This is a genomic window from Streptomyces abyssalis, assembly GCF_001751365.1.
GTDB lineage: Bacteria > Actinomycetota > Actinomycetes > Streptomycetales > Streptomycetaceae > Streptomyces > Streptomyces abyssalis.
Genome location: NZ_LJGT01000036.1, coordinates 285644 through 342372 on the forward strand (window position 1 = coordinate 285644; position 56729 = coordinate 342372).

Sequence of the window (56729 nt, forward strand, 5' to 3'; positions counted from 1 at the left end):
GCCGCTGCGGACCCGTCCCCGCGCGCCGCCCGGCGGCCGCCTCGCGCTCTGCGTCCGGCGAGGGCGGCCGTGAGCGCCTCGGGCAGCGGGAAGGTCCTCCCGTCGGCGTCACGTGCGTCCTCGGCCCCGTCGGTGTAGAAGAACAGCGCCTCGCCCGGCGGCAGTTGGAGATGCCGGGGCTCCGGGCCCTCCGGCGGCAGAGGCAGCATCCCGAGCGGCGGGACCGGTTCGGCGGTGGAGACCAGTTCGCTGCGGCACTCCCCGCGGGGACCGGGAACGAGCCGGTACGGCCAGGGGTGACCGCAGTTGACGGCGGTGACCGTGCCGTCGGCCCGCACCTCCAGCAGCAGCACTGTCACGAACTCCTCGTCCACGGGCTCCGCTTCGGCACTCACCTCGCCCGTACCCCCGCCTGAGCCCGGCCGTTCCGCCCGGCCCGCGCACGCGTACCGGCGGGCCGCGAGATGCCGGTCCAGCGCACGCTCCAGACGGTGCGGCACCCGCTCCAGACGCGGTTCGTCGTGTGCGGCCTCGCGGAAGCAGCCGAGCACCGCCGCGACCGTGCTGACCGCTCCGAGCCCGTGGCCCCGCACGTCGCCGATCACGACACGCACTCCGTGCACGGTGGCCACCGCGTCGTACAGGTCCCCGCCCACGGCCGCACCGCGGGCCGCCGAGAGATATCCGGCGGCGACGGTGAAGCCCTCGATCCGGGGCGGCAGCGGTCTTATCAGCGCCTGCTGTGCGGCGGTCGCCACCTCGCGGGTACGGGCGAGCTCGTCGGTGAGGCGTGCGCGCCGCCGCACCGTGTAGCAACTCGCCATCGCCACGCAGACGATGGCCGCACACATGCCGGCTCTGCTGCCGATGTCCTCGTAGACCGGTACGGAGCCCAGCGGATAGAGGGCGATGAGCGCGCAGCCGCCTCCGAGCCACACACCTGTGCGTGCCCCCGTGCCGGCGCACGCCAGCGCGGGTGTTGCAGCCAGCAAGGCCACGCAGTGTGTGCCCTCGGGCAGCACGAGCTCCAGCAGCAGCACGGCCGCGGCCCACACGGCCGGCACCGCGAAGACCGCCGCCCTGCGCACGCTCCGCGGGCTTGCGGAGACCTTCGGCTGTGCCTTCGTGGCCTCCGCGGCCTTTGCCGCCTTTGCCGCCTTCGCGGCCCTAGCGGCCTTCTCCTCGGCGAGGCCGGGGCTCGTGACGCCTGCGCGCGATGCCTGGTCTCCGGTCATACGGATGGTCCCTCCGGCCTCCGGGACGATCGCGCGCCCCGCCCGTGCTGCTGTCCGACTCCCCTCCCCCCGCAACCCCCTGCGACCAGCACGATGGTGTCCGACCCGACGACCGGGATGACCAAGGTCCGGCATTCCTCACACGATTGAGTGAGCCGGCGCGTGACTGTGCGGTGCCATGTCCCGCGTACGGCCGTCAACGGCCCGGCCCCTGGCGGGAACCAGGGGCCGGGCCGGGAGCGCGGATGTGTCCCAGGACGTGCCGGAAGACCACCTCAGGGCCGTCTCAGGACGTGTGTCAGGACTGAGCCGGAGCCTCCGCTCCGCGCAGCACCGCGCCGGTGCGCTCGACCGCCGAGGCGACCGCGGAGTCCCGAGCCGCCGAGGCCTCGTCGGCCGTCAGCGTGCGGTCGCTCGCGCGGAACCGCAGCGCGTACGCCAGCGACTTCTTGCCGCCGCCGACCTGTTCACCGGTGAAGACGTCGAACAGCCGCACCGATTCGAGGAGTTCGCCGGCGCCCTCACGCAGGGCGGTCTCCACCCGTGCCGCCGGAACGGACTCGTCGACGACCAGTGCGACGTCCCGCGTCGCCACCGGGAAACCGGACACCCGCGGAGCCGGCACGACCCCGCCGCCCGCCTTCCCGACGGCGTCGAGGTCGAGCTCCATCGCACAGGAACGCTGCGGCAGCCCGAGGGCCTTGACGGCACGCGGGTGCAGTTCACCGGCGTACCCGACCAGCGTCCCCTCGCCGTCGCCGTCCGGACCGCCGACGTGGAGTGCCGCGCAGCGGCCGGGGTGCCACGGTTCGTGCCGGGCGCTGCGCACGGTGAGTTCGGCTCCGGCCGCCCGCGCGACCGTACGGGCGGCCTCGATCGCGTCGGCCCAGACGGACGGGCGGCCCTCGCCCCACCAGCCCGGCTGCTCCCGGGGGCCGGCGAGCACCGCGGCGGCATGCAGCGGCTGGCGCGGCAGCGCCGTCTCCAGCGAGGCGATCTCCTCGTCCGCGGGACGGGCGTCGACGCGGAGCCTCGCGGCCCGGGTCTCGCGCCCCGTGGGCAGGAAGACCAGACCGGTCTCGAAGAGGGCGAGCCCTCCCTGACTGCCCTGGCTGCCGCGGCCGTCGTTGCGTCGCAGCGCCGCGAGGAGGCCCGGCAGCAGCGTGGTGCGCAGCGACGGCTCCTCGTCGGAGAGCGGGTTGACCAGCGTGACCGTACGGCGGCGGGAGTCCTCCTGCGACAGGCCGAGCTGGTCGAAGGAACCCTGCCCGACGAAGGGGTAGTTGAGCGCCTCGGTGTAGCCGGCACCGGCCAGCGCACGCCCGACCCGGCGGTGCAGACGCTGCCGCTCGGTCAGGCCCCGGCCGGCGGGCGGCCTCGGCAGGGTGGAGGGCAGGTTCTCATAGCCCTCCAGGCGGATGACCTCTTCGGCGAGGTCGTTGGGGTCGGTGAGGTCGGAACGCCAGGACGGCACGGTCACGGTCAGCTCGTCCTGCCCGTACACGTCGCACCCCACCTGGAGCAGATGGTGCACGACCGTCTCCCGGGCATAGCCGACGCCCGCGACCCGGCCCGGGTGGGTTGCCGGGATCTTGATGGTGTGCGGCCCGTGCGGCGTGACGAACCCGGTGACTCCGGGGTCGGCACTGCCGCCGGCCAGCAGCACCAGCAGGTCGACGGTGCGCTGGGCGGCCGCCGCGGCGGCCTCCGGGTCGACGCCGCGCTCGAAACGGCGGGACGCCTCGGAGGAGATCTTGTGACGCCGGCTGGTACGGGCGACGGTGACGGGATCGAAGTGGGCGGCCTCCACGACGACTTCGGTCGTCCCGCGCCACTCACCGCTCTCCGGGTCCTGCTCCGGGTCGGCGATCTCGCTGTTGCCGCCGCCCATCACACCGGCGAGGCCGATGGGCCCGGAGTCGTCGGCGATGACGAGGTCTTCGGCGTCCAGCTTCCGCTCCGTGCCGTCGAGGGTGGTGAGCCGCTCGCCGGGGGTGGCCCGGCGGACCGTGATCGGACCGTCCAGCCGGGACCGGTCGTAGGCGTGCAGCGGCGAACCCAGCTCCAGCATCACGTAGTTGGTGATGTCGACGGCCAGCGAGACGGGCCGCATGCCCGACTTCTGCAGCCGCCGCTGAAGCCACAGAGGCGATGTTGCCTCCGGCCGCAGACCCGTGACGACGCGGGCGGAGAAGCGGTCGCAGCCCTTCGGGTCCGACACGTTCACCTGGAAGCCCTGGGCGTTGGGCGTGGGCACGTCCAAAAGCGCGGGGTCGCGCAGCTGCTGCCCGTACGCGGTCGCCGTCTCCCGCGCGATGCCGCGCATCGACAGGCAGTAGCCGCGGTCGGGGGTGACGGCGATGTCCAGTACCTCGTCGACGAGTTCGAGCAGCTCGACGGCGTCGGCGCCCGGCTCGTACTCCGGCGGGAGCACGATGATGCCCGAGTGGTCCTCACCCATGTCCAGCTCGGCGGCGGAGCAGATCATGCCCTCGGAGACCTTGCCGTAGGTCTTGCGGGCGCTGATCGCGAAGTCGCCGGGCAGCACCGCTCCGGGCAGCACGACGACCACCTTGTCGCCCACGCGGAAGTTGGTCGCGCCGCAGACGATGTTCTGCGGTGCGCCGGTCCCGTTGGCCTCCCCGACGTCGACCTGGCAGTAGCGGATCGGCTTCTTGAACTCCGTCAGCTCCTCGATCGCGAGGACCTTGCCGACGACGAGCGGTCCCTTGAGCCCGGCACCGAGCCGCTCGACCGTCTCGACCTCGAGGCCTGCGTCGATCAGCTTCGCCGCGACGTCCCGGCCCGTCTCGCCTGCCGGCAGCTCTACGTACTCCCGAAGCCACGAAAGCGGGGCGCGCATCAGATCTCCATCCCGAACGGCCTGGTGAAGCGCACGTCACCCTCGACCATGTCTCGCATGTCCTCGACGTTGTGGCGGAACATCATCATCCGCTCGATCCCGAACCCGAAGGCGAACCCGCTGTACTTCTCCGGGTCGACCCCGCAGGCGGTGAGCACGCGGGGGTTGACCATGCCGCAGCCGCCCAGCTCGATCCAGCCCTCGCTGGAGCAGGTCCGGCACGGGTTGTCCGGGTCACCGACGGACTCGCCGTGGCAGCGGTAACAGACCATGTCCATCTCGGCCGACGGCTCGGTGAACGGGAAGTAGTTGGGACGCAGCCGGGTGTGCACGCCCTCGCCGAACAGCTCCCGCACCATGTGGTCGAGGGTGCCCTTGAGGTCGGCCATCGTCAGGCCCTCGTCGACGGCGAGCAGCTCGACCTGGGTGAAGACGGGCGTGTGCGTGGCGTCGAGTTCGTCGGTGCGGAAGACCCGGCCGGGGCAGATCACGTAGACGGGCGGTTCGCGGTCGAGCATCGTACGGATCTGCACCGGCGAGGTGTGCGTGCGCAGTACGACGCCGCTGTCCCCCTCGCCCGTGCCTTCCGCCGGCCCGTCTTCGCCGCCGTCCTTCTCCGGCCGTACGAAGAAGGTGTCCTGCATCGTGCGCGCCGGGTGGTCGGGGGCGATGTTGAGGGCGTCGAAGTTGAACCACTCCGCCTCGGCCTCGGGGCCCTCGGCCACCTCGTACCCCATGGCGACGAAGATGTCCTCGACGCGCTCGCAGAAGGTCGTCAGGGGATGACGGGCGCCGGAGGGCATGCGCTCATAGGGCAGCGTGACATCCACTGCCTCCTCCACGAGGACGCGCTCGTCGCGCTCACGTTCCAGTTCCTCCTGCCGCTGTTTCAGCGCCTGACCGACGGCGCCGCGTGCCTGGCCGACGCGCTTGCCGGCCTCGGCCTTGGCGTGCGGGGGCAGGGCACCGATCTCGCGGTTGGCCAGCGCCAGCGGGGACCGGTCGCCTGCGTGCGCCGCCTTCACCTCGCGCAGCGATTCGAGATCACCGGCGGCTGCGACGGCGGCGAGCGCCTCGTCCTTCGCCCGGTCGATCACTTCCGGTTTGAGTGCCTCGACCTCGACGGGGTCGTAGGACTTATTGGGTGCGGACATCTTTTCCCGTACTTCCGATCGGATCCGGCTGCGCGCGAGGGGCTGGCCCCGGCAGCCGAGTCTAGATGGACGGGCCTGCGGCCCCGCACACGGCCGTGATCAGGCGATCACAGGGATCGCAAAGGATCACAGTGACGGGGGCCGCGCTCCCGCGGGCCACGAGAAGCCCGTGCCACGCCGGTCAGGCCATGAAGGCCGGGGCGCCCACGGGCAGGGTAAATCGGAACCGGGCGCCGCCGGCGACCGCGCGGTCCACGGTGATCGTCCCGCCGTGCGCCTCGACGATGCCCTTGACGATGTACAGGCCCAGGCCGGTGCCGCCGCGCTTGCTGCCCCGCCAGAAGCGGGTGAAGACGCGGCTCATCGACTCCTCCGGGATGCCGGGGCCTTCGTCGCTCACGGTGACTGCCGTTCCTTGTTCGTCGCGGAGGGGTGCGGGTGCCACCTCGATGGTGACAGTGCCCTCGCCATGACGCACGGCGTTTTCCAGCAGGTTGCCCAGCACCTGGTCGACCTTGTCGGGGTCAGCCCACAGGCCGGGAAGCGGCTCGCTGAAGCGGGTGACGAAGCGGTCCGAGGAGCGTCCGGCCGCCACGTGCGCCTCGATGTGACGCCGTACGGCGGCGGCCATGTCCACCGGCTGACGGCGCACCTCCAGGCGTCCCGAGTCGATGCGGGAGATGTCCAGCAGTTCGGCGATGAGCCTGGTGACGCGGTTCGCGTCGGCGTCGACGGTCTCCAGCATCAGCCGCTTCTGGTCGTCGGTGAAGCGCTCCCACTTCGCCAGCAGCGTCGCCGTGAACCCCTTCACCGAGGTGAGGGGCGAGCGCAGTTCGTGCGCGACCGTCGCTATCAGCTCGGCGTGGCTGCGCTCGGCACGCCGCCGCGCCTCGGTGCCGCGAAGGGTCACCACCAGCCGCTGTACGGGGCCCTTCGGGCGGGACCGTACGTAACGGGCCGAGACGAGGACCTCGCGGCCGCCGGGCAGCAGCAGGTTCCGTTCGGGCTGGCCGGTGCGGGTGGCGAGGCCGCCGTAGGGGTCGGTGAGCTGCCACCACCGGCGCCCGTCCATGTCCTCCAGCGGCAGCGCCTGCTGCAGGGTGCCGCCGAGGGCGTCCGCGGCGCTGAGCCCGGTGAGGCGGACGGCGGCGGCGTTGAAGCAGACGACCCGTCCCGTACGGTCCGCGACGACGAGCCCCTCGGGCAGATCGTCGGGGTCCACGACGGGTCCGCCGGAACCGGCGAAGGCCTCCGCGCAGGTTTCGGCGCCGGGATCGGGAGCCGCGCCGGGCCGGTCTGCGGAGGCACCGGCCGACGGAGACGGGGCGCCGTGCGGCTGTGTGCGCTGCGTCCGCACGTCCATCCCCGGTGCACCCCCCTCATCTGGCCTCACTGGCACCACCGGCCCCAACTGGCTCCACTGGCTCCGCCCCCGGGCCCGGCCACCCTACTAGTGCACCGTCCGCGGTGTCCCTCCCCGCGACGCCGGGCGGAAGCCGCACGGGCAGCGCAGAGTGCGCCGTGGGCGCACACAGGGCGCGCGGCCCTCCCGGGGAATCCTGAGTGCGCTGTTACGCCCTGTCGCTGCCGGTTGCGCCGCCCATGCCGGCCCCGTGCCGGCAGCCCCCGGCGCCGCGCTGCGCACGGGCCGACGAGTACAGGCAGACGGCCGCCGCCGTCGCGAGGTTGAGGCTCTCCGCGCGGCCGTGGATCGGCACCCGCACCACTTCGTCCGCGAGGGCGCGGGTCTCCTCCGGCAGGCCCCAGGCCTCGTTGCCGAAGATCCAGCCGGTGGGGCCGCCCATCCTCCCGGCATCGAGCTCCGCGTCGAGGTCCCGCTCGCCGGCGCCGTCGGCGGCCAGCAGACGTACGCCCGCGGCGCGCAGTCCGGCGGCGGCCGACGCGGCGGGCACGCCGACGGCGACGGGCAGATGGAAGAGCGAACCCGCGGACGCCCGCACCGTCTTGGGGTTGTACAGGTCCACCGAGGCGTCGGTGAGGATCACGGCGTCGGCCCCGGCGGCGTCCGCGCAGCGCAGCACGGTGCCCGCGTTGCCCGGGTCGCGCACGTGCGCGAGGACCGCCACCAGACGGGGGCCGGCGGCGAGCACCCCCTCCAGTGTTGTGTCGACGAAGCGGCAGACCCCGACGAGGCCCTGCGGGCTGACCGTGCGGGTCATGCCGTCCAGGGTCTCCGGGTCGGCCAGGTGGACTCGTGCGCCGGACTCGCGTGCCTCCCGCAGGATTCCGGGATGGCGCTCGGCTGCCTCGGGCGTGGCGAACAGCTCGGCCAGTGCGGGGTCGCCGCCACCGACCGGCTCGTCCGCGCCGGCCGCGACGGCCGCGACGGCCTCCCGTACGGCCTGCGGCCCCTCGGCGAGGAACAGGCGGTCCTTGGCGCGGAAGTTGCGCCGCACCAGCCGCCGCGCCGCGGCGACGCGTGCGGAGCGCGGGGAGATCAGGTCGGGGGTGCCCATGGGCGGCGGCTCACCTCGTGGTCGTGACGGTGCGTCACGCACAGCAGCGGACCCGCGGGCAGTCATGCCTGCGGGTCCGCTGCCGGTACGTCATGCGTGCGGCGTGCTTCAGGCTGCCTTCGGAGCGTTGACGTCGCTCGGGAGGGCCTTCTGCGCCGTCTCGACGAGGGCGGTGAAGGCGCCCGCGTCGTTGACCGCCAGGTCGGCCAGGATCTTGCGGTCCACCTCGATGTTGGCGGCCTTCAGACCCTGGATGAAGCGGTTGTAGGTGATGCCGTTCGCGCGGGCCGCGGCGTTGATGCGCTGGATCCACAGCTGGCGGAAGTCGCCCTTGCGCCGCTTGCGGTCGTTGTAGTTGTAGACGTAGGAGTGGGTGACCTGCTCCTTCGCCTTCCTGTACAGACGGGAGCGCTGGCCGCGGTAGCCGCTGGCCTGCTCCAGGATCGCCCGGCGCTTCTTGTGTGCGTTGACTGACCGCTTGACGCGTGCCACTTGATGACTCCTTGGTACACGGGGCCGGTCTGGTGGGACGACCACCCAGCCCGAATCGATTGGGTCCCGGCCGGGCCGGACTTACTTGCCGAGAAGCTTCTTGGCCTTCTTGGCGTCGGCCGGGGCGGCCTCGGTGCTGCCGGCGAGGCGGCGCGTCAACGTGGACGGCTTGTGCTCGAGATAGTGGCGGCGGCCGGCACGCTGGCGCATCACCTTGCCGGAGCCGGTGATCTTGAAGCGCTTGCGGGCACCACTGTGCGTCTTGTTCTTCGGCATGTCGCCGTTCACTCCTCGTCGGTGGCGCCCCACTCGGCCTTCGGGCCGGCGGCGGAGGCGCCGTGTGTCGCTGGTGCGGATTGTCCGGGTGTCCCGAGGCAGAGCCCCTCGAGGGCTCACGCCTCGGCGGGCTCCTCGGCAGGGCTGCTCTCCTGCTGGCGGCCGGCCTTGCGGGCTGCCTGCGCCTCGCGGGCCTCGGCCATCGCCTCGGTCTTCTTCTTGTGCGGACCGAGAACCATGATCATGTTGCGCCCGTCCTGCTTCGGGTTGGATTCCACGAAGCCCAGGTCGGCGACGTCGTCCGCGAGCCGCTGGAGCAGCCGGAAGCCCAGCTCGGGGCGGGACTGCTCACGTCCGCGGAACATGATCGTGATCTTGACCTTGTCACCCTGCTTGAGGAACCGGACGACGTGACCCTTCTTGGTGTCGTAGTCGTGCGGATCGATCTTCGGCCGGAGCTTCATCTCCTTGATCACCGTGTGCGCCTGGTTCTTGCGCGCCTCACGGGCCTTCATGGCCGACTCGTACTTGAACTTTCCGTAGTCCATGAGCTTGCAGACCGGCGGACGTGCTGTCGCCGCCACCTCGACCAGGTCGAGGTCGTACTCCTGCGCAAGCTCCAGGGCCTTGGCAAGCGGCACGATGCCGACCTGCTCGCCACTGGGACCGACGAGTCGCACCTCGGGGACGCGAATCCGGTCGTTGATGCGGGGCTCGGCGCTGATGGGGCCTCCTCGGTACACGGCACGGCGGTCTGGCGGACGGCCGCGCAAGTGATGTCGTCTGTGTGACCACCGCGCCGAGACGCAGAAAACGCCCCTGACGGACACAGGCGGTGGCTCCTCAAAGACCTGGAGCACCGACGCGTCATCCGCGGGGCGCAGCCTGACCGTTGACCCGCGGCCCGCCGGGCCGTCAGGTGGGAGTTCGGAGCCTCCACTTGCGGGCTGAAGTCACGTACTCTCCAGCCGGTCGATATCCCAGCATACCAGGGGCCGGGAGCACTCCCCACCGGGGTCACGGCGGCCACCTGGGCCGGGACCTCCGCCGCGAAGGGCTCTAGGGTGGCACACATGAGCGACTCCGACCCCAACGGCCCCGCGGGCCCCGGCGGCACGGCTCCCGGCGGCGCCGGTGCCCCCGACTTCGACAGCATGACCCGCGACATCGCGGACGTACCGGCGGTCGAGGTGATCACCACCGTCGCGGTGCACCTGATGAGTTCGGCAGCGGTGAATCTCGGACTGTCCGAGGGCGGCGAGCACCATCGCGACCTGGACGAGGCGCGCAAGCTCATCCACGCCCTCGCGGGCCTCGTCACCGCGAGCGCCACGGAGATCGGGTCGTACCACGCGGCGCCCCTGCGCGACGGACTGAAGTCGCTGCAGCTCGCTTTTCGCGAGGCCTCTGCCGTGCCGGACGAGCCGGGGCAGGGCCCGGGAGAGAAGTTCACGGGCCCTGTCCTGAGCTGATCCGGAGCCGGCGGGCCGGTACGGTCCGCCGGCCCTCCGGTCAGCGCGGCGTGCCGGAGGGCTGAAGGTTCCTGTGCAGCTCCGCACCCGCCGGCGGATGCGTGACGCGGTGCAGGACAGCCGCCAGTGCGCCGCCCACGAGCGGGGCGACCAGGAAGAGCCAGAACTGGGTGAGGGCCGCGCCGCCCGCGAAGATGGCGGGGCCCAGGCTGCGGGCCGGGTTGACCCCGGCGCCCGTCAGCGGGATGCCGACCAGGCTGATGACGGCCAGCGTGAGGCCGATGGGGAGCCCCCCGAAGCCCGCGATGGTCACCTTGTGGGTCATGCACAGGTAGACGTAGACGAGCAGCACCGTCAGCAGCAGTTCGGCGAGAAAGGCGCCGCCGAGGTTGATCTGCACCGCGGAACGGTCGCCGAAGCCGTTGCTGCCGAAGCTCTCACTGGTCCGGAGACCGGGCACCTGCTTGGCGAGCAGGAAGAGCAGCGCGGCGCCCGCGATGGCGCCGGCGACCTGCGCGATCCAGTACTTCACAGCCGTCGGCAGGTCGAGCCGCTTGGCCATCAGGAACCCCAGGGTCACCGCCGGGTTCACGTGGGCGCCGGAGACCGGTCCGAAGACGTAGGCGAGCGCCAGCAGCGTGAAGCCGAACGCGAGAGCGATGCCGAGCGTGCCGATGTACTCACCCGACAGCACCGTGGCGCCCACCGCGAAGAAGACGAGGACCAGGGTTCCAAGGAATTCCGCCGCAGTGGTCTGCAGCTCCGTCTCGGTCGAGGTCGACATGGCACTCCTGACACGTCGGGAATGGTCGTAGACCATCCTCCGCCGCCTGCGGCGGGCTCGCATGTCGAGCCGGAGTCCGCCGTCCACCTGCGGCGACGTGCCCTGCGGGGGCCGTGACGGGGTCCGTCAGCGGCGGTAGAGGGCGTCCTCGGGCAGGGTGCTGCCGGGCGGGAGCAGCGCCAGTTCCAGGCCCCGTACGAGGCGTGAGCGCAGCGTCTCGTCGGCCGCGAGCGCACCGGCCAGGCGCCGCACCGCCGCGGCCGGCCCGGCGGCGTCGGCGGCGGCGTCCGGGGCCAGCGTCAGGGCGAGTGTGGCGTCGGCGTCGGAGCCGGGGCCGCCGGGCACGAGGTGTGCGCCCTCCACGTCGGGCTCGGCGGCGAGCAGCGCGCGCAGCGCGGACGTGACCTCGGGGCCGGAGACAGGACCGGCGCCGGTGCGGCCCTCGGCGAGCGCGCGCAGGGCAGGACCGGTGAGCTGGTAGGTGACGGGCCCGGCGAGGTCCAGGACCAGGGTGTCCGCCTTCTCGTGGGCCAGTGCCTGCAGCGCCTGGCGCAGCGGTACGGCGACGGGACGGGCCTCGGCGTTCCAGCGGGCCATCGCCTCGGTCCCGGTGAACGCCGGGAGCGCACGGCGCCCGCCGGGGGCGGTGAGCGTCGGCACGGCCATCTCGCTGGACTTCTCGCGGCGCAGGCCAGAGGTGCCGGTCTCCGTCGCCCCGAGAACGGCGACGACGGGAACCAGAAGCCGGGCACCCGCGAGGGCTTCGAGCACGCGCTCTTCGGCACCCGGCTCTCCGGGGGCCGCCTGCCAGGCGGTGAGCGCCTCCGTGAGGGCCGGGTCGGCCGCGCCGGTGTCGGCGGGGAAGCCGGAGTCGGGGATGTTCTTGAGCGCCACGGGCAACGAGCTTAGTTCCGTGCCGCAGCGGCCCCCGACTCCGGGGCTGCGGGAGGCCGGCCGGCGGCCGGGGCAGCGGGTCGCCCGGCCGCCCCGGCTGTGGCCGCGCGCGGGCCCCCGCTGTGGCGGCGGCGCGGCATCGGACTGGCGCTGGTACCGCAGGCCGTCCGCCGTGGGCGCCGCGTGCGTACGTACGCCGTGTGTATACAGCCTGCGTACGCGCTCAGCGCCGGGACAGCCGCGTGCCCATGCCGCGCAGGGTCTCCGCGCTCACGCCCTTGTGCACCGCCACCGCGCCCCCGATGAGCAGCAGCCCGAGCACGGCGGCGATCGTCGCCAGCCAGCCGGCGCTCGGCCCGTCGTCGGGGCCCGTCCCGAAGAACTCGCTCCGGTACGGCTGCTGGCTGGGCTCCTGCTTACGGGGGTTGATGTTGGAGCCCATCTCGATGGCGGCAGCCGGGTCGACGACGCCTGTGCCCAGTGCGTCGCTGCGGCCGCCCTCGGGGGTGCGGCGTGCCGTGTCGGACAGCAGTTCCTTGATCTGGGCGGGGCTGAGCTCCGGGTGCGCGGCCCGTACCAGCGCGACCGCGCCGGAGGCGAACGCCGAGGCGGCGCTGGTGCCCCAGCCCTCGTAGTACTTCCGGTCGGGGTCGGCTATCAGCACCTCCTTGCCTGGGGCGGCGACGGTCGCGTACCAGCGCCGCGTGGAGAAGGAGGCGCGCGCACCGCGGCGGTCCACGGCGGTGACCGCGATGACGCCGGGATAGGCGGCCGGGAAGGAGACGTGGTCGCCGTCCTCTCCGCCGTTGCCCGCGGAGGCCACGACGACGGAGCCCTTGCGCTGCGCGTAGCGCACGGCGGCGTCCTCTCCGGCCTCGGGGTGGGCCGAGCTGCTGTCGTCGCCGAGGGAGAGGTTGATGACGTCGGCGCCCTTGTCGGCGGCCCACCGGATGCCGTCGGCGAGGGCGGAGGCGCGTGCGTCGCGTGCCTCCTTGCGCTTGGGGTCGCTGTCCTCGAGCAGGACCCGTACGGGAAGGATCTTCGCTTCGGGGGCGACACCCATGACGCCGAGCTTCCCGCCCTTCCCGTGACCGTGGCCGGCGATGATCCCCGCCATGGCGGTGCCGTGCCGGGCCCATGCGCGGTCGCCCTTCTTCGCGCCCAGGGTGATGAAGTCGTGGCCGCGCCGTACGTTCCCCTCCAGGTCGGGATGGCCGGGGTCGACACCGGTGTCGAGAACGGCGACGGTGATGCCCCTGCCCTTGGTGGTCTTCCAGGCGTCCGACACGTTGATGGCCTTCAGGCCCCACTGCTGCCGCTGGATGCCCTCGCCCTCCGCCGCCTGCGCGCTCCCCGCGGCCGGGAGGACGGCGACCGACGCCGCGAGCGCCGCGGCGGCCAGACGCAGTGACCGGGTACGGCCCGGCGCGGAGCGGCGCGGCGGGGTGTGCACGGGCTGTGCGGGCCGGATGTGGGTCACTGGTCGTCCTCCCGTGCCGCATCACGCAGCCGGCGCTCGATGCGGTCCGCTATGCCCTGTGCGTCGTGTCCGAGACCGGCCTGGGCGGCGGCCGACGTCTCGCCCTTCTCGGTCGCTTCCGCAGCGGGCTGCGGGTCGCTGACGACCCGTCCGTCCGCGAATCCGCTCACGGCGTAGACGACGACGGGCGCGTCGGAGAGCACCCGCATCGTCCAGCTGGCCCGCTGGGCGTCGCCGAAGTCCGCCGAGACCGTGCCGCGTGATCCGTACGGACGGGGCATCAGGTCGGTTCGTTCGCTGAGGTTCTCCACGGCGAAGCGCTTGCGCAGCGCGCGCATGCCCGCGCTCTCGGAACGGGTGAAGAGCAGACCGACCGTTGTGACGCTGCTGGTCGTCTCGTCGGCGTACGTGGCGCGTACGAGCCGGCTGCATCCGACCGGCGAGAGGGCTTTGGCGAGCAACGGGTCGAACGCGCCCCGGCAGTTGCTGTCCGGTGCGACGCCGACGCGGAGCCAGCGGCGGTCGGCCCCGCCGGGGCCGGCGCCCCGTCCCTCCAGGACCCGGGGGAAGAGGTCGTCGACGGAGTTGTTGTGCCAGGCGGCCCGCATCTCGTCGAACGAGCCCTCGGTGACGGTCTGTTCGCCGGTGTCACCGGTGAGCCAGGTGCCGGCGGCCGCTCCGCCCAACAGGCCGACGCCCAGGACCAGGCATACGGCGGCCGCCACGGTGCGGGGCGCCGGGCGGCTGTGCACACGTTCGTCACGGATGGGCCGCAACTGCCAGGTGGGAGGCCCTGAGCCGGCGAAGTCCTGCTGCCCGGACAGGCCGGGCAGACCGGGAGGGCTTGCCGGAGCGGGCGGGTGCGGTGGGCGCTGCGCCGGAACGGCACCCGGAAGCGGAGCACGGCCGCTGCCTGGCCCGGCAGCGGCGCCGGGAACGGTAGGGGTGCCGGGAACGGCAGAGGTGCCCGACGGGGTCTCCGTTCCCTCCCGTCTGCCGGTGCCGCCGTGCCCATCCGTGCCCGGGGCGCTCGTTCTGCGGCGCAGCGTCTCGGACGTCAGGGGCTCCCCGGTGGGCGGCGGGGGCTGGGGAGTTGCGGCGGGCCGGGGCAGGTGCGGCCCTCCGGAAGGGGACGAGGCGCCGGCCGGGGAGTCCGGTCCTGCGCTCGCGGATGCGTCCGATTCCGTGTCGTGCGGCATGTGTGCGGTGGGCTCGTCTTTCTGGGGAGGCTCCACGGACGCGCCCTGGCGCGCAGGCGCTGCGGGACGCGGGGGAAAGGCGGGGCGGGGAGGGACCTGAGGACGTCTGGGAAACGAGTCCGGCGAAGGGTCCGGGGAGTGTGTGCGGTCGGCGTCAGTGCTCATCTGCACCCCTCCCGCGCGCAGTGCCACCCCACACGATCCCTTTCGGGGCATGCCGGTTCGTATCGGACAGTACGCCGCTGGTCCAGACTCATCGCAGCGTGCGGCCGTCACTCTACGGTGCGAACTGGTGGTCCCGGCAACCCGGTCGGGCAGATGGCAGGGCTGTCGTGCACGGCAGCCCTCTGGCAAGCTGCCCGGATGTCCGACGCAACTTCCGGCCTCGCAGCCGCACGTGCCCGCTACGACCGCGCGACCGCGCATCTGGACGCGCCGTTCGCCGTCGTCGACCTGGAGGCGTTCGACGCGAACGCCTCCGACCTGGTGCAACGCGCCGGCGGCAAACCGGTCCGCGTGGCAAGCAAGTCGGTGCGCTGCAGGGCCCTGTTGGAGCGCGTGCTCGCGCGGGACGGCTTCGCCGGGGTGCTCAGCTTCACGCTCGCCGAGTCGCTGTGGCTGGCGCGTTCGGGCATCGACGACGTGCTGCTGGGCTATCCGTCCGCGGACCGTTCCGGGTTCGCCGAACTCTGCGCCGATCCGAAGCTCGCGCAGAGCGTGACGGTGATGGTGGACGATCCCGCCCAGCTGGACCTCATCGACGCCGCGAGGGACGGCGGCACCGAGGAGATCCGGGTCTGTCTCGAACTCGACACCGCGCTGCGGCTCATGGGCGGCCGCGTCCGGATCGGCGCACGCCGGTCCCCGCTGCACTCCCCCGCCCGCCTCGCGGAGTTCGCCCGCGCGGTGACCCGGCGCAAGGGCTTCCGGCTCACAGGGCTGATGGCCTACGAGGGGCATGTCGCCGGCGTGGGCGACGCCGCACCGGGCAACTGGGCGCGCTCGCGCGGCGTACGGCTCATGCAGGCTGCGGCACGGCGGGAGCTTGCGGCACGCCGGGCGGAGGCCGTGCGTGCGGTCCGCCGCGTCACGCCCGACCTGGAGTTCGTCAACGGGGGCGGCACGGGCAGCGTGCAGCACACGGCCGCGGAGGAGGCGGTGACCGAAATCGCGGCGGGCTCCGGCCTGTTCGTGCCGCGCCTCTTCGACCACTACACCTCGTTCACGGGACGGCCCGCCGCACTCTTCGCACTCCCGGTCGTACGCAGACCGGGCGTGGGCGTCGTGACGGTCCTGGGCGGCGGCTATCCGGCCTCCGGGGCGCCCGGCCGGGACAGGCTGCCGCAGCCGTACCTTCCGGAGGGGCTGCGCTACGACAAGCAGGAGGCGGCCGGCGAGGTACAGACACCGCTGCTGGGGCCACCCGCGGACGATCTGCTGGTCGGAGACAGTGTCTGGTTCCGGCACGCCAAGGCCGGGGAGCTGTGCGAGCGGTTCGACGCGCTGCACGCGATCGAGGGCGACAGGGTCACCGGCACGTTCCCGACGTACAGGGGCGAAGGCCGCACCTTCCTCTGACGGCCTGTGACGGCCTGCGGCGGCGGTCTCCGTACCGTGCATGGCGCGCACGGCCGGTACGGCCGTACGGCCGGTACTCACGGGACCGTACGCAGCGGCTCGGGCCGTCCCGCTCCCGCCGGTTCTCAGACGTCCTGGCCGGGGCTGTCCCCGGTGCCGCCGCTCTCCTCGGTGACACCTTCCGCCAGCTTGTCCATGTCGCTCAACGGCGGCGCGGACTCGGCGATGTCGAAGCCGGTGCGCAGCACCAGCATCTCCCCCGACCCGTCGGGGTGGGTGAAGGCCACGGACTCGACGTAGGCGTCCGGCTTGGTCCGGTTGACGATCTTCCAGCGCACCCGGTAGGCGTCCTGCCCGGCCACCGAGGTCTTCTCCGACGTGACGGCTTCGTGCGACTTGATGCCGCCGTAGGTGCCCTTGCTGTAGGCGAGTTTCGCGTGCCGCCCGATGTCGTTCCGGGCCGCGTCCTCGGTGTCGCCGGTGTCGGTGGGAGCCACGATGATCATGGATGAGCCACGCAGGCAGCTTTCCGCCTTGCTGCCGGGGCACTTGTACTCCCCGGTGGTGACCAGCGGCCCGAACGGGTCGCGCTCCCAGCCGTCCAGGACGGGCAGATCGACGCCGGTTGCCGGAACGTCCCCCTCCGGCTTGCCCGGCGTCCCGCCGTCCTCCTCCGGGGCCCCCGGACCGCCCTCGGGCGGCGTGGGTTCGCTGCTCGGCCCGGCGCCCCCGGCCTCGTCACGCGGGACGCCGCTGACGCCCGGCCCGATGGCGAAGGTGAGCACGGCGCTGACGACGAGCGCGGCGACGAGCACCAGCGCACCGACGACGCCCGCGACGAGCGGGCCCCGCACTGCCGCCTTGGTACGGGTCTGTCCCGTCCAGGAGGTGCCGTCCCACCAGCGTTCCGCGGAGGGCGAGTTGGCTCTCTGACCCGGGTCGGGGTCCGGGTACCAGCCGGGCGGCGTCGTCATGCTCACGCATCGACTGTAGGGGACCAGGTGTGCGAATCACACTGTCACCGCCCGGCCGTACCCCCTCGGGGAGGAGACACCGTCACATCGGCGTCACGTAGGCCCCCGAGATGCCGCCGTCCACCATGAAGTCCGTCGCGTTGACGAACGAGGCGTCGTCGCTGGCCAGGAAGGCGACGGCGGCGGCGATCTCCTCCGGCTCGGCGAAGCGGCCGGGCGGTACGTGCACGAGCCGGCGCTGCGCACGCTCCGGGTCCTTCGCGAACAGCTCCTTCAGCAACGGGGTGTTCACGGGTCCGGGGCAGATCGCGTTGACCCTGATTCCCTCGCGCGCGAACTGCACGCCCAGTTCACGCGACATCGCCAGCACACCGCCCTTCGAGGCGGTGTAGCTGATCTGCGAGGTGGCGGCGCCCAGCACTGCCACGAAGGAGGCCGTGTTGACGATCGAACCGCGCCCCTGCCGCTGCATGTACGGGATGGCGTGCTTGCAGCACAGATAGACCGACGTGAGGTTGACCTGCTGCACACGCTCCCAGGCGTCGAGACCGGTCGTGAGGATCGAGTCGTCGTCGGGCGGGGAGATGCCCGCGTTGTTGAAGGCGATGTCGACCGAGCCGTACGTCTCGTGGGCCGTACGGAAGAGGGCCTCGACCTGGCCCGAGTCGGTGACGTCGGTCTCCACGTACAGTCCGCCGGTCTCCTCGGCCACGGCCTTGCCGCGCTCACCGTCGACGTCGGCGCAGACCACGTTTGCGCCCTCGGAGGCGAGGCGGCGCGCGGAGGCGAGGCCGATGCCGCTGCCGGCGCCCGTGACGACGGCGGTACGTCCGGTCAGGCGCCGGCACACGACGGCTGCTTCCACGGGGTCGGTGAGCGATTCGGTCACGGCTGCTCCTCGGTGCTGATGAACACGTTCTTGGTCTCGGTGAAGGCGGAGAGCGCGTCCGGGCCGAGTTCACGGCCGAGACCCGACTGCTTGTAACCGCCGAACGGGGTCGTGTAGCGCACGGCGCTGTGGGAGTTGACGGACAGGTTGCCCGCCGCGACCGCGCGCGAGACGCGCAGCGCACGGCCCACGTCGCGGGTCCAGATCGACCCCGACAGGCCGTATTCGGAGTCGTTGGCGATGCGGACGGCCTCCGCCTCGTCCTCGAAGGGGACAGCCACGGCGACCGGCCCGAAGATCTCCTCCGCGCTGCGGCGGTCGCCCGGCCGTCCCTCCAGCACGGTGGCGGGATACCAGAAGCCCTTGCCCGCCGGTACCTCCCCGCGGATCAGTGCGGGCTCGTCCTCGGACACGTAGCCCCGTACGCGCTCGCGCTGGCGCTGCGAGATCAGCGGGCCCATCTGCGTGCCCGGATCTGCCGGGTCGCCGGCCGCGAAGGTCTTCACCGCCGGTTCCAGAAGCTCCAGGAAGCGGTCGTAGACCTCGCGCTGTACGAGGATGCGGCTGCGGGCGCAGCAGTCCTGACCGGTGTTGTCCAGGAAGGACCCGGGTGCCGCCGCGGCGGCCGCCGCGAGGTCGGCGTCGGCGAAGACGATGTTGGGGCTCTTGCCGCCGAGTTCGAGCGTCACGCGCTTCACGCCCGCGGCACACCTGGCCATGATGTCCTTGCCGACCGCTGTCGAGCCGGTGAAGACGACCTTGGCCACCTTCGGGTGCTCGACGAGCGCGGTGCCCGCGACCGGCCCCTCGCCCGGCAGCACCTGGAAGAGCCCCTCGGGCAGACCGGCCTCCAGGGCGAGTTCGCCGAGGCGGAGCGCGGTCAGGGGCGTGGTCTCGGCCGGTTTGAGGACGACGGCGTTGCCGGCGGCGAGCGCGGGCGCGGTGCCCCACGCGGCGACCGGCATCGGGAAGTTCCAGGGCGCGATGACGGCCACGACGCCGAGCGGTTCGGCGAAGGTGATGTCGACGCCGCCGTCGACGGGGATCTGGCTGCCGCTGAGGCGCTCCACGCCTCCGGCGGCGTAGTCCAGGAGGTCGCGGACGTTGCCCGCCTCGAAACGGGCGTTGCCGACGGGGTGTCCTGCCTCCTTGACCTCCAGCTGCGCCAGTTCTTCGAGGTGTTCGTCGACGATGACGGCGAACCGGCGCAGCAGCCGGGCGCGCTCACCCGGTGCGAGCGCCGACCATGTCGCCTGTGCGCTCACGGCCCGCCGTACGGCCGCGTCGACGTCCGCCGGGCCCGCGGCGGTCACGGTGGTGATCAGTTCCTCGGTCGCCGGGTTGACGACCGGGAGTCCGTCCGTGTGGTGCTCGTCCTGCAAAGCCTGTCCTTACATGCGTTCGAAGGACCGGAAACGCTCCCAGTCCGTGACGGCCGTGTCGTACGCCTGCTGCTCGATGCGCGCCATGTTGCGGTAGTGCGCCACGACTTCCTCGCCGAAGGCCTCACGCGCGATGGCGCTGTGCTCCCAGAGCTCGGCGGCCTCGCGCAGCGTGGTGGGCACGTGCACCGCGTCGCCGTTGTAGGCGTTGCCGGTGCACGCCTCCTCCAGCTCCAGCTTCTGGTCGACGCCGTACAGCCCGGCGGCGATCATCCCCGCGGTGGCGAGATACGGGTTGACGTCGCCGCCCGGCACCCGGTTCTCCAGCCGGTGGCCGGGCCCGTGCCCGACGACGCGCAGCGCGCACGTGCGGTTGTCGGGGCCCCAGGCGACGGCGGTCGGTGCGAAGGAACCCGGCTGGAAACGCTTGTAGGAGTTGATGTTCGGGGCGTAGAGCAGCGTGAACTCGCGCATGGCCGCGAGCTGTCCCGCGAGGAAGTGCCGCATCGTGGCCGACATGCCGTACGGGCCTTCGTCGTCGGCGAGGACCGGGGCGCCCTCCTCGTCGCGGAGCGAGAGATGGATGTGGCAGGAGTTGCCCTCGCGCTCGTCGTACTTGGCCATGAAGGTCAGAGCCTGGCCCGACTGCGCCGCGATCTCCTTCGCGCCGGTCTTGTACACGACGTGCTGGTCGCAGGTCTTGAGCGCTTCGTCGTAGCGGAAGGCGATCTCGTGCTGGCCCAGGTTGCACTCACCCTTCGCTGACTCCACGCGCATCCCGGCCGCGCCCATCTCGTTGCGGATCCGGCGCAGCAGGGGTTCGACGCGGCTCGTGCCGAGCATCGAATAGTCCACGTTGTACTGGTTCGCCGGAGTCAGGCCGCGGTAGGCGCTGTCCCACGCCTGCTCGAAGGTGTCCTGGAAGACCATGAACTCCAGCTCGGTGCCGGTGTACGCGGACCAGCCGCGTTCGGCGAGGCGGTCGAGCTGGCGGCGGAGGATCTGCCGGGGCGAGGCGACCACCGGTGAGCCGTCGTGCCACGCCAGATCGGCGGTGACCATGGCCGTGCCGGGGTTCCACGGGACGAGGCGCAGCGTGCTGGTGTCGCCGTGCATGGCGAAGTCGCCGTAGCCGCGCTCCCACGAGGACATGGTGTAGCCGTCGACCGTGTTCAGGTCGACGTCGACGGCGAGGAGGTAGTTGCACCCCTCGGTGCCGTGCTCCAGGACCTCGTCCAGGAAATGGCGGGCTGCGAACCGTTTGCCTTGCAGGCGGCCTTGCATGTCCGTGAAGGCCAGCGCCACGGTGTCGATCTCCTCCCGTTCGACGAGCACTCGCAGCTCGTCCACCGAGAGCGGGGGTGTGCGGTCTGCCACGTCTGGCCTCCTGTCGGTCCGCCGGAAGTCATAAGGTAGTCCGGAAGACCATTGGTTCGAAAGGGGTTCCGATGAGGGAGGGCCGATGAGAGCCGACCACGGCACCGGGCTGGGAGGGCCCGGCGGCCGTCCCGAGAACGACCGTCTCGCGGCCGTGCTCCGGCCGGTCCGGGCCGGCAACGGCTTCGAGGAGGCCCTGGAGCAGATACTCCAGATCGTCAGGCTGGGCCTGGTCCCGGACGGCGAACGGCTCCCCGCCGAACGCGAGCTCGCCGAGCGCCTCGGCATCAGCCGCGTCATGCTCCGCGAGGTGCTCAAGGTGCTCGCCGAGCAGGGCCTGGTGACCAGCCGCCGCGGACGCTACGGAGGCACCTTCGTAAGGCATCCGCAGCCGCCCGCACCCGACGCGGAGACGGCGGAGGACCTGCGGAGGAGCGTCGCCGGGGCCGCCGGGGACGCGGAGGTCCGGGACACCCTGCGCTTCCGCGAGGTGCTGGAGACCGGCGCGGCCGAGCTGTGCGCCTCCCGCGGCCTGGAGAGGGCCGAGGCCGCACGGCTGCGCGCGGCGCTGGACGCCACCCGGAACGCGGCCCTCTCCGACTACCGGCGCAGCGACACCCTCCTCCACCTCACCCTCGTCGAACTGGCCGGCTCCCCCACGCTGACCGCGCAGTACGCGGCCGTGCGGGCAAAGGTGAACGACCTGCTGGGCCGCATCCCGCTGCTGGTGCGTAACCTGGAGCACGCACAGCAGCAGCACGCGGAACTCGTGGACGCGGTCCTGTCCGGCGATCCCGACCGGGCCCGGAGCGTCAGCCGCGAGCACTGCGCGGGCACCGCCGCCCTGCTGCGGGGGTTCCTCACGTGACCTTCCCCGGGGAAGGCCAGGCGCCCTGGCCCGGCACGAGGGGCGTACGCGCACACGTAATCCCTGCGTAACGCGCAGGGGGTTGCGCTGCGGCCCACCTCGGCGCAAAGGTATGTCACCACACCAATGCCGAGGGGTAGGAGCGGTCATGGCCGATGGAACCAAGTCCTCGCAATCGTCCCCCGCAGGGGGCGATACCGGCCCGGCGAGCGCGGAAGCGTATCTCAAGGCGCGCTCGCTCCGCCGCGGCAGCGCAGGGTGGCTGCTGCTGACCGGCCTCGGCGTCGCCTACGTCGTCTCGGGTGACTACGCGGGCTGGAACTTCGGCCTCGCCGAGGGCGGATTCGGCGGTCTGGCGATAGCCACCGTGCTCATGGGCACGATGTACACCTGTCTGGTCTTCTCCCTCGCGGAGCTGTCCTCGATCCTGCCGACCGCGGGCGGCGGCTACGGCTTCGCCCGCCGTGCGCTGGGCACTTGGGGCGGCTTCCTGACGGGGACGGCGATCCTCATCGAGTACATCCTCGCCCCGGCGGCCATCTCGGTCTTCATCGGCGGGTACGTCGAATCGCTCGGCCTCTTCGGGATCGAGGCAGGCTGGCCGGTCTACCTCGTGTGCTTCGCGATCTTCATCGGCATCCACCTGTGGGGCGTCGGTGAGGCGCTGCGCTTCAGCTTCGTCGTCACCGGCATCGCGGTCGCGGCCCTCCTGGTCTTCTGCATCGGCGCGTTCACGCACTTCGGCGGCGGTTCGCTCAACGACGTCGCCGTCGACGCGGACGCCTTCGCCTCCAACTCCTGGCTGCCGCTGGGCCTGCTGGGCATCTGGGCGGCGTTCCCCTTCGGCATGTGGTTCTTCCTCGGGGTCGAGGGCGTGCCGCTGGCGGCGGAGGAGGCACGCGACCCGGTGCGTGCCATGCCGAAGGCGCTGGCCTGGTCGATCGGCATCCTGGTGCTGCTCGCCCTGCTGACGCTGCTGCCCGCGGCCGGGGCCGCCGGTTCGGACGCCATCAAGGACGCCGACAACCCGCTCGTCGCGGCGCTGGAGGCCGCCACCGGCGGTGAGCCGACGACGCTGAGCAGGATCGTCAACTACGCCGGTCTGGCCGGCCTGGTCGCCTCCTTCTTCTCCCTCATCTACGCGGGGTCCAGGCAGCTCTTCGCCCTCTCCCGGGCCGGCTACCTGCCCCGGTTCCTCTCCCTGACCAGCCGCCGCAAGGCCCCCTACCTGGGCCTGCTGGTGCCGGGCGTCATCGGTTTCTCGCTGGCGGCCTACACGGGCGACGGCGCACGGATGCTCAACATCGCCGTCTTCGGCGCGGCCATCAGCTACGTGCTGATGTCGCTGTCGCACATCGTGCTGCGCCGCCGCGAGCCGGAACTGCCCCGTCCGTACCGCACTCCCGGCGGGCTGGTGACCTCCTCGGTGGCCTTCGTGCTCGCCTGCGCGGCCGTCGTGGCCACGTTCCTCGTGGACCCGACCGCCGCGGTGATGGCCCTAGTCCTCTACGCGGTGGCCGTGGCCTACTTCGCCTTCTACAGCCGGCACCGGCTGGTGGCCGCGGCCCCGGAGGAGGAGTTCGCGGCGCTCGCGGCAGCCGAGGCGGAGCTGGAGCGCGACTCCGACGACGACGATCCCTCCCCGGCGCCGCACGTACGCACCAAGTAGGCGCCGCCTCCCCGCCCGCCTCGCGACGCCCCGCGCGTCGCGAGGCGTGCCGGCGGGCGGGCGTGTGGGCGGCGTACGGGCGCGGGCCGCTCACGCCCGTAGGCTGGAAGAACCGGACGAGCCGACGATCTGAGGACCCGACCCATGCAAACCCCGCTGATCGGCGTCAGCACCTACATGGAGAGCGATGTCCGCTGGGGCGTGTGGCAGCACCAGGCCGCGGTGCTGCCCGCCGGATACCACCGCCTCGTGCAGCGTGCGGGCGGCTCTGCGCTGCTTCTGCCGCCGGACTCGGACGAGCAGGCCCGCCGGATCGTGAGCAGGCTGGACGCCCTCGTCGTCTCCGGCGGCCCCGATGTCGAGCCGGTGCGGTACGGGGCCGAGCCCGGCCCGGACTGCGGCCCGCCGGACCCCGAGCGGGACGCCTGGGAGCTCGCCCTGACCCGCGCCGCACTGGACCAGCGCGTGCCGCTGCTGGGCATCTGCCGCGGCATGCAGATCCTCAACGTGCTGCTGGGCGGCACCCTCGTACAGCACATGGAAGGTCACCGCGGCACCCCGGGTGTCTTCGCCGAGCACGCGGTACGGCCGGTCCCCGGCACGCGGCTCGCACAAGTGCTGCCCGAGCCGGTGTCCGTGCCCACCTACCACCACCAGGCGGTCGCCCGCCTCGGTGACGGGCTGGTGCCGGGCGCGTACGCGGAGGACGGCACCATCGAGGCGCTCGAACTGCCGGGCGACGAGCATCCGTTCGTCCTCGCCGTGCAGTGGCACCCCGAGGAGGGTGACGACGTCCGCGTGATGCGCGCTCTCGTGGAGGCGGCGCGTACGGGCCATGAGGCACAACCGCGGTCCGGGGCGCCGGCGGCCCGCGAAGCTGCGGGGACGGCCCCGGCCGCGGGCTGATCCGGGAACGCGGGCCAGGGCACCCGCCGTTGAAGAGCCCGGCGTCAGCCGAGCGCCCTGCGCAGCGCACCCGCCAGCGCACCCGGAGCCTCGGTGAGCGAAGGCCCGTACCAGGTGAGGTACCGCCCGCTGACCAGCGCCGCGGGCAGGCCGGGAAAGGCCTCCGGGCCGTCCTCCCCGGTGAAGCGGTAAGGCTCGTCCGGCAGCACGACCAGGTCGGCGCGGTCGGGTTCGTTCAGCTCCCCGGCCGGCACGCGCGGATAGCGCTCCGCGTGCTGCCCGTAGACGTTGTGTACCCCCAGGTGTGCGAGCAGCGCGCCCGCGAAGGTGTCGCGGCCGAGAACCATCCACGGGCGCCGCCAGACGGGGACGACGGCCCGCACGTCGAACTCGGCGCGCACCTCGCCCCAGGCGGCTTCCGCCTCGTCGAGCCACCGGGGGCGCGGCAGTCCGCAGCCGCCGGTCAGCACCCGCTCCAGCTCGGCGAACGCCTGCGGCAGGGTGCGTACTTCGGTGACGAGGACCTCGATCCCCGCGGCCCGCAGGGCGGCGAGATCCGCCTCGCGGTTCTCCTCCTCGTTCGCGACGACGAGATCCGGTCGGAGGGAGACGATCCGCTCCACGTCCGGATTCTTCGTGCCGCGCACGCGGGCGGCTTCCAGCCCGGGCGGGTGGCTGCACCAGTCGGTGACACCGACGAGCAGTCCGGGGGCCGTCGCGGCCAGTGCCTCGGTGAGGGAAGGGACGAGGGAGACGACGCGTCGCACGGTGCCGGTACTTGTGTGCGCCATACCGGCACCGTACGCCCCCCGTGCGGCTGCGATTGCCGCTCCCCCGTACGGCGGCCCGCCCCGGGTGGTCGTCCGCGCGGCCCGCGGCCCGCGGCCCGGAGGCGTGTTCCTCGTACGGAGAAGAGAGTAGACCCGCATCGGCCTATGGGGCAGTTCTATTTGCGCCAGCGCGAGGACGTTCAGGCGGCCCCGGTCCGCACCACCGGCTCGTGCCGCACGGGGAAGTTCACGGAACGCGCGATGAAGCACAGCCCCGGGACCTCGGCGTGCAGCGCCCGCGCCGTCTCCGCGGTCGACTCGTCGGCGACGGTGACTTCGGGACGCAGCACTGCCTCGGTGAAGGCTCCGCCACCGCCGGCCGCGTCCATCGTCATCGTCGCCGTCGCGTGGTCCTCGTACGCGGTGACGACGACCCCGCGCACGGAGCAGAGGTGGAGATACCAGAGCATGTGGCACTGCGCGAGCGCCGAGAGCAGCAGCTCCTCCGGATTCCAGCGCTCCTCGTCGCCGCGGAAGGCCGGATCGGCGGAGGCCGCGATCGGCGGCTTCGCGCCCGCCAACACCTCGTGGGCGCGGCTGAAGGCACGGTGGTCACGCGTGCCTTCGCCCAGGTTCCCGGTCCACTCGACGGTGACTTCGTACGCGTGCGTGGCTGCCATGAGCTCAGCCTAGAAGCGGGGCGGTGCGAAGGGCACGGGCACCCCGGCTTCTGCGGCCCGCTGTCGGACGCGTACGGCATCATCGGGGCCGTGACTACGACGACGGCTCGACGCCTGATGCTCCTGGACACCTCGTCCCTCTACTTCCGTGCCTACTTCGGGGTCCCGGAGTCGGTCAGGGCCCCGGACGGCACCCCCGTCAACGCCGTGCGCGGGCTGCTCGACTTCATCGCACGCCTGGTGAGCAACCGTCACCCGGACTCCCTGGTGGCCTGCATGGACTTCGACTGGCGCCCCCAGTGGCGCGTCGAGCTCATTCCCTCCTACAAGGCGCACCGGGTAGCGGAGGAGGTACCGGCCGGTCCGGACGCCGAGGAGATCCCGGACACGCTCAGCCCTCAGGTCCCGGTGATCGACGAGGTGCTCGACGCCGTCGGCATCGCCCGCGTCGGCGCTGACGGCTTCGAGGCGGACGACGTCATCGGCACCCTCACGGCACGCGCGGGCTCTCCCGTCGACATCGTCACCGGCGACCGTGACCTGTTCCAGCTGATCGACGACGCCCGGGGCGTGCGGGTGCTGTATCCGGTCAAGGGAGTGGGGACTCTCGACGTGTACGACGGGTCCGCGCTTCGCTCCAAGTACGGGGTGGACGGCGCTGGTTACGCGGATCTGGCCCTGCTCCGCGGCGACCCGAGCGACGGGCTGCCCGGAGTGCAGGGCATCGGGGAGAAGACGGCGGCGAAGCTGCTGGAGCGCTACGGCGACCTGGCGGGGATCCTGACGGCGGCCGAGGACCCGTCGTCCGCGATCACTCCGGCGCAGCGCAAGCGGCTGGCCGAGGCGCGGCCCTATCTGGCAGTGGCCCCGAAGGTGGTGCGGGTCGCGAGCGACATCGATCTGCCGGAGTTCGACGCCGCCCTTCCGGTGCGGGCACGTCATCCGGAGGCCCTGGACGCCCTGGCTGAGCGGTGGGGGCTCGGCGGATCCCTGGAGCGGCTGCTGAATGTGCTGGCCGACCGGGAGCGGTGATCGACGGCGGCGGGCCCGCGGCGCCGTACGGCGGGTGAAGTGGTACGTTGGGGAACTTAGGCAACCCTAACCAACGCCTCCTGCTTCCCCGCCCTCCCTGGAGTCACACGTGGCAGACCGTACGGCCCGCAGCAAGAACCATGTCCATCACGGCCGCGTGGTCCGCACCGAGCAGCTGACGCCCCACATGGTGCGTGTCGTGCTCGGCGGCTCCGGCCTGGCGGAGTTCGAGGCGGGCGAGTACACCGACCACTACGTCAAGCTGCTCTTCCCGGTTCCGGGCGTGGAGTATCCCGAGCCCTTCGACATCGCGGCCGTCCGCGCCGGCTTCCCGCGCGACCAGTGGCCCGTGACGCGCACGTACACGGTGCGGTCGTGGGCACCCGCGGCCAGGGAGCTGACCCTCGACTTCGTCATCCACGGCGACGAGGGCCTCGCCGGGCCGTGGGCACGCGGTGCGCGGCCTGGCGACGAGATCCGCATGCTCGGTCCCGGCGGGGCCTATCGCCCCTCGGCGGACGCCGACTGGCATCTGCTCGCTGGCGACGAGAGCGCGCTGCCCGCCATCGCCGCGGCACTGGAAGCCATGCCCGCGGACGCCACCGTACGGGCCCTGATCGAGGTCGAAGGTCCGCAGGAGGAGCAGAAGTTGAGCCTGCCGGACACGGCGGGCGTGACGTGGCTGCACCGCGGCACCGCACGTGTCGGGGAGAAGCTGACCGAGGCCGTACGGACGCTGGAGTTCCCACCGGGCACCCCTCAGGCGTTCGTCCACGGCGAGGCGGGCTTCGTCAAGGAACTCCGCCGCCATCTGCGTCTCGAACGCGGCCTGGAGCGCGAGCAGTTGTCCATCTCCGGTTACTGGCGCCTGGGCCACGACGAGGACGGCTGGCAGGCGTCGAAGACGGAGTGGAAGGCGCAGGTCGAGGCGGAGCAGGAGGGCGCGGGCGACGGACAGGGGTCCCGGCCCTGACCGTTCCGCGTTCCTGCCCGCGGCCCCCACCGCGCTCCGGTGATCAGCGCTCGATCCGGCCCGAGGTGCACCCCGGCCGCGGAGCGGTGACCGGATTGCACCTCACCGGGCCGCTGCCATGCGGAAGTTCGGCCACGTAGTCGGAGCCGTGGCGCGCGGCGAGGCCGGGCACGGGAAAGTCGGTCGAGACCATCTGGGCTCCCGAGGACAGCGCGTCCCGCAGCATGCTCCTGTCACCGGAGTTCGCCTGGTCGAGCGGTACGTCGGAGCGCGTCCGTACGAAGTAGCCCTGCTTCACCAGGTCCTGGATGACGGCCTTGCCGGGCCCGGTCGGATCGTTGACCTTCATGAACGCGGCGTCCGGGCGTCCCGGTTCGGAATCGGTGAACAGCACCCTGCCCTGCAGGCTCTCGCGGCCGCCCGCACGGTAGGCGTCCTGCAGCTTCTGGTCGTCGTTGTCCATCAGGAACATCACCTTCCCGCGGGCGGACCGGAGCCGGGGCCAGCCGTGCTCGCGCACGGACTCCTCCAGGGTCTTGCCGGGGCGGCGGATGTCGTCCGCCGTGACTGTCGCCCCGTCGGGGAAGACGGTGCGTATCTCCGCGTCCAGCGCGTCCAGCATCTTCGTGTCCCAGGGCGGGCTCTTCGCGCCGCCGCGGGCCTCCATCTCCGGGTCCGTCTCCTTGAGTTCGAGAAGCACGGGGACGGGCGCATGCCCGGGGCGCCCCTGTGACCACTTCTTGACCTGCGTCAGACAACGCCTGAGGGAGACGCAGTTGCTGCGGTAGTCGAAGTCGGCCCAGTGCAGCACCTTGAAGCCGGGCTTGCGCAGGTCCGGATCGTCCATGGGCGGCAGTCCGGCGTCGTCGCGGATCAGCGGGTCGGCGTAGAGACCCCCGTCCGGGTCCGGGAAGACGTCCAGTTCGATGCCGCGCACCTGCTGGCGTGAGAACTGCACGGGCAGCGACGCGTGGCTGTAGAGCAGCGTACGGAAACCCGGGTCGTGTTCCGCCATCAACTGCTGCTCGGCGAACGGTGCTTCACGGTGATAGCTGTTGTGGGTCGCCATGGCCTGGATCTGGGTGACACGGAGTCCGCCGTCCCCGGCCGCCGTACGGTCGGACGGCGGACCCGGGACGGGGGCCGCCGAAGACAGCGTCAGCGCCGCGGCGAGAGCGGCGGCGGCCGCCACCCAGCGCCGCGCCACGGAACGGGACCTGGACCTGGGGACGGAGCCGGGGACAGGACCGGGACCGGAGACGGATCTGGAGAGGGATCTGGAGACAGAGCGCACGACGACCTCCCGCGGGCACGAGTACATCAGCGCGATGTACCTGCCCACGCGGCGCACGGAGCCAACACGCCCCGCTCGCAGGGCCGTTCGGCCGCCGCGCTTCCGGGAGAAGCCCGGAGCCTCCGCCGGGCGCCGGACCGGGAGTCCCGCGGCTCTCAGCCCACGCTCGTGTACGCCACCACGCCGCGCCGCATCGACTCCAGCGCCCTGCGCGCGTTCTTCGCCACGTCCCCGCCTTCCGGCGCCGCGATCGCGACCTGCCCCAGCACGTCGATGCACTGCTTGCACCAGCGCACGAAGTCGCCGGCGGGCATGTCGGCGTCGCGCAGCACCGAATCCAGCCCGTGCCCCTCGGCCCAGCGGTAGGCGGCCCAGGCGAAGCCGAGGTCGGGCTCGCGCTGGCCGACGCCCTCGGTCTGGCTGATGCGGTGCTCCTCCTCCAGCGCGTCCAGACGGCCCCAGATGCGCACCATCTCCTCCAGGGCGCCGCGTGCGCCGCCGCCCGGCAGCTTCGGCGGCATCGCGTCGTCGGCCGCGCGCGACTCGTACACCAGCGCCGAGACGCAGGCGGCCAGTTCGGAGGGTGGCAGACCTTCCCACACGCCGTCGCGGAGGCATTCGCTGGCCAGCAGATCCAGCTCGCCGTAGAGCCGTGCCAGCCGCCGGCCGTCCTCCGTGACCTCGTCGCCACGGAGGTAGCCCAGCTCCGTGAGGAGTGCGGAGACCCGGTCGAAGGTGCGGGCGATGGTGTTCGTACGGCCCTCGATCTTGCGTTCCAGCTGACGCGTGTCCCGCTTGAGCCGGTGGTAGCGCTCCGCCCAGCGGGCGTGGTCCTCCCGCTCGTCACAGCCGTGGCAGGGGTGGCGGCGGATCTCGGTGCGCAGCTTCGCGATCTCTTCGTCGTCGGCCGCGGCGGCCCGCTGCTTGCGGTGCCGCGGAGGCGCGTGGTGCCCGGCCTTCGTACGCAGTGCCGAGGCCAGGTCACGCCGCGACTCGGGGCTGCGGGCGTTGAACGATCTCGGGATGCGCATCCGCTCCAGCGGCTCCACGGGGACGGGGAAGTCGATCGACCCCAGCCGCTTCACCTGCCGCTGAGCCGTCAGTACGAGCGGACGCGGCCCCTCCTGCTGGTGGTGCCAGCCCCGGTGCTGGGCGGGGCCGCGGGCGCCCGTGCCGGGGTCGAGGACGAGCGCCAGCCCCGCGAACTTGCCCGTGGGCACGTGGATGACGTCCCCCGGCTTCAGCTTCTCCAGCGCCGCCGCGGCCTGTGCCCGGCGCTGCACCGCGCCCTGCTTGGCCAGCTCCGTCTCCCGGTCCTTGAGCCGGCGGCGGAGCCGGGAGTACTCCTCGAAGTCGCCCAGGTGGCAGGTCATGGACTCCCGGTAGCCCTCCAGGCCCTCCTCGTTGCGCTGGACCTGCCGGGAGATGCCGACCACGGAGCGGTCGGCCTGGAACTGCGCGAAGGACGTCTCCAGCAGCTCACGCGAGGTGTGCCGCCCGAACTGGCCGACGAGATTGACCGCCATGTTGTAGGACGGCTTGAAGGAGGAACGCAGCGGATACGTGCGCGTACCGGCCAGGCCCGCCAGGGCGCCCGGGTCCATGCCGCGCTGCCACAGCACGACCGCGTGGCCCTCGATGTCGATGCCGCGGCGCCCGGCCCGCCCGGTCAGCTGGGTGAACTCGCCGGGCGTGATGTCCGCGTGCTGCTCGCCGTTCCACTTGACCAGCTTCTCCAGGACCACCGAGCGGGCCGGCATGTTGATCCCGAGCGCCAGCGTCTCGGTCGCGAAGACGGCCTTGACCAGCCCTCGTACGAACAGCTCCTCGACGACCTCCTTGAAGGTGGGCAGCATGCCCGCGTGGTGCGCGGCGATGCCCCGCTCCAGGCCCTCCAGCCACTCGAAATACCCCAGTACGTGCAGATCCTCGTCGGGGATGTCCGCCGTGCGCTCCTCGACGATCTCGCGGACCCGCGCCCGCGCCGCGCTGTCGTTCAGCCGCAGCCCCGCGTAGAGGCACTGCTGCACCGCCGCCTCGCAGCCCGCACGGCTGAAGATGAAGGTGATGGCGGGCAGCAGGCCCTCGGAGTCCAGCTTGTCGATGACCTCGGGGCGGCCCGGCGTCCAGACCCGGGACCGCCGGCGCCGCTCCCGCTCCCGGTCGGCCTCCCTGCGCGGGCTGCCGCGCCGCCGGTCGCGCGGGCCGCTCAGACGGCTGTTCTCCATGCGGGCCATGCGCACCAGGTCCGGGTTGACCTCGCGCTTGTCGCCCTTCTCCTCGAACAGGTCGTACATCCGGCGGCCCGCGAGCACGTGCTGCCACAGGGGCACCGGGCGGTGCTCGGAGACGATCACCTCGGTGTCGCCTCGGACGGTGTCCAGCCAGTCCCCGAACTCCTCCGCGTTGGAGACCGTCGCCGAGAGCGAGACCAGCGTGACCGACTCGGGAAGGTGGATGATCACCTCTTCCCAGACGGCGCCGCGGAAGCGGTCGGAGAGATAGTGCACCTCGTCCATGACGACGTACCCGAGGCCGTCGAGGGCCTGCGAGCCCGCGTAGAGCATGTTCCGCAGGACTTCGGTCGTCATGACGATGACGGGGGCGTCGCCGTTGACGCTGTTGTCCCCGGTGAGCAGGCCCACCCGGTCCGCGCCGTGGCGCTTGACCAGGTCGTTGTACTTCTGGTTGGACAGGGCCTTGATCGGCGTTGTGTAGAAGCACTTGCGGCCCTGCGTGAGGGCGAGATGCACGGCGAACTCGCCGACGATCGTCTTGCCTGAGCCGGTCGGCGCCGCGACCAGCACTCCCTTCCCGGCTTCGAGGGCTCGGCACGCCTCGATCTGGAACTCGTCGAGATCGAAGTCGTACAGGTCGCGGAACGGCGCGAGAGCGGTGGCCTGCTCTGCGGCGCGCAGCCGCGCCAGTGCATATCGCTCTGCGGGGGACAGATCCTCGGTCATCGTGACTACGAGCCTACCGGCCACCTCCGACACCGCTCACGGTCACTGCTCCCCCACGAGGAGCCGCACCGCCCCCGGAACGACGTGTGCCGTCAGCGGCAGCGGCCCGAGCGGTTCGCCGTCCGCGTACCCGGTCACCTCCGGCGCCTCCAGCCGCACGCTGCGGGCCCGGTAACTCGTGACGGCGGGATGGGACAGATGGGTGCCCTTGTAGACGCGGGGGAAGACGCGCAGCAGTGTGGCGCGGCTGCACTCCCCCACGACCGTCACGTCGAGGAGCCCGTCGTCCATCTCGGCGCCGTGGCAGATGCGCATGCCGCCGCCGTACGAGGGGCCGTTGCCGACGGCGACCAGCGTGGCCCCGATCTCCAGCGGCTCCCCCTCGTCGAGCGTGAGCCGGTACGGGATGGTCTTGAAGGCGGCCAGCTCGGCGAGGATCGCCAGGTCGTACTTGATCTTGCCCGACGGCCAGCGCATCCGGTTGCCCCGGTCGTTGACGCGTGAGTCGAAGCCCGAGGCGAGCACCGTCCCGAACCAGCGCTCCCCCGCTCTGCCGAGGTCGACGCGCCGCTCGTGCCCCGCCTTGAGCGCCTCGGCGACGACCCGGCCGGCCTCGGCGGGCTGCCGCACGGGCAGCCCGGTCGCCCGTGCGAAGTCGTTGCCGGTGCCCACGGAGACGACGCCGAGCGGGGTCTCCGTACCGGCGACCGCCTGCAGTCCCAGGGACGACATGCCGTCGCCGCCGACCGCGATCAGCGCGCCGGTGCCCGCCCGCACGGCCTCGCGGGCCCGTATGAGCGCGTCGTCGGCGTCGTTGCCGACGACGGTGCGTACGGCGAATCCGGCCTTACGCAGCTCGTCGGCGGCAGGCTGCGCGGCGGCGGCGCCACGGCCGCGGCCCGCTGTGGGGTTGACGAAAAGGGTGATCTCGCTGGTCACGCGCGGACCATACCCGCTCAGGTCGCGTCGCCGTAACCGTCCCGTCCACCCCGTCCGTGCGGACCGTCGCCGCCGCCTGCCGCACCGCCGGATTCGCCCTCGGGCAGTGCGCGGGGGGCGGGGACGCTCTCGCCTTCCTCCAGGGCGTCGGGGCCGTCGATGAGGGACGCCTCGTCGTCGTCGAGAGCGGCATACGGATCATTGCGGCTGCGGCGGCGGTCGTTGAGCAGGCAGATGCCCACGGCCCCGAAGTAGAGCAGCACGATGGGTGCGGCCAGGGCTGCCATGGTCAGCGGATCACCCGTGGGCGTGGCGATGGCGGAGAAGATCGTGATGCAGAGGACCATCACCCGCCACCAGCCCAGCAGCTGCCTGCCGCCGAGGATGCCGGTCAGGTTCAGCATCACCAGCAGCAGCGGGAGTTCGAAGGCGAGCCCGAAGACGATGACGAGCCGCGTGACGATGTCGAGGAAGTCGTCGAGCGGGATCAGGTTGCCGGTCCCGCCCGGGGTGAAGTCCAGCAGCGTCGCCGCCGCCCTGGGCAGGATCAGGTACGAGAGGTAGGCACCGCCGACGAAGAGCGGGACACCGGCCCCGACGAAGGCACGTGCGTACTTCTTCTCGTGCTTGTGGAGACCGGGAGCGAGGAACGCCCACAGCTGGTGCAGCCAGACCGGCGAGGCGGCGACCACGCCGACGGTCAGCGCGACCTTGAGCATGATCGTGAAGGGGGCGATCAGGCCGTTGATGGTGATCTCGGCGCAGGTCTCGCCGTCCTCTGCGGCACGCCCGAAACCCTCGGTGCAGCCGACGGACTCGCGCACCGGGTCGGTGAGGAAGTCGGCGATCTGCTTGTAGTAGACCATCGCCACGACGCTGACGACGAGGATCGCCAGCACCGCCTTCATCAGCCGGTTGCGCAGCTCCCGCAAATGGTCCGCGAGGGGCATCCGCCCCTCGGGGTCCTTCTCGCTTCTGTCTTTGCCCTGTCTACGGGCTGACTTGAGCAACCCAGTTCCTCGTTGTGTGAAGTGTCGGAAATGCCGGTCTTGCCGTACCGGTACGGCACGGCGGAATCACGCGACGGTCAGGACTGGTTCTGCTGCTTCTGGCTCGCCGGCTCGGACACGGGCCGCGAGCTGGCGACGTCTCCGGGGGCGGCCTGGATGGTCTTCGGCGACTGCTGGGCGTCCGCGGAGGTGCCGGCGTCGCTTTCATCGCCGCCGTCCTTCTTCATCTGCTTGGCCTCGCTCTTGAGGATGCGGGCAGACTTGCCCAGCGAACGTGCCATGTCCGGAAGCTTCTTGGCGCCGAACAGCAGCAGGATGACCAGGACGATCAGAACGATCTCCATGGGCCTAAGGTTGCCGATCATGTGCCACTACCTTCTCGCCGGGGCCGGCGTGTGTCCTTGCCTGCCGTATGAATCGGACGGGCTGCGTCAAGCGAGTGCTGACAGCGATCGTAACCCTGGGCCGTGAACGACGGGCAATGCCCGTACCGACCCGAGGTTGCGCTCGGGCATCGCCGCGACGCGGCACTCTGCAGCCTACCGGTCAAAGGTACGGACAAGGCAGGGCGCGTGTGCACCCCCACATCACGAGGGCCCCGCCCCATCACGACCGGCCCTGTCCCCCTGCCGCGGCCTCGCCGCCCGGCTCACCGCGTACGACGCCGTGTGCGTCCGCTGCGGCACCGGCCCGCCCGGCCAGGGGCCCTGCGGCGCGCTCCAGGTCCTCGGCGGCGCGGGTGATGCGCTCAGAGCTGTCACCGACGGCGCGTGTGAACCGGCGCACTTCCAGCCCGACCCGGACGGCCAGCACGCCGAGTACGGCGATTCCGCAGAAGGCGAGGGCGAGAAAGAACATGGGCCAGAGCATGGTCAGAGCCTAGTGGGCCGATTCAGCGGAGCCCCGCCTGCACCCGTGTGCCCTCGCGGCGTGGGCCCGGCCCTCTGGCGTCCGTGCGCGGTCCGGACGCTCGGAGCAGCCGAGGGCGCCCGCAGGCCAGTGCGCGCGCTCATTCCCCGTACGCCGCAAGCGCCGTGCGCGCCGCCTCCCGTGCGCTGTCCGCGAGTTCGCGAGGTGCCACGATCCGGCCGTCGTGGCCCAGCCGCAGCGCGAGCCGCCGCAGCGAGGCCGGATCGGGCGTACGCAGGGTGACCCGCAGGCCGCCGTCGGGCAGTTCCTCGGCACTGTCGTACGGGTAGTACTCGGCGACCCAGCGGCCGCCGGGCCCGACCTCGACGACGACTTCCGGGTCCTCCGCGGAGGGCTGCACGAGCCCCTCGCTCAGATCCCGCAGCTCCATCGGCGGCGGGTCGGCGGGCTCCTGGAGCAGCCGGATCTCGGCGACCCTGTCCAGCCGGAAGGTGCGGCGGGCCTCCGAGAGCCGGCACCAGGCTTCGAGGTAGGTGTGCCCGACTGCGAAGAGACGGATCGGATCCACTTCGCGCTCCGTGAGTTCGTCGCGCGCCGGCGAGTAGTAGCGCAGCCACAGCCTGCGCTGCTCGGCGATGGCCCGGTCCACGTCGGCGAAGACCCCGCCCTCGGACTCGAAGGTCACCGACAGGCGCGAGCTGGCGCCCGCGTTCTCCCCCGCCGCCTCCTCCAGCTTGGCGGTGGCCCGTCGCAGCGCGTCCCGGTCGCTCTCGCGCAGCCCCGGGAGGGTGGCCACGGCGCGGGCGGCGACGAGCAGCGCCGTCGCCTCGTCGGAGGCGAGGCGCAGGGGCTGCGCCGTGTCGCTGCCGAGGGCGTCCGCGTTCCGCCACCAGATGCGCTCGCCATCGGTGTCGATCTCCAGCAGATCTCCGCCGCGGAAGCTGGTGCCGCACATCGGCAGCACGTCGAGGTCCGAGATCAGCTCGTCGGCGGTGATGCCGAAGGCACGCGCCACGTCGTCGATGCGGGCGCCGGGCCTGTCGCGCAGGTAGGTGACCAGCGACAGCATCCGCCGGGTCTGGTCGATGGCGTTCGGTGCCACGGTCCGTGCTCCCCCTCAGCCCTTGGCGACGGCGCGCAGCCGGTCGACCACTTCGGCCCGCAGTTCGGCCGGCTCCAGCACGATCACGTCCGGCCCGAACTCCACCAGCCATGCGTCCAGTCCGTGCCCGTACGGGATCTCCAGCTCCTCCCACCCGTCGGGCAGTTCCCGTACCTCGGTGGCGCGGGCCCGCAGAGGGTAGCCCGCTCCGGCGCGCAGCCGGATGCGCGCGGTGCGCGAAGCGCTCTCCCCGGCCCAGCGCTCGACGGTCTCCCGTACGGTCACCTGGTCCGGTACGGCGGCGGTGAACGCCGTGGCGCGGGAGCGGACGGGCCCCGTGATGCGGGAGAGGCGGAAGACGCGCTCGGCCTGCCTTTCCCGGTCGAAGCCCGCGAGATACCAGTGGCCGCGCCAGCACTCCAGCGTCCAGGGCTCGACCTGGCGGCGCTCGGGGCGGGCGGCGTTGGACTTGCGGTAGTCGAAGACCACGGGGCGCCGGTCCCGGCAAGCGAGCATCAATGGCTCGAAAGCGGCCTCGCGCGCGGGGATGTACGGCTCCAGGGTGCTGTGCGGAACTGCGGGAGCGGCCTCGTCCCCCTCGTCGTGCTGCGGCATGCCGCCGGCCGCGTGCAGCTTCTGCAGGGCGCCGCTGGCCGCACCCGCGAGACGTGCCTGCTGCCACACCCGTGCGGCCAGGCCGAGAGCGGTGGCCTCTTCGGCGTCGAGGGCCACGGGCGGGAGCCGGTTGCTGTCGCGCTGGGCGCGGTAGCCGATGTCGCCGTCCAGGCTCTCCACGGTGTCGATGACGAGGCCGAGTTCGCGCAGATCGTCCTTGTCGCGCTCGAACATCCTGTTGAACGACTCGTCACTGCCGGCCTCGAGATATGCCTCGATCGAGGTACGCAGCTCTCGCTTCGTCAGCGGGCGCCGGGTCCCGAGCAGGCACAGCGCCAGATTCATCAGCCGCTCGGCCTTGGCAATCGCCATGGGCTCCCTCGTGCTCCCGTACTTCTCGTACTGCTCTGTGCTCTTCTCGGCAATTGACCGTACCGCTCGGCGCCTCCCCCGCAAAAGCAAAGTCCGAGGGTCCCGCCCTCCGGCGGGACCCCCGGACGAAGCCGCGGTGCGGCCCGGCTCAGACGGAGACGAGGTCGCAGACGAAGATCAGGGTCTCGTTCGGCTTGATACGGCCGCCGCCCGCGCCCTGCTCCCCGTACGCGAGATGAGCGGGAATGGTCAGACGGCGGCGTCCGCCCACCTTCATGCCCTGCACACCACGGTCCCAGCCGGGGATGACCTGACCGGCGCCGAGCTGGAACTGCAGGGGCTTGCCGCGGTTCCAGCTGGCGTCGAACTCCTCGCCGCTGGAGAAGGAGACGCCCACGTAGTGGACAGAGACGTTGTCGCCGGCCTTGGCCTCGGGCCCGTCGCCCTCCCAGAGATCCACGATCTCCAGATCGGCAGGCGGCGCGCCCTCGGGAAAGTCGACCTCGGGCTTGTCGATGCTCACGAAACAGCTCCTAGCAACGAATCATTCGGACAACCGCGTCAGTCTGTCACGCCGGGCGGGATCAGTTGACGTTCAGCACGTCCACCGAGAACACCACGCCGGAGGAGAACTGCTTGCGCTGCTCCTTGGGGAACTCGTCCTTCGGGACGGAGATCACTACGCGGCTGCCGGCCTTCTTGCCCTTCAGGGCCTCGCCCCAGCCGGGGATCTTGGAGACGGGGATCTCCTGCGGCCCGCCCTGCGCCCAGGTGTCGTCGAGCTGCTTGCCGCCCTTCCACAGCTTGGCCGTGAACTGGGTCAGGACGGTGCTCTTCTCGGTGACCTTCTTGCCGTCACCCTCGATGATCGTCTCGTCGATCAGCTTGTCGGGGGCCTCTTCCTTGCCCTTCGGCATGGTGATCTTGGGCGCCTTGTCCGTCTCGACCTTGGTGCTCACCTCGGGCAGCTCAGGGTTCTGCGCGCCCTCGACCGGCTTGCCGTCGATCTTGTTCGGCATGATCTTCTCAAGGTCCACGACGAACACCAGCGTGGAGTTCTTCGGGATCGTCGGGGGCTGGCCCTGCTTTCCGTACCCCTTCGACGGAGGCACCACCAGTTCGACGCGGCTGCCGAGCCTCTTGCCCACGAGGGCTTCGTCCCAGCCCTTGATGACCTTGCCGGTGCCGATCTGGAACGTGGCCGGCTGGCCCCGCTTCCAGCTGCTGTCGAACTCCTTACCGTTCCACAGCTGCCCGTGGTAGTTGGCGTTGAGCGAGTCGCCCTTCTTGACCTTCTGCCCCTTGCCCTCCTTGAGGACCTTGACCTTCAGGTCCTTCGGCGGCTTGCCCTTGCCCTTGGCCACCTTGGGCTTCTTGTCCGTGGCGCCGGTCACCTGCGGGGGCTGCCCGTTCTTGTCCTCCTCGCTGCCGCAGGAGGCGACTGAGGCGATCAGCGCAGGCACGGCGAGAGCCACGACGAGGCGGCGCACGAAGGGTTTCCTGGGGCGGGGGGTCGTTCCCCGGGGGGTCTGCAGCATTGTGTCCAACTCGCGGTCTAGGGATGTCCGGACGGTCGGGGCAACCCTACGGCCCCGTCCGGACATCCCGTCCCCCGTCGACACGTCTCACATCCCGGCGATGAGCTTCTCCACACGCTCGTCGACCGACCGGAAGGGGTCTTTGCACAGGACAGTGCGCTGAGCCTGGTCGTTGAGCTTGAGATGGACCCAGTCGACGGTGAAGTCCCGGCGCTGCTCCTGGGCCCGCCTGATGAAGTCGCCGCGCAGCCGTGCCCGCGTGGTCTGCGGCGGCACCGACTTGCCCTCGAAGATCTTCAGGTCGTTGCAGATACGCGCTGCCTGGCCGTTGCGCTCCAGCAGGTAGTAGAGACCACGCCGGCGGTGGATGTCGTGGTACGCGAGATCTATCTGCGCGATACGCGGGTGCGACATGGTGATGTTGTTCTTCGCCCGGTACCGCTCGATCAACTGGTACTTCATGACCCAGTCGATCTCAGTGTTGATCTTGTCGAGTTCCTGGGTGCGGATGGCGTCCAGCGCGCGGCCCCACAGCTCCAGTACGCGCTCCACGCGGCCGGTGCGGATGCCGCGCCGGTCGCAGAAGTCCAGCGCCTTCTCGTAGTACTCCTGCTGGACCTCCAGCGCGGAGGCCTCGCGGCCGCTGGCCAGGCGCACCTTGCGCTGGCCCGTGATGTCGTGGCTCACCTCGCGGATGGCCCGGATCGGGTTCTCCAGGGTCAGGTCGCGCATCACCGTGCCCGCCTCGATCATGCGCAGCACGAGGTCGGTGGCACCGACCTTGAGCAGCATGGTCGTCTCGGACATGTTGGAGTCGCCCACGATGACGTGGAGGCGGCGGTAGCGCTCGGCGTCCGCGTGCGGCTCGTCGCGGGTGTTGATGATCGGCCGGGAACGCGTGGTCGCGGAGCTGACCCCCTCCCAGATGTGCTCGGCACGCTGGCTGACGCAGTAGACGGCGCCCCGCGGCGTCTGCAGGACCTTGCCCGCGCCGCACACGAGCTGCCGTGTGACGAGGAAGGGAATGAGGACGTCCGCCAGCCGGGAGAACTCCCCGTGCCGCGCCACGAGATAGTTCTCGTGGCAGCCGTAGGAGTTGCCCGCGGAGTCGGTGTTGTTCTTGAAGAGAAAGACGTCGCCTGCGATTCCTTCCTCGTGCAGGCGGCGTTCGGCATCGACGAGGAGGCCCTCGAGGATGCGCTCGCCGGACTTGTCGTGGGTGACCAGCTCGGTCACGTTGTCGCACTCGGGCGTCGCGTATTCGGGGTGGGAGCCAACATCCAGGTAGAGGCGGGCGCCGTTGCGCAGAAAGACGTTGCTGCTGCGGCCCCATGACACGACACGGCGGAAGAGATACCGCGCCACTTCGTCGGGGGACAGACGGCGCTGGCCCCGGAACGTACACGTGACGCCGTACTCGTTCTCAAGCCCGAAGATTCGGCGGTCCATGACTGAACATTACGCCTGACGGCCTGTTCTGAAACCGGGTTCGGGGGCACCGTTGCGATCATTTTCCGCCTCGGTGACCGGCGCTGACGCATGACCAGGACCTGCCGCGGGGCCCGTGACGGCGGTGCCGCGGGAGCCCGCCGTGGGCACCGCGAGAGCGCGTCGCGTCAGCAGCAGTACGAGGAACGCGGCCACCCCTCCCCCGCCCACGACGGCGAAGCCCGCGGAGGCGCCGCCCCGCTCGATGACGGGTCCCACCACGGCCGTACCTGCGGCGGCACCCACCCCGAACGTGGTGACGAGCCATGAGAACGCCTCGGTCACGGTGCCCGAGGGAGCGTGCCGGTCCACGACGACGAAGGCGCAGGCGAGCGCCGGGGCGAGGAAGATTCCGGACACTCCGGCCAGGACCGTCATCGTGACCACACCGGGTACGAGGACCAGCGGCAGGTAGCCCGCGGCAAGGGCGAGAACAAGCCATACCAGACGCCGTTCCGGAGCACCCGGCCAGTGCCGCGCCCCGTAGACGACACCGCCGGCGAGGGCGCCGAAGCCCAGCGCCGAGAGCAGATAGCTGGAGATGAGGGCCTCGCCGTGGTCGTCCGCGTAGCTGACGGCCGCGACCGCGACGGCGCCGAGCGCGAGCCCGACGAAGAAGAAGGTGGCGAGCAGCGCCAGCAGCCCTGACGACCGCAGCGCGCCCAGCCAGTGGGGCTCGCGCGGAGCCGAACGCCAGGCCCGTGAGGGCGGCGAGACGACGACCGACAGTGCCCCGAGAACGCCGAGCGCGTTGATGACCAGAAGCGCCGCCGCCTCGTTCCACAGTGCTACGAACACCGTCAGCAGCAGGGGCCCGACGGCGAACATCACCTCCTGGGCTACGGCGTCGAGCGCGTACGCCCTGTGCACCTTGCCGGGGCCGTTCAGCACGCTGGGCCACAGGGCCCGCAGCCCGCCCTCCAGGGGCGGCGTGCACACTCCGGCGATCAGGACGCCCGCGGCGGCCGCCCAGACCGGATCGGTGCCCGACGCCGTCAGCAGGAGCATGCCCAGCGCCGAGAGCACGGCCGCGGGAAGCATCACGCGCGGCTGTCCGTGGATGTCGACCAGGCGCCCCAGCAGCGGCTGGCCCACGGCCGTCGCGAGTCCGTAAACCGCGGAGAGGACGCCGGCGAGCGTGTAGCTGCCGCCCTCGGCGCGGATGAAGAGCACGATCGCCAGCGGTCCCGTGGCGTTGGGCAGCCTGCCCGTCAGAGTGCCCGCGAGCAGCCGCATCGCGTGCCGGGCGCGCAGCAGCTCGGCATAGCCCGTCGCCATGACTTCGGCTCCTTCCGGCGCTCACGGGGTAACGCTGTCACGTTGTACGTATAACCAACGCCGTTATACGTATCATGTCGCTGACCCACGGTCCACCCCGGGCCCCTATGGCCACGGGCCGGCGAAGGAGCGGTACGGATGGCGAGCACCCGGCGGCCCGGCACCGCGGACCAGCCGCGCGCCGGCGCCTCCCCGGAGCGCCCGCGTCCCACCAGCCGCGATGTCGCCCGTCACGCGAGCGTCTCGCAGGCGACGGTCTCCCTCGTGCTGGGCGGCAAGTGGCAGGGCCGCGTCTCTCCCCGTACGGCCGAGACCGTACGGGCCTCGGCGCGGGCTCTGGGCTACCGGCCCAATCTCGCCGCACGCAGTCTGCGTCTGGGCCGGACCCGGACGGCTCTGCTCGTCGTGCCGGCCCTCACCCACGACTACTTCGCGCGGGTGCACGCCGGTGCCTCACGGGTCGCCGCGGAGCACGACTTCGGCGTGGTGCTCTATCCCTCCCCCGAAGGCACCGGGCCCGCCGTCGATCCCTTCGGTTCGGCGCGCGCGGCCCTGGACGGCGTGATCGCCTCATCGATGGCCCCCGAGGCACTGGCGGCGCTGCGCGAGGGCGGGCTGCCGCTGGTGATGCTGGACACCGACCCCGCGGGCGACCGGGCCGCCGCCACCGTCAACCTCGACATCGCCGACGGCATGCGCCAGGCGGCAGGCCATCTTCTCGGGCTCGGCCACCGCCGCCTCGCACACCTGGCCGCAGACGTGGACACGTGGACCTTCGGTGTGCGGGCGCGGGCGCTGACACAGACCGTCGCCGGTACGGCGGGAGCAGCCGTACGGACGGAGTCCAGCGATCTCAGCGTCGAGGCGGCCCTGCACGCCGCCACCAGGGCACTCACGGCCGAGCCGCGGCCCACGGCGGTGATCTGCGACGACGATCTGCTGGCCGCGGGCGCGTGCAAGGCGGCGCGGCGGCTGGGCCTGCGCGTGCCGGAGGACGTCTCCGTGACGGGCTTCGACGATCTGAGCCTGGCGACCGCGCTCGAGCCGGAGTTGACGACGGTGCGGCTGCCCGCCGAGGAGGTCGGTGCGGCCGGTATGCGCGCGCTGCTGGACGTGCTGGCGGGAAGGGCGGCCAGTACGCCGGTGCTCGCCGTGCAGCTCGTACAGCGCGGTTCCACCGCTGAGCCCCCCGCCCGCAGCTGAGGCCGGACGCACACCCGAAGGCCGGGGAAGCCGAGCCGTGCGGCCCGGAAGCGGGAGGCCCGACGGCCCGGACCGGACCGGGTCCGGACGCCCGCGTGCCCCGCAGGAGGTCGGTCCTGCGGGGCACTCGGGCTGATCGGATTCGGCGGGAGCCGCTGCGCCGCTACTCCTCGGAGCTGTCCCCGGAGGACTCCTCGTCGCCACTGCCGGACGAGGAAGCCGATCCGCCCCCGCTCTCGTCCTCCCCCAGCAGACGCCGCAGCTGGCTGCCCAGAACCCGCTTGAACTTGCGCTGCTGGACGCGGCTGCGGTCGAGCAGCGCAACCTCCAACTGGTCGGCGGTCACATCGCGTTCGCCGCCGTTGTTGTCGCGCGCCAGGGATTCCTTGCCGAGCTTGACGGCCTCCGCGAGCGTCATGTCGTCACGGTGGCGCTGTTCGAGATAGCTGTTGATCTGGTCCGAGTTGCCGCCGACGGCGAGCGAGCCGTGTTCGTCCACGATCGAGCCGTCGTGAGGAAGCCGGTAGATCTGGTCGTCCTCGGGGGCGGGGCCGACCTCGGCGACGATCAGCTCCACCTCGTACGGCTTCTCGGCCGCGCTGGAGAAGATCGTCCCCAGCGTCTGCGCGTAGACGTTCGCGAGGCCACGGCCCGTCACATCGGCACGGTCGTAGGTGAATCCGCGCAGATCCGCGTAGCGGACACCGCCGATGCGCAGATTCTCGAATTCGTTGTACTTGCCCACCGCGGCGAACGCGATGCGGTCGTAGATCTCGCTGATCTTGTGGAGCGACCGCGAGGGGTTCTCCGCGACGAACACGATGCCGTCGGTGTACTGCAGCACGACAACACTGCGACCCCGCGCGATGCCCTTGCGGGCGTACTCGGCGCGGTCCGCCATGGCCTGCTGGGGTGAGACGTAGAACGGCGTCGACACCGGCTATCCGTCCCTTCCTTCTCCTGTCAGAGGGCGCTGAAGGCCCCGTGGCCTTCGTCAGGTGAGCGGGGCCTGCGGCCCGTTGGGATGCTGGAGCCGGCCCTCGTGCATGGTGCGTACGAGCGCGGAGACTTCCTCCTCGGACAGCTTCCGGCAGCCCTCGTCGGAGATGACCGTGAGCGTGGGATAGATCTTGCGGGCCATGTCGGGCCCGCCGGTGGCCGAGTCGTCGTCCGCGGCGTCGTAGAGCGCCTGCAGGGTCACCGTGCAGACCTGCTCCTCCGTCAGGTCGTCCCGGTGCAGCTTCTTCAAGGAGCCGCGTGCGAAGACGGAGCCGGAACCGACTGCGGTGAAGCCCACTTCCTCGGAACGGCCGCCCGTCACGTCGTAGGAGAAGATGCGCCCCTGCTCACGGTCCACGTCGTAGCCCGCGAAGACCGGGACGACCGCGAGGCCCTGGAGAGCCATGCCGAGGTTGCTGCGGATCATGGTGGAGAGACGGTTCGCCTTGCCCTCCAGCGAGAGCCCGGAGCCCTCCACCTTCTCGAAGTGCTCCAGCTCCAGCTGGAAGAGCTTCACCATCTCCACCGCGAGCCCTGCCGTGCCGGCGATGCCCACGGCTGAGAACTCGTCAGCTGGGAAGACCTTCTCGATGTCCCGCTGCGCGATGACGTTGCCCATCGTCGCGCGGCGGTCGCCCGCGAGCACCACACCGCCCCGGTACGTCGCGGCGACGATGGTCGTGCCGTGCGGAGCCTGCACGGCGCCCTCGACAGCGGGCAGGGGCCGGCTGCCGGGCAGCACCGCGGGGGCGTGCTCGGACAGGAAGTCCATGAACGAGGACGAGCCGGGTGTCAGGAAGGCAGCCGGCAGACGCCCTGTGTCACGAGTGTTGGCTTCCACACGTTTCCTTCCACAGATCGGAAGTCGGTCAGAGGGGATCTTGGAATACTGCACGGACCATACCCGCAGGCCCGGAAGTCACCCGTCCTGCGCCCCCGGGACCGGGGACGCAGGACGGGTGATCACGCGATTACTCTCCGCCCTTCTGAACGAAGGACCGTACGAAGTCCTCGGCGTTCTCCTCAAGGACGTCGTCGATCTCGTCCAGGACGGAGTCCACATCCTCCGAGAGTGCTTCCTGGCGCTCCTTGAGGTCCTCGGAGACCTGTGTCTCCTCAGCCTGCTCCTCGGTTTCCTCGGTCTGGCGGGTGGCCTTCTGCTGCCCGCCGCCGGTGTCCTTGGTCGCCATATCCTCACCCCGCTCGGTTCGGTGTACGCGTGACGTACAAGATCAGACCCTACAAGCAGGGACTGACATCGGCCCTTCACTTCTCCAACGTCGGAGTACCACCCCGGTGATTCCCGCATGCGGCACCGAATAGCCGTCCTTCAGCCTCCGGAAAGCACCCTCACCAGCTCCTCCGCCGTACGGCAGCGGTCCAGAAGCTCCTTCACGTGGTCACGGGTGCCCCGCAGCGGCTCCAGGGTCGGGACCCGTTGCAGAGAGTCACGGCCCGGCAGATCGAAGATGACCGAATCCCACGAGGCGGCGGCGACGTCGTCCGCGTACTGCTCCAGGCAGCGGCCGCGGAAGTACGCGCGCGTATCCTCCGGCGGCTTGCCCACGGCCCGCTTGATGTCCTCCTCCTGAAGCAGCCGCTGGATGTTGCCGCGGTTCGCGAGGCGGTTGTAGAGGCCCTTGTCGGGCCTCACGTCCGCGTACTGGAGGTCGACCAGCTGCAGCCGTGCCGCGTCCCATCCGAGCTGGTCACGGCGGCGGTAGCCCTCCATCAGCTCGCGCTTGGCGACCCAGTCCAGCTCCCCGGAGAGACTCATCGGGTCCTGCTCCAGTCTGGTCAGGACGTCTTCCCAGCGGGTGAGGACGTCCTGGGTCTGATCGTCCGCGTCGGCGCCCCAGCGCTCCTCGACGTATTTGCGCGCGAGCTCGCAGTACTCCATCTGAAGCTGGACGCCCGTGAGCGTACGGCCGCTGCGCAGCGTGATCAGCTTGCCCAGGGTCGGGTCGTGCGAGACGTGGTGGAGCGTGCGTACGGGCTGGTCGACCGCGAGGTCGACGGCGATGAAGTTGTCCTCGATCATCGACAGGACGAGCGCGGTGGTGCCGAGCTTGAGATACGTGGAGATCTCGGAGAGGTTGGCGTCACCGATGATCACATGGAGCCGGCGGTACTTCTCCGCGTCGGCGTGCGGCTCGTCGCGGGTGTTGATGATCGGCCGTTTCAGCGTCGTCTCCAGGCCGACCTCGACCTCGAAGTAGTCGGCGCGCTGACTGAGCTGGAATCCGTGCTCGCTGCCGTCCTGGCCGAGGCCGACGCGGCCGGCGCCGCACATCACCTGGCGCGAGACGAAGAAGGGCGTCAGGTGCCGCACGACGTCAGAGAACGGTGTCTCCCGCTTCATCAGGTAGTTCTCGTGCGTGCCGTAGGAGGCGCCCTTGTTGTCGGTGTTGTTCTTGTAGAGGTGGATCGCCTGCGTCCCGGGGACCTCGGCGGCGCGCTCCGCGGCCTCCGCCATGATCCGCTCCCCCGCCTTGTCCCACAGGACGGCGTCGAGAGGGTTGGTCACCTCGGGTGCGCTGTACTCGGGGTGGGCGTGGTCGACGTAGAGACGGGCGCCGTTGGTGAGGATGACATTGGCCAGGCCGATGTCCTCGTCCGTGAGCTGGCTGGCGTCGGCGGACTCCCGTGCCAGGTCGAAGCCCCGGGCGTCCCGCAGCGGGTTCTCCTCCTCGAAGTCCCAGCGGGCACGGCGTGCCCGGTGCATCGCCGCGGCGTAGGCGTTGACGATCTGGGATGAGGTGAGCATGGCATTGGCGTTGGGATGGCCGGGTACGGAGATCCCGTACTCCGTCTCGATACCCATTACTCGCCGTACGGTCATGCGGCCCTCCTTGCCCGGCAGCGGCCCGGCTGTGGGCCGCCGCTCAAGTCCCGCTGCGCATCCGCCCCGTCTGCGGTCCTTCCCTCAGCACTTTGCGTAGCGGCACTACGGACGAGCCTAGAACGCACGGCCTGAAGTCGGGAGATCACTCAGCGGACTTCCTCGGACTGCTCAAAAAGGATCCGGCCACGGACGCCCTCCCCTGCCTTCGGCGGGGGTCCACAAGGGGCGTCCGCAGCCGGATCGCTGTCTGCTTACAGGTACTGACCGGTGTTGGCCACGGTGTCGATCGAACGGCCGGTGTCCGCACCCTGCTTTCCGGTGACCAGCGTGCGGATGTATACGATCCGCTCGCCCTTCTTGCCGGAGATGCGGGCCCAGTCGTCGGGGTTGGTGGTGTTGGGGAGGTCCTCGTTCTCCTTGAACTCGTCGACGCAGGCGGCGAGCAGGTGGGAGACGCGCAGACCCTTCTGGTTCTGGTCGAGGTAGGCCTTGATCGCCATCTTCTTAGCCCGGCCGACGATGTTCTCGATCATGGCGCCGGAGTTGAAGTCCTTGAAGTAGAGCACTTCCTTGTCACCGTTGGCGTAGGTGACCTCCAGGAAGCGGTTCTCCTCGGACTCCGCGTACATCTGCTCCACGACGGACTGGATCATGGCGTCCACCGCGGCGTTGGTGTTCCCGCCGTGCTCGGAGACGTCGTCCGCGTGCAGCGGGAGGTTCGCGGTCAGGTACTTCGAGAAGATGTCCTTGGCGGCCTCGGCGTCCGGACGCTCGATCTTGATCTTCACGTCGAGACGGCCGGGACGCAGGATCGCCGGGTCGATCATGTCCTCGCGGTTGGAGGCGCCGATGACGATGACGTTCTCCAGGCCCTCCACGCCGTCGATCTCGGAGAGCAGCTGGGGGACGATCGTGTTCTCGACGTCCGAGCTGACACCCGAGCCGCGGGTGCGGAAGAGGGAGTCCATCTCGTCGAAGAAGACGATGACGGGCGTGCCCTCGCTCGCCTTCTCTCTGGCCCGCTGGAAGACCAGGCGGATGTGCCGCTCGGTCTCGCCCACGTACTTGTTGAGGAGCTCGGGGCCCTTGATGTTCAGGAAGTAGCTCTTGCCCTGGGGCTTCCCTGTGACCTCCGCCACCTTCTTGGCCAGTGAGTTGGCCACGGCCTTGGCGATCAGCGTCTTGCCGCAGCCGGGCGGGCCGTAGAGCAGAACGCCCTTCGGCGGGCGCAGTTCGTGCTCCTTGAAGAGATCGGGGTGCAGATACGGCAGTTCGACCGCGTCGCGGATCTGCTCGATCTGGCCGCGCAGACCGCCGATCTTGGCGTAGTCGATGTCGGGGACCTCTTCGAGGACGAGTTCCTCGACCTCGCTCTTGGGCACGACTTCGAAGACGTAGCCGGAGCGCGGCTCCAGAAGCAGAGCGTCGCCCGCGCGGAGCGTCGTCTCCAGCAGGGGCTCGGCGAGGCGGACCACCCGCTCCTCGTCGGTGTGACCGACGACCAGGGCGCGCTCGCCGTCCTCCAGCACCTCCTTGAGCATGACGATGTCGCCCGCGGTCTCGAACTCCATGGCCTCGACCACGTTGAGTGCTTCGTTGAGCATCAGCTCCTGGCCGCGCCGGAGCTCCTCGAGTTCGACGCTGGGGCTGACGTTCACTCGGAGCTTGCGCCCGCCGGTGAAGATGTCAGCTGTGCCGTCCTCGTTCGCCGTCAGGAAAACTCCGAAGCCGGCCGGCGGCTGCGCGAGTCGGTCGACCTCTTCCTTGAGGGCAACGATCTGGTCACGCGCCTCACGGAGCGTGTTGGAGAGCCGCTCGTTCTGTGCGGAGACGCCGGCCAGATTGGTCTGCAGCTCGACGATCCGCTCCTCAAGAATCCGAGTGTGCCGCGGAGAGTCGGCGAGCTTGCGGCGCAGGACGGCGATCTCCTGCTCCAGATACGCCACCTGACCGGACGGGTCTTCGGAACCCCGACCGGGCCGGATGCCGCGGTTGATGTCGTCGTCGTGGGCTGCCACGGTCCTCACCTCCTCCAGGGGGAGCTGGACGCTTCCTGACCCTACCTGGGCGGGTACAGGTTGAAACCCTAGATCACAAAGACGGTCGCGGTGTGTCTGATCTTCACCCTTGCGCGCTCCCTCACGCCAGGGGAATACCCACCCATGACCATCCGAAAGCGGCCGGTTGTAGGGTCGGAACGGTCAACACCCCTTCATGGACAGCAGCTTTCCATCACGAACGCAGGAACGGCAGGCGACAGGATGAGCACCGGGGACGACGCACTCGAGGTCTGGATCGACCAGGATCTGTGCACCGGCGACGGCATCTGCGCGCAGTACGCACCCGAGGTGTTCGAGCTGGACATCGACGGCTTGGCCTACGTCAAGAGCGCTGAGGACGAGCTTCTTCAGGACAAGGGAGCGACGACTCCCGTACCGCTGCCGCTCCTCACCGACGTGGTGGACTCCGCGAAGGAGTGCCCGGGTGACTGCATTCATGTCCGCCGTGTTTCGGACAGTGTTGAAGTCTACGGGCCCGACGCCGACGAGCACGGGCAGTGACCGACGCTCACGGTGAGTGCCCGAAGAGCGGGCCGGGAGGGACCGTTGCTCGTCAGATGCTCTTCGGGCTTCCGGGGACGGGAGCGGCTTCCAGCGCGAACTTCCCGTCCTTCCACTCCCACTTCACCTTCCGCTGCCTGTCCGGGCAGCAGCTCGGCACGGAGGGCGAGGAGTAGCCCAGCAGCTTGGCCGAGACCGTACGGCCGCTGACCTTCAGGTCCTGGACCGTCATCCGCTCCTTGGTGCGCAGCATCGTCGCGACCACGCGGGGCGGATCGCCGGGACGGGCCGGGGCGGCAAGGACGAACAGGGCGTTGGGCGGCGTGCCCGTACCGGAGTGGCAGCGCACGGAGGCGACGGTCTCCTTGCGTCCGTCGCCGTCGAAGTCCGTGGAGCCCCTGCCGACGACGTCGACCTTGACGGACGGGCTGCCGCAATCCACGGGGAAGTCCGCCTTCTTCGGGTCCGGGGCCGGGCCGGAGGCGGTCGTGGTGAGCGTGGGCTGGGCGGTGGCGTCCGCCGGCTGGATCAGGGCCGATGCCCCGACGACGGCGGCGAGGGCCACGGCCGTGCTGAGCCAGTGCACCATGCGGGTACGGGTGTGCGGCAGTTCCGTCACGCCGGGTGACTCCTGTGAGAAGTGTGCTTGGGGGTGCACAGCATCGTGCCATACGTCACACGGCACCGGAACGGGCGGGACCTGGTTCGTCCGTAAGGCTGCTGACGAGGCGTCAGCGCAGGAGACTCAACGCCCCCGCCCGGCTGCCGCGTTGGTGCGGAAGACCGGGGCGGAGGCCCGCGGCGTGCGTGGTCGGCGGAACGGGACGACGAGAGGCCTGCGCCCCAACGGGCCTTTCAGGAACGGCCCGAGGTGCTGCCCGGGCCGGTGTAGTCCTCCCCGTACGCGCCCTTGGCGGGGCGGCGGCGGCGCAGCGGCGGCTCGACGCCGTCGGCGAGGCGGCGGGCGGTGAGCAGGAAACCCGTGTGCCCGATCATGCGGTGGTCGGGACGTACGGCCAGGCCCTCGACGTGCCAGTTGCGCACCATGGTCTCCCAGGCCTGCGGCTCGTTGAACGTGCCGTGCTCGCGGATCGACTCGACCATGCGGGCCAGTTGTGTCGTGGTGGCGACGTAGCAGCACACGATGCCGCCCGGGACAAGGGCCTTGGAGACGGACTCCAGGCACTCCCAGGGGGCGAGCATGTCGAGGATGACGCGGTCGACGTCGCCGTCCGAGAGATGGTCCTGGAGGTCTCCGACGGTGAGCGTCCAGGCGGGGTGCGGTTCGCCGAAGTAGCGCTCGACGTTCTGCCGGGCGATCTCGGCGAAGTCCGCCCGCCGTTCGTAGCTGTGGAGCATGCCCATGTCGCCGATGGCGCGGAGCAGGAAGGTGCTCAGCGAACCGGAGCCGACTCCCGCCTCGACGACGCGCGCGCCCGGGAAGATGTCGGCCATGGCCAGGACTTGGCCCGCGTCCTTGGGATAGACGACGGCGGCGCCGCGCGGCATGGACAGGACGTAGTCGGGGAGCAGGGGGCGCAGCGCGAGGTAGGCGACGTTTCCCGTGGTACGGACGACACTGCCCTCGGGAGCGCCGATCAGCTCGTCGTGGGGGAAGGCTCCCTTGTGGGTGTGGAAGCTCTTTCCCTCTTCGAGCGTGAACGTGTAGTGGCGTCCCTTGGGATCGGTGAGCTGGACCTGGTCCCCGACCTTGAAGGGCCCGCGACGGCGGGCTGCACCGGTCGGTTCGGACATGCGCACAGACTAACGGGTCTGGTCAGCGGCCCTCATGCCGAGGGCTTGGCCATGGCCGCGACGAAGGCACGCTCGACGTCGCCGGTGGAGAGCACCCCGTAGATCTCGCCGGTCTCCTCGACCACCAGGTACTCGGTCGCGGGGGTGGCACGCAGGTGCTCCAGCAGTTCCTCGCCGGCCAGCTCCGCCGGGACGCGCATGCCCTCCTTCAGCTCCTGGGCGAGGGTGGAGACCGCGACCCAGGGGCGCCGGTGCGAGGGGACGCCGGCGATGGCCGCCTCCCGTACGAGCGAGACGGGACCCCCGGCGCCGTCGACGACGACGAGGGCGCGGGCTCCGGCGTCGTTGGCGCGTCGGAGCGCCTCCGAGAGCGGGGTGTCGGTGGGTACGGGGACGGCCCGCCTGGTGAGGTTGCGGGCGCGCAGGTCGGGGAGATGCTCGCGCAGCCGTGCCATGCGCAGGCTGTTCCCGGCGCCGGTCCAGATGATGGCGGCCAGGATGGCGGCGAGCAGCGCGTCCATGAGCGTGTCGATACCGCCGATGGACTCCTGCGTCAGGCCGCCCGCGTGTGTGGCGAGGGGCAGCCCGATGAGCACGGCGACGGCCAGCGCCCGGCCGATCCACGCGGCGAAGACGGTGCCGGTCATCGGGCGGCCGCTCAGCTTCCACACGAGGGCTCGCAGCATCCGGCCGCCGTCCAGGGGCAGTCCGGGGAGGAGGTTGAAGGCGGCAACGATGAGGTTGGAGATCATCAGCCCGAACAGCAGCACACCCGGCACGGTGCCCGGCCGCACGACCTGCATCCCGCCGTAGAAGACCCCGGCGAGCACGAGGGACAGCAGCGGCCCGACGAAGGCCAGTACGAACTCGCGGCCGGGGCTCTCGGCCTCCTTCTCGATCTCGGAGACCCCGCCGAAGAACTGGAGCTGGATGCGGCGTACGGGCAGCTTGAAGCGCAGCGCGGCGACGGTGTGGGCGAGTTCGTGCACGAGGACGGACGCGTAGAAGGCCACGGCGAAGAAGAGAGCGATCAGATAGCGCACGGCGCCGAGATGCGGCAGCACACGGTCGAGCTGGCCGCCGAAGACCCAGGTGATGAGGGCGGCCACGAGGAACCAGCTGGGCGCCACGTAGACGGGCACGCCGAAGGGGCGGCCCATCAGGAGGCCGCCGCCGAAGGGGCGGGCGCGACGGGGCTTGTCGGGGCCCAGACCCGGGGGGCCGTGACCGGCGGGGCCGGGGGCTCCGGAACCGGAGGTGCCGTTGCCGGGGCCGGAACCGGAGGTGCCGGGGCCACCGGGGGCTCCGGGGCCCGAAGTTCCGGGGCCGCCGGGGCCTGCCTTGCCTGGGGTCTTGCCGGGGCCCTCGCCTGCGTCCGGGCGGGACGCGGGGCGGGCGTCAGGAGCTGCTACCGGGCCCGTGCTCGGCTCCCGGGCGGACTCGCCCGTTCCGGCGGCCTTCGAGGAAGAGGTCTCAGGGGCCGCCGTACGGCCGCTGCCGCCTCCGGCCTCCGGGTCGGGTCCCTGACCGGACGCGGGACCGGAAGCCGTGCCCAGGTCCCGTTCTGACGCGTTGTCGGCCGCCTCGGCGTGCGCCTCGCGCGCGTCCGGGTACGCCGGAGTGTCCGGACGGTCCGGGAGAGACGCCGTGCCCTCCCCCGCCGTTCCGGAACCGCCGGAGCCGCCGGAGCCGCCCGAACGCGGCGTGCCGCCGTTTTCCGTGTCCGCCACGGGTTCCCTTCTGCCGCTTCCTCGCACTCCGCCGCTCCGCCGGCCGGTGGGCGTGCGGGGGCGGGTGCGCCGCCCTCGATGGTATGCGTCCGTTGTCAGTGCGGGGCCCTAGGGTCGTACGTCATGACCACCCGCGTCGCATCCCCGCCGAACTCCCTCTCGCCGTCCCGCGCCAGCGACTTCATGCAGTGTCCGCTGCTCTACCGCTTCCGGGTGATCGACAAACTGCCGGAGAAACCTTCCCCGGCGGCCACTCGCGGCACGGTCGTACACGCCGTGCTGGAGCGGCTCTTCGACGCTCCGGCGGAGCAGCGCAGCCTGCCGCGTGCCCGTTCCCTGGTCGCCCGCGAGTGGGAGCGGCTGCTGGCGAAGCGTCCGGAGCTGAAGGAGCTCTTCGCGGAGGACGGCGGGGACCGGGAGGTGGACGGCGCCGAGTTGGCGGCGTGGCTGGCGGAGGCGGAGGCCCTCGTCGAGCGCTGGTTCTCGCTGGAGGACCCGACCCGTCTGGAGCCCGCGGAGCGGGAGTTCTTCGTGGAGACCACGCTGGATTCCGGGCTGCGGCTGCGCGGCATCATCGACCGCGTCGACGTCGCTCCCACGGGCGAGGTCCGGATCGTCGACTACAAGACGGGCAAGGCGCCGCCGCCTCAGTTCTCCGACGGGCCGCTCTTCCAGATGAAGTTCTACGCGCTGGTGGTCTGGCGGCTGCGCGGGATCATCCCCCGCCGTCTCCAACTGGTCTTCCTGGGCAGTGGAGATGTGCTGACCTACGACCCGGACGAGGAGGATCTGCGCCGCGTCGAGCGCAAGGTGCTGGCGCTGTGGGAGGCCATCACGAAGGCGACGGAGACGGGCGACTGGCGCCCGAGCCCGGGCAGGCTCTGCGACTGGTGCGACCACCAGGCGCACTGCCCGGAATTCGGCGGCTCTCCCCCGCCGTATCCGCTCACGGTGCAGCCACGGCTCCCCGAGCCGCGCAGCGAAGGGCCACAGGAATCCACCGCCGACGTCTAGGCAAGAATGGGGTCGGTTCCTGCCACCCGCCGAAGGAGATCCCGTGGCTATCCGCGTCCTGTTGGTCGACGACCAGCCGCTGCTGCGCACCGGCTTCCGGATGATCCTGGAGGCGGAGCAGGACATCGCCGTCGTCGGTGAGGCGGGGGACGGGCTGCAGGCCCTGGACCAGGTGCGTGCCCTGCAGCCGGACGTGGTCCTGATGGACATCCGCATGCCCCGGATGGACGGGGTGGAGGCCACACGCCGCATCACCGGGCCCGCGAAGGACGGCCCCGCGAAGGTGCTCGTGCTGACCACCTTCGACCTCGACGAGTACGTGGTGGAGGCGCTGCGCGCCGGTGCCAGCGGTTTCCTGCTCAAGGACGCGCCGGCCGCCGAGCTGGTGCAGGCGATCCGCGTGGTCGCGGCGGGTGAGGCCATGCTGGCGCCGAGCATCACACGCCGTCTGCTCGACAAGTACGCGGGGAAGCTCCCCTCGGGCGAGGAGCCGGTGCCGGACACGCTGCATCAGCTGACGGACCGCGAGGTGGAGGTGCTGAAGCTCGTGGCGCGCGGCCTGTCGAACTCGGAGATCGCCGCGGACCTCTTCGTCAGCGAGACGACGGTCAAGACGCACGTCGGGCATGTGCTGACCAAGCTGGGGCTCCGCGACCGCGTGCAGGCCGCGGTCTACGCGTACGAGAGCGGGCTGGTGCGGCCCGGCTCCTAGCGTGAGGGCAGGGCCTGCCGTGCGCGCGCCTCTGTATCGCGTACGGCCTGTGCCGGGCGGGGGCCCGGACGCGGCCCCGCACACGCCTCCCGGGGCCGACCGTCAGCCGTCGCTGCTGCGGCCCAGCTCCCACAGCTGCAGCACCGACGAGGAGTTCAGCGCCCATTCGGCACCGGTGATGTCCTCGCCCGCCGCGATGAACTGTTTGCCCTGCCACAGCGGCAGCACCGGCACCTCGTCGGCCACGATGTCCTGGGCTCGGCCGAAGCCGCGCTCGGTGCGGACCCGGTCGGTCTTCTGCCGTGTCTGAGGGATGAGCTTGTCGCGTATCTCGGTGCTGATGTAGGGGCTGTTGAGGAAGTTGTTCCGCTCGAAGAACGGCGCGATGTAGTTGTCGGCGTCGGGGAAGTCGGGGAACCAGCCGTAGCCGTAGACCTGGTACTTCCCTTCCAGCGCGGCCGAGCGGTAGGTGTCCCAGGGCAGCCCGCGCACTTCGGCGTCGAACAGTCCGCTGCCGTTGAGCTGCTCCTTGAGTTTGGTGAACTCCTTCTTGGTGACGCTGCCGTAGTGGTCGGTGGTGTAGGCGAGTTCGAGCTTCACCGGGGTGCTCACGCCCGCCCGGCGCAGGGTGCGCCGGGCCGAGTCGGCGCCGCCTTCGCCGTACTTGTTGAAAAAGGAGTTCCGGTGTCCGGGCACGCCCGAGGGCACCAGGGAGTAGAGCGGCTCGGCAGTGCGTGCGTACACGTCGCGTACGAGGGACTCACGGTCGATCACCTCGGCCATGGCGCGCCGCACGGCCAGGCGGCCGGCGGTCTCGTCGTCGGTGTTGAAGACGAGGTAGCGGATCTCCTGGCCCGGCTGCTGCACGAGGTCGATGCTGTCCTCGGGGGCCGACTCCAGTCGCTCGATCTGCTGCGGGGAGATGGTGCGGTTCATCAGGTCTATGTCGCCCGCACGCAGGGCCTTCTCCATGGCGGCGGAGTCGTCGAAGGACTGCAGTTCGACCTTCTCGCCGGCGATCTTCAGCGAACCCTTGTAGTCGGCGTTGCGGGTGAAGACCGTCTTTCTCGCGCCGGATTCGTATTCGAGCGTGTACGGGCCAGACCCCACTGTCCGGAAGCCCTTGGCGAAGCCGTCCGCCGGGTAGCTCTGCTGGTCGACGATCGAGGCGGCGGGAGTGGCGATCTTGAACGGGAAGGTGGCGTCCGGCTTGCGCAGATTGAAGACGACCTCACGGTCGCTGGTGGCCTCCACCTCGGCTATGCCGGTGAGCAGCGAGGCGGGCCCGTTGGCGAAGCGGATACGCAGGATGCGCTCGATCGAGTACTCCACGTCCTTGGCGTCGAGCGTGTTGCCGTTGGAGAAGGTGAGGCCTTCGCGCAGGGTGCAGCGGTACTGCTCGTTCCGCTCGTCGGTGAAGCCGCACCTCTCCGCGGCGTCCCGGACGGGGCGGGTGCCGGAACGCGGCATACGCAGCAGCGTCTGGAAGGCGTTGCGCATGACGTTCCATGAGCTGACGTCGTATGCGGCCGCGGGGTCGAAGGGCGCGGGCGAGGCCTTGGAGACGGTGAAGGTGTCGGTCGTCCCGACGACGATCGCCTCTGCGTCGTCCCCCGTCACCTGCCCGCAAGCAGTCAGCAGGGACGCCAGCAGACCGGCTGCCGCAGTGAGTGCCGGGGTCTTGCGGTGCATCGGGCACGGTCCTCTCGTCGGCCTAGGGGTCACGAAGACCGGGCGGGGCACGCTGACGGGCTCAGGTGGCCGTTCCTGAACTGGACGCCCTGGCAACGGACTCCGAGCCCGATGAGGACACCCCCGGTTCGCGTGGACTGCGCGGACGCACCGGACCGAGCGGCATGGCGTGCCGGAGCCGACGCGAAGTCTGGTGAATGTCACAGCGCTCTTCATGCCGCGTCAAGAGGCTGGGAGCACGTATTCGGCGAAGGCGGCCGACAGGGCGTCATAAGCGTGACAAGTCGGCTGAGCAGGCCCGGACCTGAGCGCCCTCAGCCGCCGCGAAGTGCCGTCCGCACGGAAGAACAACCGCCCGCACGGAAGAGGAAGTGCCCGTCCCGGGAAAAGGTGCCGGAGCGTCAGGAGACGCTCTGATGCGCCACGAGGACCAGTGAACGCAGGAAGGCGAGATTCACCTCTTCGAGGGATTCCACGATGGTGCGGCCCGGTGCGTCGTCGATGGGCGCGACGGACGGCACCGCCACCACCCGGCAGCCAGCCGCCTCGGCGGACGCCACCCCGGTCACGGTGTCCTCGATGACGGCGCAGCGTGCCGGGTCCGCGCCGAGGCGCCCGGCGGCCGTCAGATAGGGGTCGGGGTGCGGCTTCGTACGGGTCAGTTCGTCCCCGGCGACGGTGAGGTCGAAGTGCTCCCTGCCGAGGGAGACCAGCATCTCGTCCACGACCGTGCGGTGGGAGGCGGAGACCAGCGCGGTGGGGACCCCGTGCAGGGACAGCTCGGCGAGCAGGCGCCGCGCGCCCGGTACGAGCTGCACGCCGCGGCGCACGCGCTCGATGAACTTGTCGTTGAGCAGCACGGTCAGCTCCTCGACGGTGATGTCGGCTTGCGTCGCCTCGATGAGGAAGCCGGCACTGCGCGTCATCGGGCCGCCCACCACGACCTCGCGCCATTCGTCCTTCAGTACGTGCCCGAGCTCCGCGAAAGCCTCACTCTCGGCGTCCCACCAGTAGCCTTCCGTGTCGACCAGGGTGCCGTCCATGTCGAGGAGCACCGCCTGCAGCGACGAGCCTTCGGCCGTAAGAGTGCCGAGCGCGGGGATGGAGCTGGTCATCCGCGTACACCTCCGTGAGGGACAACAAGGCCGGCCGCCCGCCCCACAGGAGCGAACGACCGGCCTGTACCGGACCGACCATTCTACGACGGTCCGGTCGGAGCCGTTATCGGGCGTTGAAGTACTTGGCCTCCGGATGGTGGATCACGATGGCGTCGGTGGACTGCTCGGGGTGCAGCTGGAACTCCTCCGACAGCTCCACGCCGATGC

52 protein-coding genes (2 of these 52 running past the window's edge) are annotated in these 56729 nt (G+C 71.1%); 11 read left to right on the plus strand and 41 right to left on the minus strand.

Annotation, left to right across the window (positions count from 1 at the left end):
• The 8 genes from AN215_RS02070 to infC form a co-directional block, all read right to left on the minus strand.
• Nucleotides 1-1235, minus strand: partial view of a PP2C family protein-serine/threonine phosphatase gene (locus tag AN215_RS02070; protein ID WP_070012559.1) — the 5' portion only. It extends 193 nt beyond the left edge of the window; only the first 1235 of its 1428 coding nucleotides appear in the window; it begins with the start codon at nt 1233-1235; its stop codon lies off the left edge, out of view.
• A 298-nt stretch (nt 1236-1533) separates the two neighbouring features.
• Nucleotides 1534-4098, minus strand: coding sequence for a phenylalanine--tRNA ligase subunit beta (gene pheT, locus AN215_RS02075; RefSeq protein WP_070012491.1), 2565 nt, complete (start codon nt 4096-4098; stop codon nt 1534-1536).
• Nucleotides 4098-5252, minus strand: a complete 1155-nt coding sequence (gene pheS / locus AN215_RS02080) for a phenylalanine--tRNA ligase subunit alpha (RefSeq protein ID WP_070012490.1) — start codon at nt 5250-5252, stop codon at nt 4098-4100. The genes pheT and pheS overlap by 1 nt, the downstream gene beginning before the upstream one ends.
• Before the next feature lie 181 nt (nt 5253-5433).
• Nucleotides 5434-6615 (minus strand): sensor histidine kinase, encoded by a 1182-nt coding sequence (locus tag AN215_RS02085; protein ID WP_070012489.1) that lies wholly within the window; start codon nt 6613-6615, stop codon nt 5434-5436.
• 208 nt (nt 6616-6823) lie between these two features.
• Nucleotides 6824-7729, minus strand: a complete 906-nt coding sequence (locus tag AN215_RS02090; protein WP_070012488.1) for a TrmH family RNA methyltransferase — start codon at nt 7727-7729, stop codon at nt 6824-6826.
• A gap of 108 nt (nt 7730-7837) precedes the next feature.
• On the minus strand, nt 7838-8221 hold the full coding sequence (gene rplT / locus AN215_RS02095) for a 50S ribosomal protein L20 (RefSeq protein ID WP_070012487.1): 384 nt from the start codon (nt 8219-8221) through the stop codon (nt 7838-7840).
• An 81-nt stretch (nt 8222-8302) separates the two neighbouring features.
• Nucleotides 8303-8497: a 50S ribosomal protein L35 gene (rpmI, locus tag AN215_RS02100; protein WP_070012486.1), complete on the minus strand. Its 195-nt coding sequence runs from the start codon at nt 8495-8497 to the stop codon at nt 8303-8305.
• 116 nt (nt 8498-8613) lie between these two features.
• Nucleotides 8614-9240: a translation initiation factor IF-3 gene (gene infC / locus AN215_RS02105; RefSeq protein WP_216093856.1), complete on the minus strand. Its 627-nt coding sequence runs from the start codon at nt 9238-9240 to the stop codon at nt 8614-8616.
• Between the two features lie 330 nt (nt 9241-9570).
• Between infC and AN215_RS02110 the strand changes: the two genes are divergently transcribed.
• Complete coding sequence (locus AN215_RS02110; RefSeq protein ID WP_070012484.1) at nt 9571-9969, plus strand: DUF1844 domain-containing protein; 399 nt, start codon at nt 9571-9573, stop codon at nt 9967-9969.
• Between the two features lie 40 nt (nt 9970-10009).
• On the opposite strand, the gene AN215_RS02115 is transcribed toward AN215_RS02110, so the two are convergent.
• The 4 genes from AN215_RS02115 to AN215_RS02130 form a co-directional block, all read right to left on the minus strand.
• Nucleotides 10010-10753, minus strand: a complete 744-nt coding sequence (locus AN215_RS02115; RefSeq protein ID WP_070012483.1) for an MIP family channel protein — start codon at nt 10751-10753, stop codon at nt 10010-10012.
• Between the two features lie 126 nt (nt 10754-10879).
• Nucleotides 10880-11647, minus strand: coding sequence for an SseB family protein (locus AN215_RS02120; protein WP_070031090.1), 768 nt, complete (start codon nt 11645-11647; stop codon nt 10880-10882).
• Nucleotides 11648-11870: 223 nt separating this feature from the next.
• A complete protein-coding gene (gene mycP / locus AN215_RS02125; RefSeq protein ID WP_420856210.1) occupies nt 11871-13118 on the minus strand; it encodes a type VII secretion-associated serine protease mycosin in 1248 nt (415 codons plus the stop codon).
• A 5-nt stretch (nt 13119-13123) separates the two neighbouring features.
• Nucleotides 13124-13879: a hypothetical protein gene (locus AN215_RS02130; protein ID WP_245694151.1), complete on the minus strand. Its 756-nt coding sequence runs from the start codon at nt 13877-13879 to the stop codon at nt 13124-13126.
• 810 nt (nt 13880-14689) lie between these two features.
• On the opposite strand from AN215_RS02130, the gene AN215_RS02135 reads away from it, so the two are divergent.
• Nucleotides 14690-15904, plus strand: a complete 1215-nt coding sequence (locus AN215_RS02135; protein WP_070012481.1) for an alanine racemase — start codon at nt 14690-14692, stop codon at nt 15902-15904.
• A gap of 125 nt (nt 15905-16029) precedes the next feature.
• On the opposite strand, the gene AN215_RS02140 is transcribed toward AN215_RS02135, so the two are convergent.
• The 4 genes from AN215_RS02140 to AN215_RS02155 form a co-directional block, all read right to left on the minus strand.
• Entirely contained in the window at nt 16030-16878 is an 849-nt protein-coding gene (locus tag AN215_RS02140) for a DUF2510 domain-containing protein (RefSeq protein WP_079122604.1), read from the minus strand.
• Between the two features lie 82 nt (nt 16879-16960).
• On the minus strand, nt 16961-17767 hold the full coding sequence (locus AN215_RS02145; protein ID WP_420856204.1) for a 3-oxoacyl-ACP reductase: 807 nt from the start codon (nt 17765-17767) through the stop codon (nt 16961-16963).
• Nucleotides 17764-19149: an aldehyde dehydrogenase family protein gene (locus AN215_RS02150; RefSeq protein ID WP_070012480.1), complete on the minus strand. Its 1386-nt coding sequence runs from the start codon at nt 19147-19149 to the stop codon at nt 17764-17766. The genes AN215_RS02145 and AN215_RS02150 overlap by 4 nt, the downstream gene beginning before the upstream one ends.
• A gap of 9 nt (nt 19150-19158) precedes the next feature.
• The gene (locus AN215_RS02155; protein WP_070012479.1) at nt 19159-20526 is read right to left on the minus strand and encodes a glutamine synthetase family protein; all 1368 of its coding nucleotides are present in this window, start codon (nt 20524-20526) and stop codon (nt 19159-19161) included.
• Between the two features lie 85 nt (nt 20527-20611).
• On the opposite strand from AN215_RS02155, the gene AN215_RS02160 reads away from it, so the two are divergent.
• The 3 genes from AN215_RS02160 to AN215_RS02170 all read left to right on the plus strand — a co-directional run bounded on the left by AN215_RS02160 (nt 20612) and on the right by AN215_RS02170 (nt 23969).
• Complete coding sequence (locus AN215_RS02160) at nt 20612-21394, plus strand: FadR/GntR family transcriptional regulator (protein WP_070012478.1); 783 nt, start codon at nt 20612-20614, stop codon at nt 21392-21394.
• Nucleotides 21395-21542: 148 nt separating this feature from the next.
• Complete coding sequence (gene eat / locus AN215_RS02165; protein ID WP_070012477.1) at nt 21543-23063, plus strand: ethanolamine permease; 1521 nt, start codon at nt 21543-21545, stop codon at nt 23061-23063.
• 144 nt (nt 23064-23207) lie between these two features.
• Nucleotides 23208-23969 (plus strand): gamma-glutamyl-gamma-aminobutyrate hydrolase family protein, encoded by a 762-nt coding sequence (locus AN215_RS02170; RefSeq protein WP_070012476.1) that lies wholly within the window; start codon nt 23208-23210, stop codon nt 23967-23969.
• Nucleotides 23970-24013: 44 nt separating this feature from the next.
• On the opposite strand, the gene AN215_RS02175 is transcribed toward AN215_RS02170, so the two are convergent.
• Together AN215_RS02175 and AN215_RS02180 are read right to left on the minus strand one after the other, a co-directional pair.
• Nucleotides 24014-24760, minus strand: a complete 747-nt coding sequence (locus AN215_RS02175; protein ID WP_070012475.1) for a helical backbone metal receptor — start codon at nt 24758-24760, stop codon at nt 24014-24016.
• Between the two features lie 179 nt (nt 24761-24939).
• On the minus strand, nt 24940-25419 hold the full coding sequence (locus tag AN215_RS02180; RefSeq protein WP_070012474.1) for an OsmC family protein: 480 nt from the start codon (nt 25417-25419) through the stop codon (nt 24940-24942).
• Nucleotides 25420-25536: 117 nt separating this feature from the next.
• Here AN215_RS02180 and AN215_RS02185 point away from each other — a divergent pair, with 117 nt between their 5' ends.
• Nucleotides 25537-26451, plus strand: coding sequence for a 5'-3' exonuclease (locus AN215_RS02185; RefSeq protein WP_070012473.1), 915 nt, complete (start codon nt 25537-25539; stop codon nt 26449-26451).
• 109 nt (nt 26452-26560) lie between these two features.
• A complete protein-coding gene (locus AN215_RS02190; protein ID WP_070012472.1) occupies nt 26561-27424 on the plus strand; it encodes a siderophore-interacting protein in 864 nt (287 codons plus the stop codon).
• Nucleotides 27425-27467: 43 nt separating this feature from the next.
• On the opposite strand, the gene AN215_RS02195 is transcribed toward AN215_RS02190, so the two are convergent.
• From AN215_RS02195 to AN215_RS02250, 12 genes are all read right to left on the minus strand, one after another.
• Complete coding sequence (locus AN215_RS02195) at nt 27468-28631, minus strand: phosphatidylinositol-specific phospholipase C1-like protein (RefSeq protein ID WP_070012471.1); 1164 nt, start codon at nt 28629-28631, stop codon at nt 27468-27470.
• Nucleotides 28632-28873: 242 nt separating this feature from the next.
• Nucleotides 28874-31681: a DEAD/DEAH box helicase gene (locus AN215_RS02200; protein ID WP_070012470.1), complete on the minus strand. Its 2808-nt coding sequence runs from the start codon at nt 31679-31681 to the stop codon at nt 28874-28876.
• A 42-nt stretch (nt 31682-31723) separates the two neighbouring features.
• On the minus strand, nt 31724-32620 hold the full coding sequence (locus tag AN215_RS02205) for a diacylglycerol kinase (RefSeq protein WP_070012469.1): 897 nt from the start codon (nt 32618-32620) through the stop codon (nt 31724-31726).
• A 17-nt stretch (nt 32621-32637) separates the two neighbouring features.
• A complete protein-coding gene (gene tatC / locus AN215_RS02210; protein WP_070012468.1) occupies nt 32638-33630 on the minus strand; it encodes a twin-arginine translocase subunit TatC in 993 nt (330 codons plus the stop codon).
• Between the two features lie 77 nt (nt 33631-33707).
• Nucleotides 33708-33995, minus strand: coding sequence for a Sec-independent protein translocase subunit TatA (gene tatA, locus AN215_RS02215; RefSeq protein WP_070012467.1), 288 nt, complete (start codon nt 33993-33995; stop codon nt 33708-33710).
• Nucleotides 33996-34236: 241 nt separating this feature from the next.
• On the minus strand, nt 34237-34500 hold the full coding sequence (locus tag AN215_RS02220) for a hypothetical protein (RefSeq protein WP_070012466.1): 264 nt from the start codon (nt 34498-34500) through the stop codon (nt 34237-34239).
• Nucleotides 34501-34639: 139 nt separating this feature from the next.
• Nucleotides 34640-35602 carry a helix-turn-helix transcriptional regulator gene (locus AN215_RS02225; RefSeq protein WP_070012465.1) on the minus strand — a complete coding sequence of 321 codons (963 nt, stop codon included), beginning with the start codon at nt 35600-35602 and terminating at the stop codon, nt 34640-34642.
• 15 nt (nt 35603-35617) lie between these two features.
• Entirely contained in the window at nt 35618-36589 is a 972-nt protein-coding gene (locus AN215_RS02230; RefSeq protein ID WP_070012464.1) for a helix-turn-helix transcriptional regulator, read from the minus strand.
• A gap of 148 nt (nt 36590-36737) precedes the next feature.
• Entirely contained in the window at nt 36738-37112 is a 375-nt protein-coding gene (locus tag AN215_RS02235; RefSeq protein WP_055488325.1) for an FKBP-type peptidyl-prolyl cis-trans isomerase, read from the minus strand.
• A gap of 61 nt (nt 37113-37173) precedes the next feature.
• Nucleotides 37174-38079 carry an FKBP-type peptidyl-prolyl cis-trans isomerase gene (locus tag AN215_RS02240; protein ID WP_070012463.1) on the minus strand — a complete coding sequence of 302 codons (906 nt, stop codon included), beginning with the start codon at nt 38077-38079 and terminating at the stop codon, nt 37174-37176.
• A gap of 135 nt (nt 38080-38214) precedes the next feature.
• Nucleotides 38215-39576 (minus strand): Pup--protein ligase, encoded by a 1362-nt coding sequence (gene pafA / locus AN215_RS02245; protein WP_070012462.1) that lies wholly within the window; start codon nt 39574-39576, stop codon nt 38215-38217.
• Between the two features lie 9 nt (nt 39577-39585).
• Nucleotides 39586-40893, minus strand: coding sequence for an MFS transporter (locus AN215_RS02250; RefSeq protein WP_070012461.1), 1308 nt, complete (start codon nt 40891-40893; stop codon nt 39586-39588).
• 138 nt (nt 40894-41031) lie between these two features.
• On the opposite strand from AN215_RS02250, the gene AN215_RS02255 reads away from it, so the two are divergent.
• Nucleotides 41032-42096: a LacI family DNA-binding transcriptional regulator gene (locus tag AN215_RS02255; RefSeq protein WP_070012460.1), complete on the plus strand. Its 1065-nt coding sequence runs from the start codon at nt 41032-41034 to the stop codon at nt 42094-42096.
• A 163-nt stretch (nt 42097-42259) separates the two neighbouring features.
• Here the strand turns inward: AN215_RS02255 and prcA are convergent, their stop codons facing one another.
• The 5 genes from prcA to arc all read right to left on the minus strand — a co-directional run bounded on the left by prcA (nt 42260) and on the right by arc (nt 47958).
• Entirely contained in the window at nt 42260-43033 is a 774-nt protein-coding gene (gene prcA, locus AN215_RS02260) for a proteasome subunit alpha (RefSeq protein WP_070012459.1), read from the minus strand.
• A 57-nt stretch (nt 43034-43090) separates the two neighbouring features.
• Nucleotides 43091-43936: a proteasome subunit beta gene (gene prcB, locus AN215_RS02265; protein WP_070012458.1), complete on the minus strand. Its 846-nt coding sequence runs from the start codon at nt 43934-43936 to the stop codon at nt 43091-43093.
• Between the two features lie 130 nt (nt 43937-44066).
• Entirely contained in the window at nt 44067-44285 is a 219-nt protein-coding gene (locus tag AN215_RS02270) for a ubiquitin-like protein Pup (RefSeq protein ID WP_070012457.1), read from the minus strand.
• A 140-nt stretch (nt 44286-44425) separates the two neighbouring features.
• On the minus strand, nt 44426-45937 hold the full coding sequence (gene dop / locus AN215_RS02275) for a depupylase/deamidase Dop (protein ID WP_070012456.1): 1512 nt from the start codon (nt 45935-45937) through the stop codon (nt 44426-44428).
• A 254-nt stretch (nt 45938-46191) separates the two neighbouring features.
• On the minus strand, nt 46192-47958 hold the full coding sequence (gene arc, locus AN215_RS02280) for a proteasome ATPase (protein ID WP_070012455.1): 1767 nt from the start codon (nt 47956-47958) through the stop codon (nt 46192-46194).
• Nucleotides 47959-48201: 243 nt separating this feature from the next.
• Here arc and AN215_RS02285 point away from each other — a divergent pair, with 243 nt between their 5' ends.
• Nucleotides 48202-48501: a ferredoxin gene (locus tag AN215_RS02285; RefSeq protein ID WP_070012454.1), complete on the plus strand. Its 300-nt coding sequence runs from the start codon at nt 48202-48204 to the stop codon at nt 48499-48501.
• Nucleotides 48502-48553: 52 nt separating this feature from the next.
• On the opposite strand, the gene AN215_RS02290 is transcribed toward AN215_RS02285, so the two are convergent.
• From AN215_RS02290 to AN215_RS02300, 3 genes are all read right to left on the minus strand, one after another.
• Nucleotides 48554-49120 carry a hypothetical protein gene (locus AN215_RS02290; RefSeq protein ID WP_171904109.1) on the minus strand — a complete coding sequence of 189 codons (567 nt, stop codon included), beginning with the start codon at nt 49118-49120 and terminating at the stop codon, nt 48554-48556.
• A 236-nt stretch (nt 49121-49356) separates the two neighbouring features.
• Complete coding sequence (locus AN215_RS02295) at nt 49357-50256, minus strand: tRNA (adenine-N1)-methyltransferase (RefSeq protein ID WP_070012453.1); 900 nt, start codon at nt 50254-50256, stop codon at nt 49357-49359.
• A gap of 32 nt (nt 50257-50288) precedes the next feature.
• Nucleotides 50289-51986 carry a site-2 protease family protein gene (locus AN215_RS02300; RefSeq protein ID WP_070012452.1) on the minus strand — a complete coding sequence of 566 codons (1698 nt, stop codon included), beginning with the start codon at nt 51984-51986 and terminating at the stop codon, nt 50289-50291.
• Between the two features lie 123 nt (nt 51987-52109).
• Between AN215_RS02300 and AN215_RS02305 the strand changes: the two genes are divergently transcribed.
• The gene (locus tag AN215_RS02305) at nt 52110-53000 is read left to right on the plus strand and encodes a RecB family exonuclease (RefSeq protein WP_070012451.1); all 891 of its coding nucleotides are present in this window, start codon (nt 52110-52112) and stop codon (nt 52998-53000) included.
• A gap of 43 nt (nt 53001-53043) precedes the next feature.
• A complete protein-coding gene (locus AN215_RS02310; RefSeq protein WP_070012450.1) occupies nt 53044-53712 on the plus strand; it encodes a response regulator in 669 nt (222 codons plus the stop codon).
• Nucleotides 53713-53814: 102 nt separating this feature from the next.
• Here AN215_RS02310 and AN215_RS02315 read toward each other — a convergent pair whose 3' ends face one another.
• The 3 genes from AN215_RS02315 to metH all read right to left on the minus strand — a co-directional run.
• Nucleotides 53815-55404, minus strand: a complete 1590-nt coding sequence (locus AN215_RS02315) for an ABC transporter substrate-binding protein (protein WP_070012449.1) — start codon at nt 55402-55404, stop codon at nt 53815-53817.
• A 401-nt stretch (nt 55405-55805) separates the two neighbouring features.
• On the minus strand, nt 55806-56519 hold the full coding sequence (locus tag AN215_RS02320) for an HAD family hydrolase (protein WP_070012448.1): 714 nt from the start codon (nt 56517-56519) through the stop codon (nt 55806-55808).
• A 106-nt stretch (nt 56520-56625) separates the two neighbouring features.
• Nucleotides 56626-56729, minus strand: partial view of a methionine synthase gene (gene metH / locus AN215_RS02325; RefSeq protein ID WP_070012447.1) — the end only. It continues 3421 nt past the right edge of the window; the window shows 104 of its 3525 coding nt (coding positions 3422-3525); its start codon lies beyond the right edge, outside the window; its stop codon occupies nt 56626-56628.

Excerpts from the sequence above, each read along its gene's own strand:
- pheT (WP_070012491.1), bottom strand. The coding sequence starts at position 4,098 with ATGCGCGCCCCGCTTTCGTGGCTTCGGGAGTACGTAGAGCTGCCGGCA.
- AN215_RS02115 (WP_070012483.1), bottom strand. The coding sequence starts at position 10,753 with ATGTCGACCTCGACCGAGACGGAGCTGCAGACCACTGCGGCGGAATTC.
- AN215_RS02170 (WP_070012476.1), top strand. The coding sequence starts at position 23,208 with ATGCAAACCCCGCTGATCGGCGTCAGCACCTACATGGAGAGCGATGTC.
- AN215_RS02160 (WP_070012478.1), top strand. The coding sequence starts at position 20,612 with ATGAGAGCCGACCACGGCACCGGGCTGGGAGGGCCCGGCGGCCGTCCC.
- AN215_RS02180 (WP_070012474.1), bottom strand. The coding sequence starts at position 25,419 with ATGGCAGCCACGCACGCGTACGAAGTCACCGTCGAGTGGACCGGGAAC.
- AN215_RS02255 (WP_070012460.1), top strand. The coding sequence starts at position 41,032 with ATGGCGAGCACCCGGCGGCCCGGCACCGCGGACCAGCCGCGCGCCGGC.
- dop (WP_070012456.1), bottom strand. The coding sequence starts at position 45,937 with ATGACCGTACGGCGAGTAATGGGTATCGAGACGGAGTACGGGATCTCC.
- AN215_RS02250 (WP_070012461.1), bottom strand. The coding sequence starts at position 40,893 with ATGGCGACGGGCTATGCCGAGCTGCTGCGCGCCCGGCACGCGATGCGG.
- AN215_RS02270 (WP_070012457.1), bottom strand. The coding sequence starts at position 44,285 with ATGGCGACCAAGGACACCGGCGGCGGGCAGCAGAAGGCCACCCGCCAG.
- pheS (WP_070012490.1), bottom strand. The coding sequence starts at position 5,252 with ATGTCCGCACCCAATAAGTCCTACGACCCCGTCGAGGTCGAGGCACTC.
- rpmI (WP_070012486.1), bottom strand. The coding sequence starts at position 8,497 with ATGCCGAAGAACAAGACGCACAGTGGTGCCCGCAAGCGCTTCAAGATC.
- AN215_RS02090 (WP_070012488.1), bottom strand. The coding sequence starts at position 7,729 with ATGGGCACCCCCGACCTGATCTCCCCGCGCTCCGCACGCGTCGCCGCG.
- AN215_RS02295 (WP_070012453.1), bottom strand. The coding sequence starts at position 50,256 with ATGTCCGAACCGACCGGTGCAGCCCGCCGTCGCGGGCCCTTCAAGGTC.
- pafA (WP_070012462.1), bottom strand. The coding sequence starts at position 39,576 with ATGGACCGCCGAATCTTCGGGCTTGAGAACGAGTACGGCGTCACGTGT.
- AN215_RS02320 (WP_070012448.1), bottom strand. The coding sequence starts at position 56,519 with ATGACCAGCTCCATCCCCGCGCTCGGCACTCTTACGGCCGAAGGCTCG.
- AN215_RS02230 (WP_070012464.1), bottom strand. The coding sequence starts at position 36,589 with ATGGCGATTGCCAAGGCCGAGCGGCTGATGAATCTGGCGCTGTGCCTG.
- AN215_RS02085 (WP_070012489.1), bottom strand. The coding sequence starts at position 6,615 with ATGGACGTGCGGACGCAGCGCACACAGCCGCACGGCGCCCCGTCTCCG.
- AN215_RS02110 (WP_070012484.1), top strand. The coding sequence starts at position 9,571 with ATGAGCGACTCCGACCCCAACGGCCCCGCGGGCCCCGGCGGCACGGCT.
- AN215_RS02305 (WP_070012451.1), top strand. The coding sequence starts at position 52,110 with ATGACCACCCGCGTCGCATCCCCGCCGAACTCCCTCTCGCCGTCCCGC.
- tatA (WP_070012467.1), bottom strand. The coding sequence starts at position 33,995 with ATGATCGGCAACCTTAGGCCCATGGAGATCGTTCTGATCGTCCTGGTC.
- AN215_RS02220 (WP_070012466.1), bottom strand. The coding sequence starts at position 34,500 with ATGCTCTGGCCCATGTTCTTTCTCGCCCTCGCCTTCTGCGGAATCGCC.
- AN215_RS02135 (WP_070012481.1), top strand. The coding sequence starts at position 14,690 with ATGTCCGACGCAACTTCCGGCCTCGCAGCCGCACGTGCCCGCTACGAC.
- AN215_RS02285 (WP_070012454.1), top strand. The coding sequence starts at position 48,202 with ATGAGCACCGGGGACGACGCACTCGAGGTCTGGATCGACCAGGATCTG.
- AN215_RS02315 (WP_070012449.1), bottom strand. The coding sequence starts at position 55,404 with ATGCACCGCAAGACCCCGGCACTCACTGCGGCAGCCGGTCTGCTGGCG.
- AN215_RS02140 (WP_079122604.1), bottom strand. The coding sequence starts at position 16,878 with ATGACGACGCCGCCCGGCTGGTACCCGGACCCCGACCCGGGTCAGAGA.
- eat (WP_070012477.1), top strand. The coding sequence starts at position 21,543 with ATGGCCGATGGAACCAAGTCCTCGCAATCGTCCCCCGCAGGGGGCGAT.
- AN215_RS02175 (WP_070012475.1), bottom strand. The coding sequence starts at position 24,760 with ATGGCGCACACAAGTACCGGCACCGTGCGACGCGTCGTCTCCCTCGTC.
- AN215_RS02185 (WP_070012473.1), top strand. The coding sequence starts at position 25,537 with ATGCTCCTGGACACCTCGTCCCTCTACTTCCGTGCCTACTTCGGGGTC.
- AN215_RS02200 (WP_070012470.1), bottom strand. The coding sequence starts at position 31,681 with ATGACCGAGGATCTGTCCCCCGCAGAGCGATATGCACTGGCGCGGCTG.